Here is a 57,671-nt window from a genome sequence, read left to right on the forward strand (position 1 = left end):
CCGAACGCATCCGCGCCAAGATGATCGAGCGGGACCGCAAATCCGCCGAGCGCGCGGCCGAAGCGCTGGAGCGGACGATCGTCCTGTCGGGCGACGGCCTGGACATCGATCTTCTGCGCGAAGCGAACATCGACCGTGCGGATGCCGTGCTGACGGTAACGGACGACGACAAGACCAATCTGCTGGCTGCCGTGCGCGCCAGGGCCGCGGGGTGTTCCAAGACCATCGCGCTGATCAACGATCCGACGCTGGTGCCGCTTCTGGAACCGCTGGGTATCGACGCCTATGTGAATCCACGGCAGACGACCGTGTCGTCGATCCTGCGGCATGTTCGACATGGCCGGGTCCGCAACGTCTATTCCGTCGGCGATGCCGAGGCCGAGGTGATCGAGGCGCAGGTCTTGTCCACCTCGCCCATGACCGGTCGCATCATCAGCGAAATCGACTTTCCCGAAGGCGCATTGGTCGGCGCCATCCAGAAATCCGGCGGGCGCGTCATCCGGCCGGAAGGCAGCACCCGCATCGAGGAGGGGGACGTGGTCGCGATCTTCGCATTGTCCTCCGACATCCCGGAAGTAGAGCGGCTGTTGCAGGTGCAGGTGGACTTCTTCTGATGCGCCGGTTTCTGACGCCCCGCACCGTGACGGACCCGGACGGCAGCTTCACAGTGCGGACGCCGGCGCAGTGACCGGCATGTTCCGCCGCGTGCCGCTGATCGTCAAGCTCTCGGCGGTGTTTGCGGCGTCGATGTATATTCCGGCACTGCACGCACTGACCCTCAGGGCGCACCACGAGGCACAGGCCTTCTTCTATACCGGAACGCTTCTGCTGGCGCTGCTGGCGGCGATCGCCGTGGCGACGGCGCGCGACCGCTCGCGCAATGCGACGCGCAGCCATCTGATCGCGTTGCTGTCGGCTTTTACCCTGCTGCCCCTGATGGCCGCGCTGCCGCTGGGCCGCATCGTCTCGAACACCCGCGCCATCAACCTCTATGTCGAAATGGTCGCCGCCATCACCACCACCGGCGGCAGTCTGTTCTCGCCCGACCGCCTGTCGTCGACGGCGCATCTGTGGCGGGCAATGGTCGCATGGCAGGGCGGCATGATCGTATGGGTCGCGGCCATCGCGATCCTGGCCCCTCTGAACCTGGGTGGCTTCGAAGTGGCCGAGGCGAACACGACGCGGCGCGCTGAAACCCGTTCCACCCGCGATCTGGCGCAGGCCATCGAGCCCGAATCGCGGGTCCGCAGGGCAGTGTCGACGCTGGTGCCGGTCTACGTCTCGCTGACGGTGATGCTATGGGGCATTCTCGTGATCGCGGGGGAAAACGGGACGACCGCCCTGATCCATGCCATGTCGACGATGTCGACATCGGGTATCACCGACGGCACCAAGATTTCAGGCAGCGGCGCGGGCTGGCCGGGCGAGGTGGCCGTGGCGGCCTTCCTGATCTTCGCGATCACCCGGCAGGCCTTCACGACGGACATGAACCGCGATCACATGCGCAATCTTGCCAATGACCGGGAGCTTCGGATCGCGGGCATGATCGTCGGCACGGTGACGGTCGTCCTGTTCGCCCGTCACTGGATCGGCGCCTACGAGGTGGGTCGCGCGGACGATGCGCGTGCCGCCGTCGGCGCGATCTGGGGGTCGGCCTTCACCGCGCTGTCCTTCCTGACGACAACCGGATTCGAAAGTGCGCAGTGGCAGGCGGCGCAGGCCTGGTCGGGTCTGGGCGCGCCTTCGGTCCTGTTGCTGGGTCTGACGATCTTCGGGGGCGGGGTCGCGACCACGGCGGGCGGTGTCAAGCTGCTGCGCATCTATACGCTCTATGCGCAGGGCCGCCACGAGATGAACATGCTGGTCCATCCGCATTCCGTCGCGGGCAACAGCGGGGCTGTGCGCCGCATTCCCCCCGGCGGGATCGAGGCGGCCTGGGTGTTCTTCATGCTGTTCGCCACCTCCATCGCGGCCGTGACGCTGGCCCTGACACTGACCGGCCTCGATTTCGACGGCGCGCTCGCCCTGGCGGTGGCCTGTCTGACGACGACCGGACCGCTCGCCGAAATCGTGCTGGGCGGGCAGGGGGCGATGAATGCCCTGCCCGATATGGCCAAGATCGTCTCGGCCCTGGCCATGGTGCTGGGCCGCCTGGAAGCGCTTGCGTTTATCGCACTTCTGAACCCGGAATTCTGGCGCGATTGATCGACCGGGGACGTCCTGCGGTGGCGGCCCGACTGTCGTTTCGGCAACGCCCTGTCACGCCACGTCAGAATCCTGCGGATCAGGGGTGGAAACTTCATCGTGCCCGCCCCATAAAGTCCGGATTGTTAACTGACGCCCGAAAATGGGCGCGTGGGACAGGGACGGGCTGACATGGCATCGGACAAGCAGAACCTTCAGGACGCTTTTCTCAATCACGTCCGCAAGACGAAGGTGCCGGTGACGATCTTTCTGATCAACGGCGTCAAATTGCAGGGCGTTATCACTTGGTTCGACAACTTCTGCGTGTTGCTGCGCCGCGACGGCCAAAGCCAACTGGTCTACAAGCACGCGATTTCCACGGTGATGCCGGCGCAGCCGATCAGCCTTTACAACGGTGAGGAAGAAACCGCTGGCGAACCCACCTGACGTCACCCACTCGACCGAGGCTGTGCCGACGCGCGCCCTGGTCCTGCACCCCGACACCCGCGCTGGCGACCGCTCCGGTCGAACGCCACAACACTCATTGGACGAATGCATCTCGCTGGCCCACGCCCTTCCGGGGCTGGACGTGGCGGGCGGAGACGTCGTGCGCCTGCCCAACCCGCATCCCGGCATGTTGTTCGGCAAGGGCAAGGTCGAGGAATTGCGCGCCCGGATCGAGGCCGACGAGATCGAGTTGATCCTGATCGACGGCACCGTCACGCCAGTACAGCAACGCAATCTGGAAAAGGCGTGGAAGGTCAAACTGCTGGACCGCACCGGCCTGATCCTCGAAATCTTCGCCGACCGGGCCGCCACCCGCGAAGGCGTGTTGCAGGTCGAACTGGCGGCGCTGACCTATCAGCGGACCCGTCTGGTGCGCGCCTGGACCCACCTGGAACGGCAGCGCGGTGGACTTGGCTTTGTAGGCGGGCCGGGCGAGACGCAGATCGAGGCCGACCGCCGCGCCATCGATGAGCAGATGACCAAGCTGCGGCGTCAGTTGGACAAGGTCGTGAAGACCCGCGAATTGCACCGTGCCGCGCGCGCCAAGGTGCCCTATCCGGTCGTCGCGCTGGTTGGCTATACCAACGCGGGCAAATCGACGCTGTTCAACCGCCTGACCGGGGCCGACGTGATGGCCAGGGACATGCTGTTCGCGACGCTGGACCCGACGATGCGATCGGTCGACCTGCCGCATGATACCAAGGTGATTCTGTCGGACACGGTTGGGTTCATCTCCGACCTTCCGACGCAACTGGTCGCCGCCTTCCGCGCCACGCTGGAGGAGGTGCTGGACGCCGACCTGATCGTGCATGTCCGCGACATTTCCCACCCCGAGACCGAGGTTCAGGCGCGGGACGTCGAAGCCATCCTTGAGGCGCTTGGCGTCGACGACGACATCACACGGCTGGAAATGTGGAACAAGGCCGACGCTCTGACATCCGACGATATGGCCGCGGCGGAAAATCTGGCCGCCCGGCGTGACGACGTCTATCTGGGGTCGGCACTGACGGGGCAGGGGCTGGATGCGCTTCTGGAGCGCATCGCCTCCGAGATGACGGCGGCCTTGAGCGAAATCACGCTGACGTTGCCCTTCGATGCCGGGAAGGCCCGCGCATGGTTGCACGAAGAAGGCGCCGTCCTGGAAGAAACGCAGGGCGAAGACGGCATTTACCTGTCCCTGCGATGGACTCACCGGCAGGCCACCCGCTTTGCCGCAGCCTTCCCTGAAGTCGCGCCCGAGGGCACCGGGACCGCCGAGACCGGCACCGATCCGGGCGCTGCTCCCGCCGCGTCAGAGCCGTGGCATCCCTGAGGGGTGACAGGTCCGACAGGGGCTGCTAATATTTCGCAACGGATCGGGCATCAGACTTCGACCGTCAGAGCAGACTTGGACAGGACACAACCCATGACCGTATTTTCACGTCGTCGCTTCCTTGCGACGGCTTCCGCCCCGTTGGCGCTGGCCGCCTGCGGCAACGGCATCGGCAGCGATGGCGGTGACCGCATTGATGGTCGCGTCGATGCAGCCTTCAACTTTATGTATGCGACCCTGCCTGACACGCAGGTCCTGGCGGGCAAGGCCGCGGGCATCCTGATGATGCCGGTCGTGACCGAGGCCGGATTCGGCTTCGGCGGGGCGTATGGCCGCGGTGCGCTGCGCATCGACGACGTGACGGTGGATTACTATTCCACAACTGCCGCGTCCTTCGGATTGCAGATCGGCGGGCAGCAATACAGCCACGCGCTGTTCTTCATGACGCAACCCGCGCTGGCCAATTTCCGCGCGTCGCAGGGTTGGACCGCCGGGGCGAACCTGGAATATGCCGTGTCCTCCAATGCGGGCAACCTGTCGACCGACACGACTGCACTGCTGACCCCGGTGATCGCCGTGGTGTTCGGACAGGCGGGTCTGCTGGCCGGTGCGACGCTGGAAGGCCAGAAATACACCCGGATCATTCCCTGACAGACCGGCACCGGCTCCGCCGGTGTCGACCATCAGGGGTGTCATTCCAGAAGAAGTGCGCGCAACACAGCAGCCTGCGCCGATCGTATGACCCGCGTAATACCCGAATATGCACTGTCGCCATACATTGCGTTCACCGCGATTTCCCCTTGCGCCCGGACACCGCACCCCCTAGACGCGACCCACTTCACAGGCGGGGGCGGGCCCTCGGGGGAGACATCCCCGAACGGTCCACCGGTTGAGCGTCATGCTCTGATCCCCCGCTCAGGTTCAAACCGGAAAGGATTAGAGACATGGCATTGCCTGATTTCTCCCTGCGTCAGCTGCTTGAAGCCGGCGTTCACTTTGGCCACCAGACCCAACGCTGGAACCCGCGCATGGGGCCGTACATCTACGGTGCCAAGAACGGCATCCACATCATGGATCTGACGCAGACCGTCCCGATGCTGGACCAGGCATTGCAGGTCGTGCGCGACACCGTCGCCCGTGGCGGGCGCATCCTGTTCGTCGGTACCAAGCGCCAGGCCCAGAAGCCCGTCGCCGACGCCGCCGAGCGTTGCGCGCAATACTACATGAACCACCGCTGGCTGGGTGGCACGCTGACCAACTGGAAGACCGTGTCCAATTCGATCAACCGCCTGAAATCCATCGACGAATCGATGGAACAGGGGTTTGCCGGCCTGACCAAGAAAGAGCGTCTGGGCATGGAGCGGGACCAGACCAAATTGCAGGCGTCGCTTGGCGGCATCCGCGAAATGGGAGGACTGCCCGATCTGCTGTTCGTTATCGATGTGAACAAGGAAGATCTGGCCATTGCCGAAGCCAAGAAGCTGGGCATCCCGGTGGTTGCGGTCGTCGATACCAACTGCTCGCCCGATGGCGTCGACTATATCATTCCCGGCAACGACGATGCGGCGCGTGCCATCGGCCTGTACTGCGATCTGGTCGCCCGCGCCGCTCTGGATGGCATGTCCGCACAGCTGGGCGCCGCCGGTGTAGACATCGGTGAGATGGACAACGTCGAAGAATCCGTCGATCCGGGCGAAGCCGTGGAACCCGATGTGGATGATGCAGAGTCCGCGTCCGCACCCGAGGCCGAGAAAGCCCCCGCCAAGGAAGCCCCTGCCGAGGCGTAAGCCCAGGGACATCAATCGGTTACGGGGCGCGGTCATCTAGGCCGCGCCCATCCCCATTTCTAAAGGAGACAGGATCATGGCGATTACTGCTGCGATGGTGAAAGAACTGCGCGACACGACCGGCGCGGGCATGATGGATGCCAAGAAGGCACTGACCGAAAACGACGGCAGCATGGAAGCTGCGGTCGACTGGCTACGGACCAAGGGTCTGGCCAAGGCTGCCAAGAAATCCGGCCGCACCGCCGCCGAAGGCCTTGTCGCCGTGGCCGTGGCCGACGGTATGGCCGTCGCCGTCGAAGTGAACTCCGAGACTGATTTCGTTGCCAAGAACGCCGACTTCCAGAAAATGGTGTCGGATATCGCCGAGGCCGCGCTGAAGGTCGACGATATCGACGCGCTGAAGGCCGCCGAGGTCGGTGGCAAGACCGTCGAATCGATGGTCACCGACAAGATCGCCACCATCGGCGAGAATATGTCCGTGCGTCGCATGGCCAAGTTGTCCGGCGGGTCAGTCGTTTCCTATGTCCACAACGCCGCGGCGCCGGGCATGGGCAAGATCGGTGTGCTGGTCGCGCTGTCGTCGTCGAACGACGCCTTTGGCAAGCAGGTCGCGATGCACGTCGCCGCGGCCAATCCGGCATCGCTGTCTGAAGCGGACCTCGACGCGGCAATCGTCGACAAGGAGCGTCAGGTCCAGATCGACATCGCCCGCGAAAGCGGCAAGCCCGAGCAGGTCATCGAAAAGATGATCGAAGGCCGGATGAAGAAATACATGGCCGAAGTCACGCTGCTCAACCAGCAGTTCGTGGTGAACCCGGACGTGACCGTCGCCCAGGCCGCCAAGGACGCGGGCGTCGAAGTTACCGGCTATGTGCGTCTGGAAGTGGGCGAGGGCATCGAGAAGGTGGTCGAAGATTTCGCCGCCGAAGTCGCCGCAGTCGGCAAGAGCTGATCTGTCTGCCATCACGATAATGGTGCGGCGCCAAGGGTGAACCTTGGCGCCGATTCCATTTCGGGGCTGTAGGGAAGAGACTGTCCCCGAAGTGCTCGGTTCCGGGGGTAATTCCCCGGAACCTCGCGGGTCCGAACTTCATCGGGCGGAGCGCAATGGCGGTTTAAGGGCACCGTCACACCGCGTCCGAATAGTTCTTGGCGAAATTGCCATCACTCACAGAACACGTTCAGGATGTCATTTGCCTTTACCCAAGGTAAGTAGGGAAAACCTTACCTTTCGGTAAAAATTAAAATTTGGTTAAGGATCATACATAAAAAACTGATTTTGAATTGATATTTTCAATATCGCCTGAGCTGTCGTTTCGACATTCAGTTCTTTGCGCGCCAGTCTCAGGTGTTTCTCGATCGTCGCAGGCGATTTTTTCAGCAGGACTGCTATATCCTGGACTGTCTTGCCATCGGCTATCAGTTCCAGAACCTCGCGCTGGCGATTCGTCAGATTCCGCCCGTGCAGACCATAGGGCAGGGACAGGAACGTCAGATGTGTAACGTGGCAGATCAACTCGATCTCGTTGCCGCTGCTCGCCCAGATCGCATCCGCTTCTGCTTGCGTCATGGTCGTGCTGCCCAGCCCGATCCCGTGACCTGCGCGGACGGAATGGCGCGGGAAGCTGATACCATAGCCCGCTACGATGCCATGCTTGCGATTGAATTCGACCACGCGCATGACTTCGGGAGGCAATCGGCCTTCGGAGGCATCACGGGCAATTTCACCCCAGGACAAGGTGCCCACGTTCTGCATAGCCCAGCGGACCATGGGGGCGTCGCGAAACAGGCCGCCTTCGAGATAGGGGTCGGTGAATTCCTTGGGATAGTTGGTCAGGATGAATGCATCCCTGAGATCGCCTGTCGTGTGATCCGTCCGAAACCGTGTGGCCGCATAAAGAACACGGTCGAACCCGTAACCGGCCATACGATCCTTTAGCTTGGACCAGGCATTCTCGATATCCGGCTGAATCATCAGATCGAGTAGAAACTGCTCGGTATCGGTGGCACGCTTTGACATTCAAACAAACTCGTTATCAAAGAAATTCACCTTGGACGACCGTTCCACCCGTGTCGAGCCGACCCTGCCTTCAGGGTTGCCCTGATCCAGGGCAGGCTATTCGTGCGCATCAGAGTTCGGGGTTGCGTATTCCAGACCATCCGGCGGAGATATGCCACCGACAGTATGGACCCGCACCTTATGACGCTCCGCTTCTTTTCCGATGCCAATCGTCCGGTTCACATGGGACCGTATCCCTCGGAGCGCTTGGCGCGCAGCGATGCGATGCCTGATCTGTCGACTGTCCCTTCGGCCCGCCCGCTGATCTTCCGCAAGAGCGATGCAGCGTCGATCATCAATGCGATGGCCGAACATCAGGCCATGCTGGACGCGATCCGCGACGGTCCGGTCAACCCGATTCTGGCTGGCGCACCAACCGATGTGAAAAATCGTTCCAACCACCTGAAGGCATTTGGCTATTTTTGTGATGCGGCTGTCGTCGGGGTCTGTCGCCTGCCACGAGCGGCGTTGTTGAAACAGCCGCATTCGAACCCTGATGTTGCCCGGTTGGCCAGAGATCTGAAGACCCGGCAGATCAAGACGCTGGCCTCTGGCATCGACACGATCATGGCCGACCTAAGGGACTCGCTTGAAGCCGCGCCCACGACCATCGACGATCATACTCATGCGATCGTCTTTCTGTACGAGAACCCGCGCGATCCGGAAAAGAACGAGGTCGGCACCGAATGGATTGCCGACGCGCAGGCCCATCGCGCGGGGTTGCTGGCTTCGGAAACTGCCATCGTCGTGGCCAATTACCTGCGTTTGCTGGGATATGCCGCGCGTGGACATACAGTGTCGTCATCGGATGTCGATCTGAACCGGCTTGCGGTTGCGGCAGGTCTAGCGGTGGTGCGGGACGGGGGGCTGACCCACCCCTACATCGGCTCTCGTTTCGGACTGGCCGCCGTTACAACGACGTTCAAGATCGCGCCGGACCAACCGCTGGCCAGTGAGCAGCCAGCTTCGGCACACGGTCTGGCGTGGAAGGTCGGGGCAGGGTTCGCCAAGAACGCATTCAACGCGGTGCCATTTGCCAAGCGCCGCTTTGTCGACGGCGCGCATCCGTTCGAAACGCTGCGCCGCGTCGACACGCCCACGACCTATATAGACGAGCCGAATGTCGCCCGCGTGCCCAAGCGCGCCGACATGTTCGCCCGTGCGCAATTCGGCGACATGGGCAAACCGTTGCAGGAGGCCTCGAAGGGCGGGCATTACGTTCGCAAGGCCGCTCCGTCGATGGCGCAGCGTCGGGCCCTGGCGGCATTCTTATTGCTGCAAGACGGGGACTCAGCGGTCGAAAAGGCACGTCTGGACCCACAGGCCGCCGCAGATCTGGTCAAGGCGACGGGGTATTGGCTGGGGGTCGATGCCATCGGGATCAGTCGCTGTCCGGACTGGGCATGGTATAGTCATGACGCGCGCGGCGACGTGATCGACCCGCCGCACGATCAGGCGATCAGCATGATCATCGACCAGGGCTACGAGACGATGGAGGGCGCGTCCGGCGACGACTGGATCAGCGTTGCGCAGTCAATGCGTGCCTATCTGCGGTTTTCACTGTTGGGCGGGGTGATCGCCAGGCAAATCCGCAATCTGGGCTACAAAGCCAAGGCCCATTCGGTGATGGACGGCGAGGTTCTGCAGCCGCCGCTGTTGCTTCTGTCCGGTCTGGGCGAGGTCAGCCGCATCGGCGAGGTGATCCTGAACCCGTTTCTGGGCCCGCGCCTTAAATCGGGCGTCGTCACGACAGACCTGCCGATGGCGCATGACAAGCCGATTGATTTCGGTCTGCAGACGTTTTGCGATAGCTGCAACAAATGCGCGCGGGAATGCCCGTCGGGGGCAATCACAGCCGGTCCGAAGCTGATGTTCAACGGCTATGAGATCTGGAAATCCGACAGCCAGAAATGCGCCACGTATCGGATTACGACCGAGGGTGGCGCGATGTGCGGCCGGTGCATGAAGACCTGCCCGTGGAATCTGGAGGGCGTGTTCAAGGAAAAGCCGTTTCGCTGGGCTGCGATGAACGTGCCGAAACTGGCACCTGCGTTGGCAAGACTGGACGATGCGGTCGGAAACGGCGGCCTGAACCCGATCAAGAAATGGTGGTGGGATCTGGAGCTGGACCACGACGGCGGATACCGCTCGACAGACAAGCCGGTCAACGAACGCTCGCTGCAACGCGATCTGGAGCTGAAATACAAGGATCAGACTCTGGCCGTCTATCCCGCGCCTCTGGCCCCGCATCCATGGCCGTATCCGTTTCCGATGGATCGGGAGGCGGGGATCGCGGCCTATCAGGCGATGGTAACGGCGCAGGAATACAAGTCCCTGCTGGAGCGGGATGAGCGCGGGCATTTGCACATCTATGACACCGGAGGCGACAGCCCGGTCATTCAGGTCGAAGTCGCGGCGGCAGAGGTCACGGCCGAGGGTGTGATGTCATACACGTTTCGGTCGCCAGACGGCGGCGACCTGCCGGAATGGCAGGCCGGCGCGCATCTCGATATCGTCGTAGCGCCCGAGTTCCTGCGGCAATATTCGATGTGCGGCGACCCCGCCGACCGCAGCACCTATCGCATTGGTGTGCTGCGCGAGGACGGTGGGCGAGGGGGCTCGAAGCTGATGCACCGGATTTTCACGCCGGGGCGACGTGTGTTCGTGTCGCGTCCCATCAACCATTTTGCGCTGGATCCTGAAGCATCACATACCGTTCTGATGGGCGGTGGCATCGGCATTACTCCGATGATTGCCATGGCACATGAGCTTTATAGCGCAGGCCGTTGTTTCGAAATGCATTACTCTGGAAGGTCGAGGGCCGCCATGGGGTTCTTGGACGACATCGCTGGCGCACCATGGGCAAATCGCGCGACATTGCACGTCACCGACGAAGGATCACGCGCCGATTTTGGAAGGATCCTGAGCGGTCTGCCGGAAGGCGCACATGTTTATACCTGCGGCGCGGAGCCATACATGGCTGCGGTCATGGCGGAGGCAGAGGCTACCGGCATCCCGGAAGCGGCGCGGCACCTGGAATATTTCTCGGTGCCGGAGCAGGTCGAATACGAGAACCACGACTTCATACTCAGACTTGTGCGGTCAGGTCGAGAGTTGCACGTTCCCGCAGATAGCAGCGCGACAGACGTGTTGACCAGGAATGGCATACCGATCGACGTGAAATGTTCCGATGGGCTATGCGGGGTCTGTAAATGCGGGCTGGTATCTGGTGATGTCGAGCATCGGGATTACGTATTGTCCAAGGCACAGCGAGAGACAACGATCATCCTGTGCCAAAGCCGGGCGACGGAGCGTGACGGTGTGGTGGAAATCGATCTCTGAGCAACCTCACACAATATCGCATGGCATTATTTTACATAATCTTGGTTATCGGATAATTATGCCTTGGTTCAGGCAGGCTTCGCAGTGCTTTAAAGTCACGGTTCAAGTTACTGAAAATGAAGATTACTACCCTAGCGCGTAACCTGCCCCACGCACTGTGCGGATCGGGTCGTCGACACCTGTCGCTGTGCGCAGCGCCTTGCGCAATCGCCCAACATGCACGTCAACGGTCCGGCTGTCGACATAGATGTCGCGGCCCCAGACCCGGTCCAGAAGCTGGTCTCGCGACCAGACACGGCCTGGGCGTTCCATGAATGTTGTCAGCAGGCGAAATTCGGTCGGACCCAGATGCAGCTCGACGCCGTCGCGGAACACACGGTGCTGGACGGTATCCAACGTGACGTCCGCGAATTCCAGCTTTTCACCGACAGACGCCGGTCGGACCCGACGCAGCTGCGTGCGGATGCGGGCCATGAGTTCGACGACGGAATAGGGTTTCACGACGTAATCATCCGCGCCGGTTTCCAGCCCCCTCACCCGGTCGACTTCTTCCGATCTGGCCGAGATCATGATGACCGGAATGCCGCGTGTTTCAGCGGTGGATTTCAAACGGCGGCAGACTTCGATGCCGGTCACCTCGGGTAACATCCAGTCCAGCAAAATCAGGTCCGGATTATCTTCGCGCGCAAGCTCCAGCGCGGCATCACCGGAGGTCGCCTGACGAACGTCGAACCCTTCCGCTTCGAGGTTATAGACAAGCACCTCGCGCTGCGGGGCTTCGTCTTCGACCACAAGGACCGAGGGCTGGGTCACTTGACCGTCCCACCGCGTGTCGTGCTGGTGATATCGGCCTTGGTACGGTCCTCGTCCGGCAGGACGCCATCGACCAGATAGATGACCTGTTCGGCGATACCGGTCACCAGATCGCCCATGCGCTCGATGTTTTTCGCCATGAAATGCAGGTGCATGCAGGCCGTTATGTTGCGCGGATTTTCCATCATATGGGTCAGGTATTCCCGGAACAGACCATTATACATCTGGTCTACCTCCTCATCACGGGCGCGCACGTCGTAGGCCAGAGCGGAGTCGCGTTGAATATAGGCGTCCAAGGCATCCTTCAGCATGGTCTGAACTGCCTTGGACATGCGTTTCAGGGATGCAGTTCCACCCTCCACCGGATGAAGTTCCTGAAGAATTTCAGTCCGTTTCGCGATGTTCTTCGCGTAATCCCCGACCCGTTCAAGCGCGGCGGAGATGCGAAACACCGACAGTACGGTCCGCAGATCGGTGGCAATGGGCTGGCGCAGGGCGATCAGACGGGCCGCTTCTTCATTCACGCGAAGTTCAAGCGCGTCGATGGCTTTGTCACCGCGCCGGGTCGCATTGGCGAGGTCCAGATCGCTGTCCAGAAGCGCGGTGGACGCGTTTTCGATTGCCTCTTCGACCATGCCGCCCATCTTCATGATGAGACCCTGAATGGTCTCCAGGTCGCGATCGAAGGCGCTGGCGATGTGGGTGTTGCTGATCATGGTTCTCTCCTCAGCCGATCCGGCCGGAAATGTAGCTTTCGGTTCGGGGATCTTCGGGCGACGTGAATATCTTTCCCGTCTCGCCGTATTCGACCAGATGCCCGAGATGAAAGAACGCCGTCTTCTGGCTGACGCGCGCGGCCTGTTGCATCGAGTGGGTAACGATGACGACGGAATAGCTTTGGCGCAATTCGTCGATCAGTTCCTCGACCTGGGCGGTTGCGATCGGGTCAAGCGCAGAACAGGGCTCGTCCATCAGTAGTATTTCCGGCGCAGTGGCAACCGCACGGGCAATGCACAAACGCTGCTGCTGGCCGCCCGAAAGGCCGGTTCCCGGCTGTGACAGGCGGTCCTTCGCCTCGTCCCAGAGTGCGGCGCGACGCAGGGCGTTTTCAACGATCTCATCCAGATCGGACTTGTTCCTGGACAACCCGTGAATACGCGGACCATAGGCAACGTTATCATAAATCGACTTGGGAAACGGATTCGGCTTCTGAAACACCATGCCGACCTTGGCGCGCAACTGCACCGGATCGACGCGCTTGTCATAGATATCCTCCCCATCGATACGGATATCGCCCTCGACCCGTGCGATGGAAATAGTGTCGTTCATCCGGTTCAGACAGCGCAGGAATGTCGATTTACCGCAACCTGATGGGCCGATGAAGGCCGTAACCGTCTTGTCGGCGATATCGACATTCACATCCTTGATGGCATGTGTATCGCCATAATAGACCTGCACGCCCTTGGCCGTGATCTTCGGTTTATCGGTTTCGGTGTCCAAGACTCTCTCCGTCAATCGCATGTCATACATGGCTTCGGCCCCTGTCCTACCACCGCCGCTCGAACCGGCGGCGCAGGAAGATGGCCGTCAGGTTCATGAGCAGCAGGAATACCAGAAGAACGATGATTGCCCCACTGGCCCGTTCGACGAAAGCCGGATCGGACCGTTGCGTCCAGTTGAAGACCTGCACCGGAAGTGCGGTGGCCGGATCGAACAATCCACCCTCCCACGGTGCTTCGGGATATTCGCGCACGAAGGCGACCATGCCGATCAGAAGCAGCGGTGCGGTTTCGCCCAGGGCTTGTGCCAGACCGAGGATCGTGCCGGTCAGGATACCCGGCATGGCTAGCGGTAGGACGTGGTGAAACACGCTCTGCATGCGGGATGCGCCGAGGCCGAGCGCCGCATCGCGGATCGAAGGCGGCACGGATTTCAGCGCGGCGCGGGTGGCGATGATGATCGTGGGCAGCGTCATCAGCGTCAGGACCAGCCCACCGACGATGGGTGCCGATTGCGGCAGGCCCGCGAAGTTGATGAAGATCGCAAGTCCCAGTATACCGAACACGATGGACGGCACGGCGGCGAGGTTCGAGATATTCACCTCGACCAGATCGGTCCAGCGGTTCTGGGGCGCGAATTCCTCAAGATAGACGCTGGCCGCCACGCCGATGGGCAATGCCAGCACCAGCACGATCAGCATCATGTAGAGCGACCCCAGAATGGCCACGCCCAGACCGGCAGCTTCGGGCCGGGTGTCGGACGCATCCGGTGCAGTCAGGAACAGCCAGTTGAACGATGTGTTCAGCAGGCCCTTATCCTCGAGCGCTTCGGCCAGTTGCAGCTGTGCCGGACTGATATTGGTATCGCGCTCAGCCGAGGCATAGGTCACACGTCCCTTGTAGAAGCCGTCGATGCGACCCGATGCCATGACCTCGACCGAAACGGTCTGGCCGATCAGGTCGGGGTTGCGCAGGACGCGGTTGCGCAACTGCGCGACGCTTTCGTCCGAGATCAGTTCCGCAGCGTCCTTGGCTGAAAGTTCTGTCTCGATGCCATTGGCCGCGATGGTCGCCTCAAGCCCGTCGCGCAGCAATGGCGCATAGCCGAAGGTCGTGACCTTGGCCATCACCTCGGGGTCGCGGACGCCGGACTTGTCCAGCTTCTCTTCGGGCAGAGTCACCTCGATCTGGATCGTCGTCTGCCAGAACGCCGACAGACCGGATGTCAGGATCGACGTCAGCAGCAGGATCAGCATGGCGATACCGATGCAGACCGCGATCAGGCCATACATCTTGAATCGGCCTTCCGCCCCGTTGCGCTTGGCGGTGCGGCTATCCTTGATCAGCAGGCTGCCTTGCCCGGCGCCGGCCGGGGCGGTGTTCGCGGTCGCGTCGGTCATTCGTACTGCTCCCGGTATTTGCGGACTATGAACAGGGCCAGTACGTTCAGACCCAGCGTGATAACGAAGAGCGTCAGGCCAAGTGCAAAGGCCACAAGCGTTTCCGGCGAGGCGAAGTCAGTGTCCCCAGTCAGCTGCGAGACGATCTTGACAGTTACTGTTGTCATCGCTTCGAACGGATTGAGGTCAAGCCGGGCCGCGGCCCCTGCCCCCAATACCACGATCATCGTCTCGCCGATGGCGCGGGACGCGGCCAGAAGCACTGCCCCGACGATACCCGGCAGGGCGGCGGGCACGATGACCTGGCGTATGGTTTCGGATTTCGTGGCACCAAGACCAAGGCTGCCGTCGCGCATCGCCTGCGGTACCGCGTTGATGATGTCGTCCGACAGGGACGATACGAAGGGGATCAGCATGATGCCCATGACCAGACCTGCAGTCATGACCGACGATGCCGAATTTCCGAGACCCAACGGCGAAGCGAAGGCATCGCGCAGGAACGGCCCGACGGTGATCAACGCGAACAACCCGTAGACGATGGTCGGGATGCCGGCCAGTATCTCGATCAGCGGCTTGGCGACGGAGCGAAATTTCTTCCCCGCATATTCCGACAGATAGATCGCGGCAAACAGTCCGATCGGCACAGCGACGATCAGCGCGATTGTCGAAATATACAGCGTACCCCAGAGCAGCGGCAGAATGCCAAGTTGCGAAGCCCCGCCCCGGCCCGAGAAACTGGGCGACCAGGTGGTCGAGAAGAAAAACTCCGTCCACGAATACTGGCGGAAGAAGTTTGCAGTTTCGAACAGCAGCGACAAAACGATGCCGAGGGTGGTCAGGATGGCGATGGATGCCGCGGCGATCATCAGGATAAGGACGCCGCGCTCAACTACATTTCGGGCCCGAAACTCACCCCTGGACCGGCTGACGGCCCAGGCTCCGCCGATCAGCGCCAGACCGATGACAGCAATAGTCATGATCCATGACAGGCTACTGCGGGCCTGCCAATAAGACGTCGCGGCCGTGAGAACCTCACCTGTAAGCGCACTGCCGAGCGCTGTGCCCTCGGATGCCAGCAAGCCGCCGACATCTTCGACCGAGAGATCGCGCAGTTCGTCGCGTGTGAAGGAACCCGATGAAATGCCGCTGTCGATCCCGTCGGCCACCCGGCGGACATCCGACATGACGAGCGCGGCGGTGCCGCCGTCGGGAACCGCGCCGGCAGGCAGATCGGCAAGGATGGAACGGTCCAACAGGATCGGCTGGACCAGAAGCCAGATTGCCAGAAGACCAAGCGCCGGGGTCAATGCCATCAACGCGCCGTTCAGGCCATAATAGATTGGAAGGCTGTGCAGGCGACGTGCATCCCCGTCGACGGTAGCGATCGCGCGCGACCGGGCCATCAGGAAGGCGATGGTGCCAATGACGGCAAGGATCAGCAAAATCCAGCTGAGGGGCATGGCAGCAGCTCCGGGTCGACGTGGCAGAAAAGAAACGGGGGGAATCGCCCCCCCCGTCTCGGTCGTGTCTTACTTCATTGTCGTTTCGTCGGATACAGTTGCCTGTGTCGCTGCCAGTTCCGGATCGGGAACGAGACCATAGTCCGAAAGCGGTCCGCCGGGACCGGCAATATCGTCCGAGACGAAGAATTCGGCGTATTCCTTCAGTCCGGGGATGACACCCAGATGCGCTGCCTTGATGTAGAAATACAACGGACGCGATACCGGGTATTCACCCGAAGCGATGGTTTCGGTCGAAGGCGTGACGCCATTCATCGTCGCAACCTTCAGCTTGTCGGTGTTATTCTCGTAGAACGACAGGCCGAAGACGCCGATACCGTTGGCGTCGCTTTGGATGCGGGACAGGGTTTCGGTGTAGTCACCGTCGATGTCGACGCTGCGGCCATCGGCGCGGATCGACATGCAGGCGGTCTCGGCGTCGTCTTCGGACATGCCAGCGGACGTCATCCGCTCCAGCGCGCCAGTATCTTCGCATCCCTGAAGGATCACCTTTTCCTCGAAGACTTCACGGGTGCCGTGCTTGGTACCAGGGATGAAGGCCAGGATTTCTTCGGCAGGCAATGCCGCATCGACGTCGGCCCAGGTGCTGTTGGTATTATCGACCAACGCTCCGTCCTCGCCGGGGATCTGAGAGGCGAGTGCCAGATACCACTGCGACGGCGTGAAATCGTTGTAGGCCGGGCCGTCCTGCTGGCTGGCGAAAACGATGCCATCATAACCGATACGGACTTCGATGATATCCGTGACACCGGCGTCGGCGCAGGCAGAAAGTTCCTTGTCGCGGATTTTGCGCGAAGCGTTGGCGATGTCGATGGTATTCTCGCCGACGCCTTCGCAGAACCGCTTCAGACCGGCGGAGGAGCCGCCTGATTCCACCACCGGGGTCGGGAAGCCGAAGTTCTCGCCGAAGGCTTCGGCGACGATGGACGCATAGGGCAGAACGGTGGACGACCCGGCGATCTGGACCTGTTCGCGCGCTGTTGCCACGGTGGCCGAGAGGGCGATGATTGCAAAACCCGAAACGGTGGCTTTGTTTATGGACATGGAATGCTCCTGGTTGGCATTTGACGTCAGGCGAACCCCGTCTTGAGGTGCGCTCTGGGCAGCACTAGTCAATTCGCGTTGGCCTTTTGTGACGAAAGCGTAACGGTTTTATGACAGTCGGTTCTGTGACAGTCATGACGCAGCGTCAACTGGCCGGCAGGATCACCGTAACTTCTGTCCCCTGCCCTTCGACGCTTTCGATCCGAAGGCGCCCCCGATGTCGGTTGACGATATGCTTGACGATGGCAAGGCCCAGCCCCGTGCCGCCTTGCGTCCGCGACCGCCCCGTGTCGACGCGGTAGAATCGTTCAGTCAGTCGCGGAACATGCTCCGGCGGAATTCCCGGCCCCGTATCACTCACGGTCAGCCGCCAGGCCGGGCCGCGCAGCACCGGCTCGCGGTCGATATGGAGCAGGCTCAGGCTGACAATCCCGGGATGTGCGCCGTATTTGATCGCGTTCTCGATCAGGTTGCTTACGATCTGGACCAGTTGATCCCGATCACCGATAACCTGTGCGGACGCAGGTGCATCGAAGCGGATTTCGACCGCATCCGCCTCGGCTCCGGGTCGCAGCATGCCGATCGTTTCAGACACCAGTGCCGCCATGTCTATGCGGTCGGTGGGCCGCTTGCGCGACTGACCCTCCAACCGGCTAAGCGACAGCAGGTCGGACACAAGCCTGTTCATCCGCGCCGTCTCCTGCGCCATAAGCGCCAGAAAGCGGTCGCGCCCCTTCGGATCGTCGCGCGCGGGACCCTGCAATGTTTCGATAAATCCCATAATGGCGGTCAACGGGGTTTTCAGCTCGTGGCTGACGTTGCCGACAAAGTCACGACGCATCGACTCGCCTGCCCGTGCCTCTGACAGGTCGCGAAACACCAGAAGGACCTGCCGCCTCCCGTCCGGTACCGGAATCGGCGAGACCGTCACCTCGAACAGCGTTTCGACGGCGCCCGTGCTGTGGACGAAACGGGTGACACCGGGTTTGCCCTCTGCAAAGGCCTCCTCGACCGGCTGGAGCAGGGAAGGCTGACGCAACACGCTGACATAGGACCGACCGACAACCCAGACGCCGAGCCGATCCTGCGCGGCCGGGTTGGCGACCGCCACCCGCCCGGCGGCATCCAGCAGCATTGCCGGTTCCGCCAGCGCATTCAAAATCGATTCAATCATATCGGGGCTTCCGGTCAGGCCAGCGGGATCGGCATTGCCTATTCCAGGCACAGGGTTCAATCAATGATCAGCAAACCCCAGACCGTCACAGTGTTACTCGGACCCGGCCAAACCTGGCCGGAATCTAATTCCCCGGTAAACCGCGGCTTAGCGCGCGGCATCCAGTGCGACGGTGAAGTCGTGCTGCAACAACTCCAACGGCTCGCAGCCGATGGAAACACGAAAGAACCCTTCCGTAATGCCGAGCGCGGCACGGCCTTCGGGCGTCAGGCCACGATGACTGCTGGACGCCGGATGCGACAGCGTCGTGCCAACATCGCCCAATGTCGGCGCGAAGGCGAGGTTCGGGGCGGCCTTGGTCAGCGCATTGGCCTGCGCCCGCCCGCCCTTCAGCCGGAAACTGACCATATTGCCCCACTGTCCGTCCAGCAGCGCGCCCGCCCGATTGTGGTCGGGATGATCGGACCTGCCCGGATAAAGCACCGTCTCGACCGCGTCATGATCCGCGAAAAGCTGCGCCATCGCGGCGGCGTTGGCCTGCGCCCGTTCGAACCGCATGTCAAACGTATACAGGCCCCGCTCCGCCATCCAGCAATCCCAGGGACTTGGCGTCAGACCCAGTGTGACGTTGGTGTCGTAGATCGCCTTGCGGTGGTCCGGATCACGCGCCAGCACATATCCCAGCGTGACGTCCGAATGCCCTGCCAGAAGCTTGGTCACCGAATGGATCACGACATCCGCGCCGCGTGCATAGGCCGGAAAACCGTAGGGCGTGGTAAAGGTGTTGTCGATGACTAGGATCAGACCGCGGTCCTTGGCCAGCCGTTCAATTCCCTCCATGTCGGCGATCCGCAGGGTGGGATTCGACACTACTTCGACCAGCATCAACCTGGTCGCAGGCGTGATCGCCGCCTCCATCGCCGGGACATCGGTGGGGTCAACTAGCGTCGAGGTTATGCCCCATCGCGGCAGATCCTGCGTCATCATCCGCAGGCTGCGCCCATAAAGCTGATTGCCGCCGACGATATGATCGCCTGCTGACAGCAGGCCCAGAAGCGTGGCGGTCACAGCGGACATGCCGGAGCCGGTTATGATGCCGCCTTCCCCGCCCTCCAGACGGTCGATCATCCCGGCCAGAACGTCGGCGTTCGGGTGACCCTCGCGCCCATAGGTGTATCCCTTGGCACGCCCCTCGTATTGATCGTCCAGCGCGTCGGGGCTGGGCGAGGAATAGACGACCGAGGGCTGTAACGGAGTGACGACCGCGCGGCTGACGCTACTTGGAAAGACCGTCCGGCGGACGAGGTTCGGGCGTTTCGACATGAACTTCGCCTTATATACTACTGATTATGAACGGATCGCACCGTTTCCGGAAACGAGGTATTTGAAGCTGGTCAATTGTTCGGCCCCGACCGGCCCACGTGCATGCATCTTGCCGGTGGCGATGCCGATTTCAGCGCCCATCCCGAACTCTCCGCCGTCGGCGAACTGGGTCGACGAGTTGTGCATAAGGATCGCCGAGTCCAGTCGCTCGAAAAAGCGGGCCACCGGGGCGGCATCTTCGGCGATTATGCAATCGGTATGATTGCTGCCGTGTTGGCGAATGTGTGCGATAGCATCGTCAACATTTTCAACAACTTTTGCGGCAATCTTCATGTCAAGATATTCGGTTCCCCAATCGTCGTCCGTCGCCGCGACACTGCCCTGCAACCCCTCGCCTGCATGAACCTCGACGCCTTCGCGCATCAGGTCGGCGATGATGTCTGCACCCAGTGTGCCGGCCACGTCACGGTGGATCAGCAGGCATTCTGCGGCGCCGCAGATGCCGGTGCGGCGGGTCTTGGCGTTCAGGATGATCTTGCGCGCCATGTCCGCATCGGCAGAGGCGTCGACGTAGATATGAACGATGCCTTCCAGATGGGCGAAGACCGGCACCCGCGCTTCGCGGCTGACCAACCCGACCAGACCCTTGCCGCCGCGCGGGACGATGATGTCGATATGGTCGGTTGCGGTCAGCATGGCGCTGACGGCGGCGCGGTCGCGGGTCGGGATCAACTGGATCGCAGCCTCCGGCAGGCCCGCGGTCCGAAGCCCCACTACCATCGCGGCATGGATCGCGCGGCTGGAATGAAAACTCTCGGAGCCGCCGCGCAGGATGACGGCGTTCCCGGCCTTCAGGCACAGCGCCCCGGCATCGGCGGTGACGTTGGGACGGCTTTCGTAGATCACGCCGACAACACCCAGCGGCGTCGCGATGCGGCGGATGTGCAACCCGTTGGGCCGGTCCCATTCCGCCAGTATGCGCCCCACTGGATCGGGCTGTTCGGCAATGGAACGCAGGCTGTCGATGATGTCGCGGATGCGGTCTTCGTCTAGCGTCAGACGATCCATCATTGCGTCGGTCAGGCCCTTCTGACGGCCATAGGCCAGATCCTTGGCGTTCGCGGCCAGCACGTCGCCCCGGCGTGCCCAGAGCGCTTCGGCGGCGCCGATCAGGGCCGCATGCTTGCGTTCGGCCGAGGCACAAGCGAGTTCGGCGGCAGCCGCGCGGGCTGCTTCGCCGATCCCCTGCATCAGGGCGGGAATATCTTCGGTCAGATCTTTCATCGGAGCACTCCGTCAGAGAGCCATGTCGTCGCGGTGGATCAGCGCCGCCCGTCCCGGATAGCCCAGCGTTCCGGCGATGTCACTGGACCGAAGGCCCTTGATCATCCGCGCTTCGTCAGCGGTGTAGCGGATCAGACCCTGCCCGATCTTGCGCCCGTCGGGTCCTTCGATGGTTACCGGATCGCCGCGCCCGAACGCACCGCCGACATAGCTGACACCCGCAGGCAACAGCGATTTGCCGTCGGCCAGGGCATTCGCCGCACCATTGTCGATTGCCACGGTCCCGCGCGTCTTCATCGACGCGATCCAACGCTTTCGTGCGGCACGCGGATCGTCCCGGGCCAGAAACCATGTCGCCCTGGCACCCGCGGCCAATGCTGAAAGCGGACGGTCACCGCCCCGCGTTATGACCAGCGCGCAACCTGCTTCGGTCGCGGTACGGGCGGCCATGATCTTGGTGATCATGCCGCCCTTCGACAGGCCCGACACCCCCTCGCCCGCCATGGCGGCGATATCGTCGGTGATCGTCTCCACCACTGACAGATGTTTAGCATCTGGATCGATATTCGGATTCGAAGTATAAAGCCCGTCGACGTCCGACAGCAGGACGCAGACGTCCGCACCGGCCATCGCCGCGACCTGCGCGGCCAGACGGTCATTGTCGCCGAAGCGTATCTCGTCAGTGGCGATAGTATCGTTTTCATTGACGATTGGCACGACGCCGAGGTTGAGAAGCGTCTCGAAGGTCGCACGCATATTGAGATAACGGCGGCGGTTTTCGCTGTCGTCGAGTGTCAGCAGGATCTGGGCCGAGGGGGCCAGCACCTCGTCATAGGCAGCGATCAGGCACAACTGGCCGACGGCGGCGGCGGCCTGCGATTCCTCCAGCGACAAGGGCGGCGTCAGACCCAGGACTCGGCGGCCAAGGGCGATCGAACCGGACGATACCAGGATCACCTGCACGCCCGCCTGCTGCAATTCGACCACATCTGCGGCCAGACCGGCCAGCCACGGCGAGCGGACCGCGCCCGTCTCGGCATCCACCAGAAGGGCCGAGCCGATCTTGACGACGACCCGTCGCGCGTCGCGCAGCGCGACGGCCCCGTTGCCGGATGTCAGACCGGTGACCACGGGGCGTCCGAGATGCTGTCATCCGGCTCCGATGCGGGCGCGCGTCCGATCAGGATCCGCAGGGCGCGCAACACGTCTGTCACGCCGTCGCCCGACACGCCGGACATGGTCATGACCTCGCTTCCGATGGCTTCCGACAGGGCAGCGCGCTTTTCTTCCAGCTGGTCGTCGGGGATGGCATCGGTCTTGTTCAGGACCGTCAGGCGCGGCTTGTCGACAAGGTCTTCGCCATACATCTCAAGCTCGGTGATGATGGTCTGATAGTCCTCGACCACATTATCGGTGGTGCCGTCGACCAGATGCAGCAGCGCGCCGGACCGCTCAACGTGGCCCAGAAAACGGTCGCCCAGGCCCCGGCCTTCATGCGCACCCGCGATCAGGCCGGGAATATCCGCGACAACGAATTCGATCCCGTCGACCGCCACGATACCAAGGTTCGGAACCAACGTGGTGAAAGGATAGTCAGCAATCTTGGGCCGCGCGTTCGAGGTCGCAGCTAGAAACGTCGACTTGCCCGCGTTGGGCAGGCCCAGAAGGCCCACGTCCGCAATCAGCTTCAGCCGCAACCAGATTTCCCGCTCCACACCTTCCTGTCCCGGATTGGCGCGGCGGGGCGCCTGGTTGGTCGAGGATTTGAAGTGCAGGTTGCCGAAGCCGCCGTTGCCGCCCTTGGCCAGCACGATGCGCTGATCGGGTTGGTCCATGTCGGCGATGACGGTTTCCTGATCGGCGTCGAGGATTTCCGTGCCGACGGGAACATACAGGACGATGCTGTCGCCATCCTTGCCGGTGCGCTGTTTGCCCATGCCGCCCTGCCCCGACTTGGCGAAGAAGTGCTGCTGGTAGCGGAAGTCGATCAGGGTGTTCAGACCCTCGACCGTTTCGACGATGACATCGCCGCCGCGCCCGCCGTTACCGCCATCGGGGCCGCCGTATTCGATGTATTTCTCGCGCCGGAAGGATACCGCACCCGCGCCCCCGCCACCGGAGCGGATATATACGCGTGCAAGGTCGAGGAACTTCATGAGACTGGTATCCGCTGGGCGATCAGACCCGTCCGATAGACGCCTTTGCCCAGAGGCTCAAGCGATGGGGTCACACCTTGCTGGCGGGCATCTGCCGAATATAGGTCCAGGTCGGAACGACGGCGTTGCGCGCGACGCAAAACGTCTCGGCGTCACCGATGTAGTCGAACCCGGCGTTGGTCAGAACACGGGCCGAGGCCGGGTTGTCCTGAAAGATCGTTCCGAAAATCTGTCTGGCATTCATCGGGTTCGCTTCGATCAGCGCGGTCACAGCCTCGGATGCAAGGCCGGTGTTCCAAACGGCAGGTCCAACCCAGTAACCGATTTCCCACTGGTCGCGGTCCATTCGCTTAAGGCTTACGACCCCGACAATTTCATCAAGCCCGGCGGCGGTCGCGTCCATCGCCCAGACGGTATCCTCTCCTTCGCCCGCCATGACACGGGTGACGAAGGCATCGGTTGCACCCGGCGGCAGGGGGTGCGGAATCGACGGTGTGTTCAACGCTACGCGCTTGTCGCCCGCATAGAGGTCGATGAGACCCATGTCGCTGCGCCGCAGGGGTCGCAGCGTCAGGCGACTGGTGGTCAGTATGGCCTGGTCACCGGTTTCGACACGATCGACGCGCAGGGGCGCACGTTGCGGGGTCATTACGTTCCTCCTCCGAACAATACGAACAAAACACTAACTACGGTAAGGGTGGCGAGGGTCCACATCAGGTAACGTTCCCCGGTGGTGCCGCGAAGGTGATGAGCGACCAGGCTGCCGCCCCAGGTCCAGAGCGGGTGCAACACAACCTGTGTCGCCAGAAGGATCGCGGCGATGGTCGCCGTCGCCTGCAAAGCGGGCGTGCCGGGAACGGTGAAGGCGGTGAACCCGCCGGTGATCATCGCCCAGGCCTTTGGGTTGAGGGGGTGAACAATCAGCCCGGCAAGAAAACCCGGTGCCTTTGCCGCGCCCCTATGTTCCAGGCGCATGTGTGCAACGCGCCAGGCCAACCAGACGATATAGGCAGCGGAGATCCATTTCAGCGTCTCGAATGCCCAGGGCGCGCGGTCGGCCAATTCCATCAGACCGAAGCCGACAGGCCAGATGACAAGCTGCTTGCCAAGTGCAACGCCCGCCACGAAGGGCAGCGCCGCGCGCAAACCGTGGGCCGCACCCGTGGTCATCAACGCCATGTTCGCCGGGCCGGGTGTGCCGACCTGACTGATGGCGAAGGCCACGAAGGGAAGGACTGCAACGCTCAATCCGGCACCCATTCGGAGGCCAGAAGTCCCATCATCACATCGTCGCGCCAGCCGTCGGCGGTGCGCGCCGACTGGCGCTCGCGTCCTTCGGTGACGAAACCCAGTTTGGCATAGCACCGGATCGCCCGTTCATTGGTGTCGAGAACCCGCAGCGACAACCGGTTCAGACCCATGCCATCGAAGGCCTGTTCAATCACGAGACGCAATGCTTCGGTCCCGTATCCCTGCCCCAGATGCGCTGCATCCAGCAGGCCGATGGCAAGGTTTGCCCGACGGTCAGCCATGACGTGGCTATGCAGACGCACTGTTCCGATCAGATCGCCGCCCAGGGTGATCATCCACGCCAGCGCCGCCTGTTGCTCCGCCAGCCATGCTTGGCATGCCGTTTCGGTCAACGACGGCACGGTCGCAGAATCCATGCCGTAGGCCTGCAAGACCTCCGATGAGTGGCCCAGGGCCAGCCGCCTCGCCGCATCACCGGATTGTGGCGCACGCAGAACGATGCGCGGTCCCGTCAGGGTCGGCACATGCGGCTGATCGGCAGCATGGGGGATGCGGTTGATCATCGGAACCTCGCGGTCAGATGGGGGCATGAACGACGAAGGGGACCGGCTTGTCGCCGATCCCCTTGAAAAGGTGAACCTGAAGGTTCGGCTTACTCGGCTGCCTCCGCCACGGGAAGGACGCTGATATAGGTGCGGCCCTTGAAGCCCTTGCGGAACGTCACGGCGCCGTCGGTCGTAGCAAAGATCGTATGATCCCGACCAAGGCCCACGCCTTCGCCCGGCCACCATTTGGTGCCGCGCTGACGCACGATGATGTTGCCTGCGATGGCCGCCTGGCCACCGAAAAGTTTCACGCCCAGACGACGACCCGCAGAATCGCGGCCGTTGCGGGAGGAGCCACCGGCTTTCTTGTGTGCCATCTGTCCTTACTCCTGTTCTGCGGCGAACTTGGTCGCCTGATCGATCCAATCGTCGCGCTCGATGCGACCCTTGAACGACAGCTTGTCATCCATGTATTCGATTTCGGCCGGTCCCCAAGCGGAGATCTGGTCGAAGTGGAATACACCATTCTCGTGCAGCAGGCCTTCCAGCTTGGGACCCACGCCAGAGATCTTCTTCAGATCGTCGGCCTTGTCCCCGCGCGCCTTCTTCAGCAGGTTGCCGGGCTTGCTTCCGACCGAGGCTTCGGCTGCATCGGCCTTCTTTGCAGCAGCCTTCTTGGGAGCCGCGGCCTGCTTCGTGTCGGCCGCGTTCTTGGCGACGACAGCACCGGCAGCAACGGCGGCACCAGCGGCGACAGCCGCACCGGTGGCCACAGCCACCTTGGTTGCGGTCGAAACACCGTCATCCGACTTTTTGCCAGCGACCGACTTGTTGCCAGACTTCGACGTCTTGGGCTTGTTCGACGCGGGCTTGGCGGCGGCCTTGTCTGCGGCCGACAGTGACCCGGTGCCCGTCGCAACCTTGACGCCCGACTTGTCACCACCCGAGGCCAAGATCGACGTGATCCGCAGCAACGTCAGCTTCTGGCGGTGGCCCTTGGTGCGCTGCGACGAATGTTTCCGGCGGCGCTTGACGAAATGGATCAGCTTTTCGCCCTTGATCTGATCGATCACGTCGGCCTGAACGGCGGCTCCGGCGATCAGGGGCGCGCCGACGGTGACCTTGTCTCCGCCGAGCATCAGCACATCGTTGAACTGGATCGTATCACCGGCTTCTGCAGCCAGACGCTCCACGCGAAGCACGTCGCCTTCGGCGACCCGGTACTGCTTCCCACCGGTTTTCAGAACGGCAAACATCCGCTCTCTCCTTGCTATGTATCCGCGTCCTGCGGTCCCCCTTTCGGGGCGTTCCGGCCGACACCCATCGGATGCCAGACCACCTCGGACAGCGCGTCCCAAGGGGACAGGCGTAAAAATCAATTGGCCGCAAGAATCCTTACGGCCACGACGGGGCTATTTCACGCGGTCCCATGCCTGTCAAGGCAAGGCCGGGCTTGAGCGGGGCCGAAAGTATCAGCGGGTCAGAATACCACTTGTGCCATGAACCAGGCTGCCGCAACGCTCTGCCCGCAGGGTATCATTCCGAATGCCACATCGGCCCAACGGATCATGGCGGCATTATAAAAGCGGTCATCGGGGCCGCGCGGGCACCGACCTGATCCCTCGCAGGGTTTGGCCCGGATAGCGCCTGCGCCGAGGCCTCGGTGCTCCCGGTCGATCGGTTCGGTCAACGGACCCTACAGGGCCCCAGAGTGCTGAACACTGACAGTTCCTTTCATGCCACGCCCCTCCCGCATCAAGCCCATCGCGTGTGAGCACCGGTACAAGGGAGTGAGAGTCGCATAACCCGGCGCAGGGTTAAGATACAAAATGAGGCCTGATCCTCTTGCGGCAGTCGCGCCTCTTGCCTAAAGACGCGCCACCACCCGTGCGGAGAGGTGCCGGAGTGGTCGAACGGGACGGTTTCGAAAACCGTTGTGGATTAACGTCTACCCAGGGTTCGAATCCCTGTCTCTCCGCCACCAACACCTGTAAGTAATTGTTTTTAAATAACTTGTAGGGTGGCACGGAATTCTTCCCCCTAAAACTTCCCCGTTGCAGCTACGTTCTTTGGGTGGCTGTGGCGTCGTCTAGACACTTCTCTCACCGTACGCGGCTGCGCCGTTCCAGAAAAATGACATCACGCCATTGCCCCGCCACAGGCCCGTGCGTCATCCGTCCCAACCCGCGACGCGTGCCCAGAACGTCGAATCCCACATGGCGATGCAAGGCCAGACTGGCATGATTTTCAGGGAAAATCTGCGCCACAAGGGTCCACCAGCCCGCCGCTTCACTGTCGGCGACAAGACGCGACAACAATGCTTTTCCCAGTCCCCGCCCGACAGCCTGGGCGGCGACATATGTGCTGACTTCGCCGACCCCCGCATAGGTATCTCGGGTCGAGGTTGGGGCAACCGCGGACCAGCCCAGAATGGTCCCGTGCTCTTCGGCCACCAGGGCAAGTGCATACGCGTCGTGGAACGCGTCCCAATCAACCGGCTCAGCTCGGAAGGACGCGTGCCCGGTGGTCAGCCCTTCGGCATGGATCGCCGTGATCTGCATCGCATCGGCGGGCCGCGGCGGGCGCAGGATCATATCCTAGCGTCCCCGGAACAGACCGCCAAGTACGCCCCGCACGATCGACCGCCCGGCGCGCGTGCCCAGCGACCGGGCAAAGGACTTGGCAAAGGCCTCGCCGACACTGTCGCCCCGCCGCGTCCGCTTCGACGTCGACCGGCTGACACCGCCACCGCTATAGCGCCGGCCGGCCTTGTATTCGCGCACCGCCGCCTCGGCCTGTTCCTCCTCCGCCTCGGACTGCTCAGCGGCCTTTGCGGCGGCGTCCGCCCGTTTCGCCAAGACTTCGAAGGCGCTTTCGCGATCGACCTCAGTTTCGTATTTTCCGGCAAGGCCCGATGACTGCACCACGTCCTTGCGCTGCGCATCCGTGATCGGCCCCAGTTGCGAAGCGGGCGGACGGATCAACGTCCGCTCGGCCACACCGGGGATGCCCTTGCGTTCCAGGAGCGATGTGACCGCCTCGCCCACACCGACCTCGCGGATCGCATCTTCGATATCGAAACGCGGGTTTTCGCGGTAATTCTGCGCCGCCTGCCGCAGGGCCTTCCTGTCCTTGGCTGTGAACGCGCGCAGGGCGTGCTGGATGCGGTTGCCAAGCTGGCCCAGAATATCCTCTGGAATGTCCTCGGGGTTCTGGGTCACGAAATAGACCCCTACGCCCTTGGATCGGATCAGACGCGCAACCTGTTCCACTTTATCTATCAGGGCTTTGGGCGCATCATCGAACAGTAGGTGCGCCTCGTCGAAGAAGAACACCAGCTTGGGTTTGTCCGGGTCGCCGATCTCGGGCAATTGTTCGAACAATTCGGAAAGCAGCCACATCAGAAACGTCGCATAGAGCCGTGGTGAAGCCATCAGTTTGTCGGCGGCCAACACGTTAACCATTCCGCGCCCGTCTTCCGTCAACCTGAACAGGTCGTCCAGATCGAGCGCCGGTTCCCCGAACAGCAACGCACCGCCCTGCGTCTCGAGTGTCAGAAGCGCCCGCTGGATCGCCCCGACCGAGGCGCTGGCCACATTGCCATATCGCGTCGACAGCATCTTGCGGTTCTCGGCCACCCAGACAAGCAATGATTGCAGATCCTTCAGATCAAGCAGGGCCAGGCCTTCCTCATCAGCGACACGGAAGGCAATGTTCAACACACCTTCCTGGGCGTCGGACAACTCCATCAGACGGGCCAGCAGAAGGGGACCCATCTCGGACACGGTGGTGCGGACCGGGTGGCCGGATTCGCCCCACAGATCCCAGAAGGTGACGGGCGCTGAAGCATAGGTCAGGTCCAGCCCGATTTTATCCGCGCGTTCGGTGAAGGCGTCGTGCAGCTTGTGCCCATCGGACCCGGCCCACGCCAGTCCGGACAGATCGCCTTTGACGTCCGACAGGAACACCGGCACGCCCGCGTCCGAGAACCCCTGCGCCAGGATTTGCAGCGTCACAGTCTTGCCAGTTCCGGTCGCGCCCGCGATCAACCCATGCCGGTTCGCATAGTCCAGCCGCAGGTTCTGCGCCGTGGCATAGGCATCTCCGCCCCCCCCTGCGAATATCACATCCTTGTCGTTCGCCATATGTTCACCCCATCTTAACCTTACCCTGACATAACAGTCCCGAGCTGCGACGCACAGGGTCGCGTCCCGGCTCACCTCCCTGTCGAACTGGCCGCGCTGTCCTTGGATGGCGCGGTCCTTTTCTTATCCGGCACGGGGTCATAACCCAGCCGCAAATACACAGTACTGTGAAATATGTCGTTGACGGGTTGCAGAACGCTGCTTAGGGTCCGCCATATCAAGTCGGCCAGTCCGACGGGGAGAGAAAAAATAAAATGAAAAAGGGTCTGTTCACAGACCCTTTTTCTTTGCCTCGCTGGAAGTTGGCCCGGCGGCGGCTTTTGATCGCCGGAAGTCGTCGAAGCCCCCTGCACCTTTGCGGTGGCGCATGCTAAGTCAGCTTCGGAAATGACCTCACGAGGAGAGTTGAACGTGACCATAGCACTGATCCGCCCGCATTCCGCACTCGTTGCCGCGCTGGCCCTTGCCCTTACCTTCGCATCGCCCGCTTCTGCCCAGGATGCCGCAGGTGACACAGCCGACGAGACGCCGGCGCCGACGTCTCCGGGTGGAGATCTGACCACCGGCCAGAGCGTTGGTCAGGCCCTTGGCGGCGGACCCGAAATATATGTGCGCGAAGAGCATGGCGACTGGGAAATCCGCTGCCTGAAAGCGCCCGAAGGACAGGACGACCCTTGCCAGCTGTATCAGCGTCTGGCCGATCAGCAGGGCAACCCGACGGCCGACGTGAACTTCTTCGATCTGCCCGATGGCAACGAGATCGTCGCCGGGGCCACGGTGCTGACACCGCTGCAGACGCTGTTGACGGCGCAGGTCACGATGACCGTCGATGGCGGCCAGCCGCGCCGCTATCCCTACAGCTTCTGCGACACCACGGGTTGCTACAGCAGGATGGGCTTCACCGCCGAAGATATCGCCGCCTTCAAACGCGGTGCCAAGGCCACGCTTATTGTCGTCCCTGCCCTGGCGCCTGACCAGCGGGCCGAACTGACGATGTCACTGATTGGATTCACTGCCGGTATGGCGGCAATCGAAGTGGCGAACGACAACTGACCCGTTCCGAATCCAATTCCTGAAAGGGCGTCCTTCGGGGCGCCCTTTTCGTCGATCAGACAGCGCGCAGCGCCAGCACCGCATTCATGCCGCCAAATGCAAAGGCATTCGACAGGCTGGCCCGCACCACTGCCTCCCGTGCCGTGTTCGGCACGATGTCCAGCGCGCATTCCGGATCGGGTTCCCGCCAGTTCGCCGTGGGCGGGATCACCCCGTCGCGCAGCGCCATGATACAGGCCAGAAGTTCGATCGCCCCTGTCGCGCCGATGCAATGGCCGTGCATCGACTTGGTGGAACTGATGGCGAGACGGTCCGCATGGGGGCCGAATACATGGGCGACAGCGGCGCTTTCAGTCTTGTCGTTTGCTGCCGTGCCTGTGCCGTGCGCGTTGATATACCCGATGTCCGACGGGGTCATGCTCGCGTCGCGCAACGCCCCCGCCATCGCCCGCTCGGCACCCTGACGGGAGGGCATGACAATGTCCGACGCGTCGGACGTCATCGCCACACCCGCGACTTCAGCCAGAATTTCCGCGCCCCGCGCCCGCGCCCGTTCGTATTCTTCCAGAACGAAGATCCCCGCCCCCTCGCCCTGGACCATGCCTGACCGGGTGGCGCAAAACGGGCGGCAGGTATCACGCGACATTACGCGCAGACCTTCCCACGCCTTGACCCCGCCGAAGCAAAGCATCGCCTCGGCCCCGCCGGTCACCATGACGTCGGCCATGCCGGAACGGACGAACTGGAATGCCTGCCCGATGGCATGGTTCGAAGAGGCGCAGGCCGTCGCCACGGTAAAGGACGGACCTTTGAGGTTGTATTCCATCGACAGATGCGCGGCGGCGGCGTTGTTCATCAGCTTGGGCACGACGAAGGGGTGGACGCGGTTCTTACCCTCTTCGTAGACGACGCGGTAATTCTCATCCTGGGTGTTCAGACCACCGCCGGACGTGCCGAGAATGACACCGGACCGCGCCGCAAGCTCGCCCGAAAACGCAAGCCCCGACTGTGCCAGCGCCTGTCCCGCTGCCAGCAAAGCGAATTGCGTGTACCGGTCGAACAGCGCGATCTGCTGGCGATTGAAATGCGCACTCTCATCATAGTCCCTGACCTGCGCGCCGATGCGGATGGTCAGGCGGTCGGCATCGCGGATATCGAGGTCACCAATTGCGCAATGACCCTCACGCATGGCGGCCATGGTCGACGCCACATCGATGCCCAAAGCGTTGATGGTGCCCGCGCCAGTGATGACGACCCGCCTCATGAGGGGTCGGTCACCCCGCGTTGCTCGCACACCAGACGGGTCACCGCCTCCACGATCGCGCCCACGGAGGAGACGTCGAAGTCGGACTTGGCAGGTTCGTTGGCATTGAACGGAACCTGGATGTCGAACGCCTCCTCGATGGCGAAAATGGCTTCGACCAACCCCATGGAATCAACGCCCAGATCGGCCGGAACCGAGGCGTCGCTGACGTCCGTCGTGTCGATCATCGCCTGATCCGCCACGATTTCATGGACGCGCGCCCGGATGTCATGTTTTGTCGTCATTCCCGTCCCCTAGCCCCTTTTTCATGACAATTGCACGAAGGCTGGCCAGTTGTTCCAATGCGCGCGGCAAACGGCGCAGGGCACGATACATCGCCATGTTCGTTTCCATCTTCACCGCAGGAGAGCCCATGACGACTTCGCCGTCGCGGACACGCGAATAGATGTCGCTGCCCCCCCCCGCGACCACGTCGTTGCCGATCGTGATGTTGTCGTTGACCCCCACCTTGCCCGCCAGTACCACCCGGTTGCCGATCGTCGTGCCACCCGCAATGCCGACGTGACCGCACAGCAGGCAATCTTCTCCGATCCGGTTGTTGTGGCCGATCTGGACATGGTTATCGATCTTGGTACCGCGTCCGATGGTGGTATCCGCTACCGTTCCCTTGTCGATGGCAGAGTTTGCGCCGACCTCGACATCGTCGCCGATGGTCACCGATCCCAAGGAATGGATGCGGATCCAGCGCTGTTCGCTTATATCGCCCTGATCTCCGAGCGTCTTTCGGGCGCGCTCGACCCCCGACTCCTCGGGCGTGACAAAACTGAAACCGTCACCGCCGATCACGGCATTGGGCTGTGCGATGAACCGGTCGCCGATGTTTACCCGCGATCCGATGCGGACACCTGACATCAACAACACGTCGTCGCCGATCAACGCGTCTTCCGCGATGGTGACATGCGCCGCGATGCGGGCCCGTGCACCGATGCGGACACCCGCACCGATGACAGCGAGAGGCCCGATGGCCGCACCCTCGCCGATGATCGCATCTTTTTCAACAATGGCAGAGGGATGCACGCCGATGTTCATGCGTGGTCCACTATCCAGCGCGGCGGTGACCCCAGCCATCGCCAGCCGGGCGCGTGGCACCAGAATAGCTCCGCGCAGGCCGAAACTTTCCCAATCCGCGCCATCCCACAGGATCGCGGCTCGGGCCTGACCGGCGTTCAACGCATCGGCGTAGTCAGGTGACATCGCAAGGGCAAGATCGTCCGGTCCGGCCACAGCGGGTTCTGCGGCACGATGCAGGGTCAGCGATCCATCCCCGAGAACCGGCTGGCCCAGAACTTCGGCGATGTGTGCAAGCGTGAACATGGCGGTCCTCCTGGGGTGGCGTGCCCCTTTCGACGCCGATCTAACCCTGCAACGCGCCCAATTCCACCCCGGCCTCGCGCCGCGCAGTCAGCTCGCTGCATGCGCAGGGATCGTCCGGATAATTAATGCAGTCAGGATTTTCCGGGTTCATTCATTATTTCCAAAGAAAGTGCTTGTAGGCAGGTTGGCAACAGGACTCGAAAAGGTTCCATCCCGATCATCGATGGGCGAAATTCTGCTTATTGGCTGTGCAGGTGTCATCAGAAGTGGAGAATCGAAAAAATTATGCCACACCGACGAGGTCACATGGGGATGAGACACCTGAGGCCGCAAAGACGGTCCAAGACAGTGAATGGGGCAATTATCGTGAATGAACACACCTCAACGGGCGTGCAGGCATCTTCGATGCCGATTTCTTTAACCAGACGCGGACTTCTCGGCGCTTTTGCTGCGACTGCGGTCGCTGCTGCGCCAACATATTCCAAAGCTGCAGGGTTTCTGCGTGGCGGCGGCGACATCCGATCCATTAAAATGCACAACGCCCGTACCGGCGAAAGCATGGAGACGATCTATTGGGTCGAGGGCGATTATGTCCGCGATGCCCTTGCTGAAATCAGCTTTTTCTTCCGCGACTGGCGCCGGAATGAGGTCAAGCCGATCGACAACCGCGCCGTCGATATCATCTCCGCGACCCATCGTCTGGTCGATACGCGTGAACCGTTCCTTCTTCTGTCGGGCTATCGCTCGCCCGCGACGAACGCGATGCTGCGATCGCGGTCCAGCGGTGTCGCGCGCAACTCTCTTCACCTGAAGTGCCAGGCTGCAGATATCCGTCTGTCTTCGCGGTCCGTCAATCAGGTTTCGCGTGCGGCCGCATCCATCTCCGCGGGCGGTGTGGGAAAATATTCACGGTCGAACTTCACGCATGTTGATTGCGGCTCCGTCCGCAATTGGGGTGCCTGACAGCTTCTCCGATTTTCTTCTGCTAAACGATCAGCCGCCCTGTTGCCCCGGGGCGGCTTTCTCGGGTTATATGTGTCAGGTCCCGTCCTTGTGGGCAGGATTTCCCAAAAACATATGATCCGTGGTTCATTATGCTCCATGTTTTGGCGGACCGCGACGTGACGGCATGGCACGGGCGGTCACATATCTCACCTCAATTTGGCTGCGACGTGCTGCACCTTCAGATCGGGCAATCAGTCTTCTGCGAACTGCGGTCGCGCGATACCCGGCAAATTCGGACACTTCAGACGGGTCGTTGAAGCGTTCGAGGAACTGGCCACCGCATATACCGTAGTGCTGGCACGCATATCCGTCGGGCCATGAACGCGAGATTACGAAGTAACGCTCCAGCGCAGGATACTTTGCCATTTGGAGGCGGCTGCCGGGACGAATTCAGATGAAGCCCTGACAGGTTAAAAGGTCCCGATCTTAATCCAGTTATGGAAACACGAAACAGCGATCCCGTCGAATCGACAGCCACATCACCGTTCCAGGCTTCGGCAGGAACACAGCGGGCACCGTGGCCGTGACGCGGCTGGTCGCGTCGTCCATCAGAAATTCCACCAGGCTTTCTTTGCCCATGAATCTTGCGCGCAGAACCGTTCCGCGCGCGGGCGCCCCCTCCGCAGGAGTCGGCGACGGTCCCTTGCCCGCCCGGTCGAAATCGATGCGCACATGCTGGGGCCGGAACACGATGTCGACGGCAGTCCCATCCGGCAGACCGGGGGCCAGGAACTGACCAAATGGCGTATCCGTCAATGCCCCGTAAACTTCGCCAGATAGAACATTGATATCGCTGAAAAATGCCGCTGCTTCCCGATCAATGGGAGCATTGTAGATATTATAGGGCGCGGCCTGTTGCACGATCCGCCCGTCCCGCATCAGCGCGATTTCATCGGCCATCCGCATGGCTTCGTCCGGCTCGTGCGTGACCAGAAGAACGGCGGTCCCTTCCTCCTTCAGGACGGACAGGGTCGCGTCCCGAATCTCATCGCGCAGACGATTGTCGAGCCCCGAGAAAGGCTCATCCATAAGCATGATCTTCGGTCGCGGTGCCAGCGCGCGGGCAAGGGCCACACGCTGTTGCTCGCCACCTGACAGCTCGTGCGGATGCTTGTCTTCATACCCGACCAGATCAATGCGGGTCAGCAATTCGGCGATCCGGGCGGCCGACACCGCATCGCGTGGCAAACCGAACCCGATGTTGCGGGCGACTGAAAGATGCGGGAACAGGGCGAAGTCCTGGAACATCAGACCCACGCCCCGCGCCTCGGGCGGAACATGAGTGCGGGCATCGGCCACGATCTCGCCGTTCAACCGGACCGTTCCGGCATCCTGCCGGTCGACTCCCGCGATAATCCGCAATGTCGTCGACTTGCCACAGCCCGAGGGGCCCAGAAGACAGGTCACCTGCCCTGCCGGAACCGACAGAGAAATACCATCGACGACGTTGCGCCCACCCAGGTGGCGGACCAGTCCTTCGGTCTGCAGGCGTGGCGTCATCGAATACCCGAGCATTAAAGTCAGGCGTGCCTAACAGCCGAATTGCAAGGGGTAAAGCGGATCAGAGAACCTCGCCGACCTGCTTTTCCTGCCGGGTATAAAGATAAATCAGGAAGCTGAGCAGTATGACAAGACCCATCGTCACCCAGGGCATGACGCCACCGCCGACCAGCGCGATGATCGTGGGGTTTGCAAAAAACGCTGCCCAGACCGCCAGCACGACAAGCGTCAGAAACGCGAACGCCGTCATCCACACTGCCGGACGCAGATGTGCCAACAGACACAGTGACCCGATCAGGGCCAGCGTGACATGCGCCCCCCAGACACCCTGGACCCAGGCCGGCACCCCGGCGAGCCAGTTGATCTGCTCGGGCGGATACATATCCAGCCACCCCATTCGGAGTCCGTAGGACACCATCACGTATTCTGCCAGGGAGACGAGTCCGTATCCCAGCGAGATCAATCCCATGACGTAGAAATGCCAGCGCTGCATGTCGCCTCCGCGCGTTACCTCAGAAGGGCGACTTATCACGAAAACCGACCGCTACAAACGGTTACGGGGCCCGCAGTTCAGCGCGCCCCGCTCCGTCGAAATGGCCACCTCCATTCAGGGCGCGGCCAATCAGGATGACATCATTTAAGTAGCAGTTCCGCTTCCTGACGCTTGAGCATCCGTCGCGCGGCGGAATATCCCTCGCGGCCTTCCCGTTCGCGCAACTCGGGGAAGATCGCGAATATCTCCTCGCGCTGCGCCTTGCCCAGACCTTTGAGGGAGTGATCACCGGGCTGGAAACTTTCGGTCCAGGCCCCGTCAGACAGGATGACCTCGTGATTGTCGAACATGACGTGGATATAGGTAACGTCCACCGCATCCATCCGTTCGACGCCGGGGCGTCCGACCAGATGCTTGGCCGCAACCAGAACTTCGCGCTCATCAAAGTAGAGCATGGTTTCGTCATTCGCGATCAGGACGCGGTGCTGCGGCGACACGATCATATCCCGTTCGGGCAACCCATGACCCAACGCGCCTTTTCGGACCAGAACGGCACGCAACGCGCTGTTTTCGCTCAGCTCGGTAGCAGCGATTTTACGCTTTCCGTTCCAACGGATCACCTGGATGCCATTGTCGCGGGTGATAACCCTGTCGCCGACCTCCAGTGATTCCACAGGAACTTCGCCCTGCGGCGTGGCGATCAGGGTGCCCGGCGTGAAACAGGGAACGACCGCCTCGATGTCTTCGAACTGCGCGGTCGTGTCATCGCGGAAGGTGATGATGCCGTCTTCGCGGTCGTCGGAGGTATAGGTGATGAAGGCCACGTCCGATCCGGTCAGGTCCAGAGTGTCGAAATCATCACTGCCCGAACCGCCGTCGATCATGTCGCCGGTGGTTGCGCCAAGGATCAAATCGCGATCGTCGCCAGCGGCGATCATGTCGGCGCCGTCATCACCCGAGATGGTGTCCGCACCGTCTCCGCCCTTGATCCAGTCTACGCCGTCGCCGCCGGTGATTAGGTCATCACCATCGCCGCCACCGATCTCGTCGTCACCCTTGCCGCCGAAGATGCTGTCATCACCGTCTTCGCCCTTGATGGTGTCATTGCCACCGGCACCCTGAATGGTGTCGTTGCCGCGGCCCCCAAGGATCGAATCTTCGTTGGCGCTGCCTGAAATGGTATCATCGCCCTTGCCGCCGTCGATGGTATCGTTGCCACCGCCGCCCGAGATGGTGTCGTTGCCGTATCCGCCGGTAATGAAGTCGTTGCCGGTACCGCCCATGATATCGTCGTTACCATCACCGCCATCGAGCGTATCGGTCCCGTCACCGCCGCGAATGGTGTCATCGTCATCGCCACCGGCAATGCTATCGTCACCTTTGCCACCAAGGATCTTGTCATTTCCCTTGCCGCCATCGATCGTATCGGTTCCGCCCGCGCCCTGTATGGTGTCGTTACCATAGCCGCCGGTGATCAAATCGTCGTTGGCGCTGCCCGAGATGCTGTCATCACCCTTACCACCGTCGATCACGTCGTCGCCGCCGCCACCTGAAATAGTGTCGTTTCCATCGCCGCCATTGAGCGTATCCTGGCCATCTTTCCCGTCGATCTTGTCGGCACCGGCACCACCATCGACCAGATCGTCGCCGTTTCCGGCATCTACGACATCGTCGCCCTCGCCCGCATCGACTTCGTCGTTGCCTTCACCGGCAAGGATCGTGTCATTACCAGCACCCGCAACGATGATGTCGTCGTCGCCCACTTCGCCATCCAGCAGCGCATCGTTGTTGTCGACGAAATCGCCATCAGGATCACCGTCGTAACCATCGTCGATCTTGTCGTCGCCTGACGTGCCTTCGACGATGCCGTCACGTGTATCGACCGCGCCGATGACGTTCTCGATATTGATGAACCTGGCGGTCTCGCCCGTCCGCGTACCATCGTCATCCAGGAAGAAGATCGTACCGTTCTCGGCATTGTCGGCATCGTATTCGACCGCGGCATTCGCACCGGTCAGGTCCAGCGTGTCGAAATCGTCACCGCCTTCGCCGCCGTCGATCATGTCGCCCGAGGTGACATTGACGAAATCATCGCGATCATCGCCACCCGACAGCGTATCGGCGCCGTCGGCACCCGATATCGTATCGTTTCCGGCACCGCCTTCGACCAGATCGTCGCCCTTGCCGCCGCGGATGGAATCATCTCCCGCGCCGCCGTCCACCGTATCGTTGCCGCCGGAGCCAGACAGAATGTCGTCGCCCGCGCCACCGAACATCAGGTCGTCATTGGCGCTGCCCGAAACCGAGTCGTCGCCCGCGCCGCCGTCCAGCGTATCGTCACCACCGTTACCGCGCAGGGTATCGTTGCCGTCACCGCCCAGAATGGAATCGTTGTCGCGACCACCGTCGATCAGGTCATCACCTTCGCCACCGTCGATCGTGTCCTGACCGTTGCCGCCCGAGATGGTGTCGTTTCCGGCTCCACCTTTCAGCACATCGTCACCTTCGCCACCGTCGATGCTGTCATTGCCAGCGTCGCCGAAGATCGTGTCGTTGCCCTCGCCGCCCTCGAGCGTGTCGTCGCCGCCTTCGCCGAACAGACGGTCATTGCCCGCCTCGCCGCGCACGATATCGTCGCCGACGCCCGCGTAGACGGTATCATTGCCCGCACCGGCCAGAACCAGATCCTCGTCACCCGTGGTGCCTTCGACTCCCAGGGCGTCGTTATTGTCGATCCGGTCGCCCTGTGCATCGATATAGGCCAGGTCGATCAGCTCGCCCGCCTCAGTACCGTTGACGATACCGTCGGGCTGCATCTGAGGAGTGAACTTCAGGTTGTCGACTGCGCCGGACCCGGCCAGCTCAATCGTCATGTATTTCGCGCCGGGCGTGTCGATCTGAACGTCCTTCTGACCATTGTTGGCAGTCTTGACGCTGATCTTCTTCAGAAACTTGCCATCTTCGTCATAGAGCCTGATCCAGGCACCTTCTTCAACGTCGAGCAGCGTGATCGAGTCGACGGTAACTTCATTGTCAAAGGTGAACAGGAACTTGCCACCGCAAGCATTGTCGTCCGGGTCGCTGCTGTCGCGATCTTCCGACAGGATCAGAACCTTGCCCAGGTTATCAGTCTTCAGGTCCCAGTCGCCGCCGCTCGGCTTGGACGAATCGAAGATCATCGCCGGGTTCTTCGTGTCCATCGACCCGTCGTTGTTGATGCTGCCGATCGTAACGCCCTGGCTGGAATACTGGCCGTCTATGATCGTCCCGGCACTTTGATCGTTGAAATCAATGAGGGTTTGACTGGTAATGGTCATGGCAGTGACTCCTTAATACCGCGACATGGCGCGCAGGTCGCGCAGCAGATCGGCAGAGATAAAATGAAAACGGACCGAGGCAATCCGGGTGACGGCACCTTCTTGGCGCTTGCAGTTCGGCGACGTCATCATGACGGCATCTCCACCCGGTCCAGTTGCGACTTTCCCGAAGGTGAGGAGATGGGCGGACCATAGATTGCGGACGCACCTGAAGGCACTTTCCCGACAGTCAGCCGCTATAAAAATGCAGAAGGGTCGGCAGACCCGCGCGCAGCCCAAAAGGCATGCGCCCGCACATTACAGGCGGCATCCATACGGATGCTCACAAGTGCGGCCGCCCCCGTGGCCAGCAGACATCACCCCCCAAAGGGCGTGCTTCCGGTGTAGCAACTGACTGCTATCGAGGAAAGCGAAATGTGGCGCAATTTAGGTTACTTGGCCACAATTGCGTCATGTCGGGGAACGTCGCGACCGGAAATGTCCGAAAAATTCTCGAATCACGTTTCCGTAGCAGAAACAATAAGATGTGGCTCTTCGTTGCAATCACCCTTTCATCGCAGGGCGATCAGCCAATGCTGCCCTTCCTGAGTGATGTAGGCCGCAGCTTATGGCACCCATGCCGACCGGCCAGCCACATTCGCATCGTTGACGATCTGGCATCGAAATATGGCAGGATTTGGATTGGCTAAAGATGGTCTGTTTCTTTCACGGCAACCACAATTGTGACAAATTTCCTGACATCCGAAGTATTCGGAGTGTCTGATCCCCCGAAGCTTCGATCGACCCGGCGGATGCCGGTGTCGATCGGGGATGCTGTTGCCTGGTACCCGTGGCCGGACTCGAACCGGCAAGCCTCGCGGCGGCGGATTTTGAATCCGCTGCGTCTACCAATTCCGCCACACGGGCCGATCAGGGACAGCGCGCGAAGCCCTAGCGGGCCATCCGCGTCTCGTCAATCGTCGCGCTAGAGGCTCTGCGCCGAAAACGTATCGCAGGCCTCCATGCGACCCTCCTCATAGCCTATGGCGAACCAGCCCGCCCGCTGCTCGGACGTTCCATGCGTAAAGGTGTGCGGCATCGGCACCTTGCCCTGACTGCGCTGAAGCCGGTCGTCGCCGATTTGTCGGGCGGCATTGACCGCTTCTTCGATATCACCGCGCTCCAGACTGTTGAAACGTGCCTGCGCCTCGCGGGCCCAAATGCCTGAATAGCAATCTGCCTGAAGCTCCACCCGGACAGAAATGGCGTTCGACTGCTGCTCCGACGATTGAGCCCTGATCCGGTTCGCCTGTCCCAGAATGCCCAATTCATTCTGAACGTGATGCGAAACCTCGTGGGCGATCACATAGGCGGCGGCAAAATCGCCCCCCGCGCCCAATTGCTGATCCAGTGTCGTGAAGAACGACGTGTCCAGATACGCCTTGCGGTCCGCCGGGCAATAGAATGGCCCCGTCGCGCCCGAGGCCCCGCCGCAGGGACTTTGCGTCACACCCGAAAACAACACCAGCGTGGGCGCATCGTAATTCGTGCCGACCTGCGTGCGGAACAGGTCCGCCCAGACTTCCTCGGTATCGGCCAGCACGACGGACACGAATTCCGCCTCGCGCTGTTCGGCCTCCGAGATGGGACGCGATTGCGTGACCGATGACTGTGTGCCGCCGCCCTGCAAGAACGGTGAGACGTCGATCCCGAAATACCAGCCAATCAGCACGACAGCTATCAGGCCCAGGCCCCCGGCCCCGCCGGTCATGCCCACGCGGCCACCCCTGCTGCGCCGCCCACGGCGGTCCTCGATGTTGCGGCTTCCCCGTCGTCCCTGCCAGCGCATCGCCGCCCTCCGTTTTCTTCCTGTCAATCGCACTTGACCCTGCGACGGTTCCATGGGACCGGCAAGCCCATGATCCGAAGCCTGTATGACTGGACCCTTTCCTGGGCTGCACACCCGAGGGCCTTGTGGGTTCTTGCTCTGGTCAGTTTCGTCGAAAGCTCGGTCTTCCCGATCCCGCCGGATATCCTGCTGATACCTATGATCATCGCCGCACCGTCACGGGCCTGGCTGATCGCTGGCGTCTGCACGGTGGCGAGCGTCCTGGGCGGGATGCTGGGATATGCCATCGGGTTCTACGCCTTCGACGCCTTGGGCGAACCGATCCTCCGCGCCCTGGGCAAGGCCGACAGTTTCGATGTCTTCCGCACCAGGTATAATGACTGGGGCGCCTGGGCTGTGCTGATCGCGGGGGTCACGCCCTTCCCCTATAAGGTCATTACCATATTGTCTGGTGCGACGCAGCTATCCTTGCCGGTCTTCATCGTCGCCAGCATCGTCGCACGGGGGCTGCGGTTCTTTCTGGTGGCTGCTTTGCTGTGGAAATTCGGTGCGCCGATCCGCACATTCATTGAACGCCGGCTTGGCCTGGTATTCACCGTTTTCATGGTCTTGCTGGTGGGCGCAGTCTATCTGATGAAATTCATATGAAACGCCTGATTGCGCTTGCCACCTCGGGCCATATCACGCTGCTGGGTGGCGCATTTCTGTTTCAGCTTGCGGGATATGCCCCCTGTGCGATGTGCATCTGGCAGCGTTGGCCACACGCGGCTGCGATCGTGTCAGGACTGATCGCCCTGAGCGGCGTCATCCCGCGGACAATGGCGGTCCTGGCCGCACTGGCGGCCCTGACCACAAGTGCCATCGGGTTTTTCCACGCGGGCGTCGAACAGGGCTGGTGGCCCGGACCCAGCAGTTGCACCGGCAACGGCGATGGGTTGTCGTCGCTTTCGGGTGCAGACCTTCTGTCGACCGACGTGTCCGACACAATCATCATGTGCGATGATATCGTCTGGCAACTGGGCCTGACGATGGCAGGCTGGAACGGCGTATTTTCCCTGGTACTGGCGGTGGTCTGGATCATGGCGGCGCGGCGCGCCTGAACTTTCGGCACTTCGAGAGGTTCAGGGCGTTGAGCCTATATCCGGGGGGTGCTAGAAGAACCTTCAACCATATCTAGATCCGATCCGAGGCCGAGAATCGCATGAACGACGAGCCGGAAATGCCTGAAAACGAAGACGAAACTCCCAAGCGCGTTGTCATGCACCACGATGGGCCGCAGGTTTCGATCATCGACGAGATGCGAACCTCGTTCCTCGACTACGCCATGTCGGTCATCATTTCGCGCGCGATCCCCGATCTGCGCGACGGTCTGAAGCCGGTTCACCGCCGCATTCTCTATGCGATGCACGAGACAAACAACACGCACGACAAGTCCTATCGCAAGTCGGCGCGCCCCGTCGGCGACGTCATGGGCAAGTATCACCCGCACGGCGATTCCGCGATTTACGAGGCGCTGGTGCGAATGGCGCAGGACTTCTCGATGTCGCTTCCTCTGCTTGATGGTCAGGGCAACTTCGGCTCGATGGACGGCGATAACGCGGCCGCCATGCGCTATACCGAAGTGCGGATGGACAAGCCTGCCGCATACCTTCTGGCTGACATCGAAAAAGACACCGTCGACATGGTACCGAATTACGATGGCAAGGATATGGAGCCGTCGGTCCTGCCCGCCCGCTTTCCCAACATGCTGGTCAATGGCGCGGGCGGCATCGCCGTCGGCATGGCGACGAATATCCCGCCGCACAATCTGGGCGAAGTCATCGACGCCTGTCTTGCGCTGATCGAAAACCCGGACCTGACGTCCGAAGACCTGATCGAATACGTTCCCGGTCCCGACTTTCCGACCGGCGGCATCATTCTGGGCCGCACCGGTATCCGGAAGGCATATCTGGAGGGGCGCGGCTCCGTCGTGATGCGCGCCAAGACCCGTATCGAGGAAATCCGTAAGGATCGTTTTGCCATCGTGCTCGACGAAATTCCTTATCAGGTGAACAAGGCCACGATGATCGAAAAGATCGCTGAGGCCGCCAAGGACAGGCGCATCGAGGGTATCGCCCACGTGCAGGACGAATCCGACCGTGTGGGCGTCCGCGTCGTGGTCGAATTGAAGCGTGACGCCACCGCGGAAGTCGTCCTGAACCAGTTGTTCCGCTTCACACCGATGCAGACCAGTTTCGCCTGTAATATGCTGGCGTTGAACGGTGGACGGCCCGAGCAGCTGACCCTGCGGGCATTTCTGACGTCTTTCCTGTCGTTCCGCGAGGATGTCATTGCCCGGCGCACGGCCTATGAATTGCGCAAGGCCCGCGAACGCAGCCATATCCTCTGCGGTCTGGCCGTCGCCGTCAGCAACGTGGACGAAGTCGTCCGCACCATCCGCGCCAGCCAGGACGCCGCCGAAGCGCGCGAAAAGCTGATGACCCGCGCCTGGCCCGCCGAGGAAATCGCCCCGTTCATTCGCCTCATCGACGACCCGACCCATACGTTGAATGACGACGGCACATACAACCTGTCGGAGATTCAGGCCCGCGCCATTCTGGAACTTCGCCTGCAACGCCTGACGCAACTGGGCGTCAAGGAAGTTACGGACGAGCTGGAAGAGCTTGCGGGCAAGATCAAGGAGTACCTCGAAATCCTCGGATCTCGCGCGCGCATCCTCGACATTATCTCGACCGAGCTGCGCGAAGTGCGCGAGTTGTTTGCCGTCCCCCGCCGCACCGAAATCACCGAATGGTCCGGTGACATGGACGACGAGGATCTGATCGAACGCGAGGATATGGTCGTGACCATCACCTCGTCCGGTTATGCCAAGCGCACACCGCTGGTCGAATTCCGTGCCCAGAAGCGGGGCGGCAAGGGCACCGCCGGCATGGCCACCAAGGAAGAGGATGTCGTCACCACCCTGTTCGTGGCCAACACCCATACGCCGCTTCTTTTCTTCACGACAGACGGGATGGTCTACAAACTCAAGACCTGGCGCCTGCCGCAGGGTGGACGCACCTCCAAGGGCAAGGCGCTGGTCAACCTTTTGCCGATCCAGATTGGTACCGGCATCGCCGCCATCATGCCTGTCGACCGCGAAGAAGAGGACTGGGGCGATTTGCAGGTGGTCTTCTGCACCGACCGCGGCACGGTACGGCGCAACAAACTCTCGGATTTCGCCAACGTCATGCGTAACGGCAAGATTGCCATGAAGTTCGAGGGCGAAAGCGCGGGATGGTCGCTGATCAACGCGCGCATCGCGTCGCACGACGATGACGTGATGCTGGTGACGCGGTTCGGTCGCGCGATCCGATTCCCGGCGACCGACGTGCGGGTCTTCAACTCGCGCGCCTCGACCGGTGTGCGCGGTATCAGGATCGGTAAGGACGACGCCGTCGTGTCAATGGCCGTGATCCGCCACTTCGATGCGACGTCCGACGAACGCACGGCCTACCTGAAAATGCGCCGCGCGGTGGCCGGGTTGGCCGACGATGCGGAATTGCCCGACGACGAGGAGGCAAATGCCAATGCCACCATCGACCCCGAGCGCTATGCCGAGATGTCGGCGCATGAAGATTTGATCCTGACCATCACTGAAAACGGCGCTGGCAAGCTGTCGTCATCGCACGATTATCCCGTTCGGGGCCGCGGTGGCATGGGCGTCGGGGCACAGGACAAGGTGGCGCGCGGCGGCCCGATCGTTGCCGCGTTCCCTGTCGAGATGGACGACCAGATCATGCTTGCCACATCGACCGGTCAGTCGATCCGCTGCCCGGTCGACGGCATCAGTTTCCGCTCGCGCAGCGCCGGCGGCGTCAAGGTCTTTGATACCAAAGGCTCGGAAAAAGTGGTCTCGGTCGCGCGCGTCGCTGACAGTTCGGACGACGATGTGTCGGAAGATGGGACCAACGTCACAGATATGGAGTGAACCATATACGGCAACTTTGCATGACATAATCGCAAATCCGCCGTCGCAGGCGTGACAGTCCCTCCAATCTCGTCCTATGAGTGAGGGGACCCGCAGAAAGCAGGGATGTCTCGAAAATGCCTAAAACATTGGACAACTGGGACGATCTGAAGTTCGTCCTTGCGATGACGCGGCACGGAACGATGTCAGCCGCCGCGCGGTATCTCAACACAAATGTCGCGACCGTGTCTCGCCGTCTTGACCGGCTGAGCCACGATCTCTCGATTTCGCTGTTCGAAAAACGCGGGACCGGATTTGTGGCGACACTTGCGGCTGAACGTCTGGCCTTGATCGCCGAAGACCTGGACCACAGACTGCGGTCTGAAATCGTCGGCATGGCCGAAGGCAATGACGACGTGATGATTTCGATTGAAATCGCTGCGCCGCCCGCCGTTCATCGCCAGTTCGTGTTGCCCCGCACCAGCGAATTGAGTGAATATCTTCCGCAGGTGATCCTGACGCTGACCGACAAGACCTTTTCGCAAGGCCTGGGTGAAGCGGATATTCAGGTTCGCATCGGACGCCCTGAAGGTGGTCGCCTGAAGGCGCGGAAGTTCTGCGACTACTCGCTCCGCGTCTATCACGCACGTGACGCCGTACTGAACGGCGAATGGATCGGGCTGACCCAGCGCTTCCCTGATGCCGATTACCTGATGAGTGTATATCCAGACGCCAAGCCCAGTCCACGCTACCGCGTTGAATCAATGCCGATGGCGCTGGATATGATTGTCCAAACCGGGCTGCCGGGGCTTCTGCCCGATTTCATGGTTCAGCCGCATCACAATCTGGTTCTGGCCGATCTGCCGAACAACGATCTGAAGGGTGAATTGTGGATCACGTATCACGAAACCCGCCACAGTGACACGACACTGCGCGCCGTCGTGGATTGGTTTTGCAGCTCCAGCTCGAAAAGCGGTCTGAAGTTGGCCAGCCAGTGAAGGTTCTCGATCCCGGACATAAATAGCATGCACGCGGCGACGCTCCACCAACATTTCGTCGCATGGAGGTGGGACGAAGTGCCGTAGCCTGCGCCATGGCGGATCAGCGGGCGCGCATGGATTTTCGTTCAATATTCACCAGTAACTTGTGTCCAAGTTCGCCAATCTTGATACCCAAGACGGCTAATGCGGCTCGGGCCGACAAACCGCCCCTGACAGGAGGCGGTTTTTTCATATGGGCTTTCGCACGATCCGGCGGGGCCGTATGAGGGGCGCATGGCAGACAGACTTCATATCATCGGCGGCGGCATGGCCGGGTCCGAGGCCGCGTGGCAAGCTGCGCAGGCAGGCGTTCCCGTCACCCTCCACGAAATGCGGCCCAAGGTCGCCACCTTCGCGCATCGCACAGGATCACTGGCCGAAATGGTCTGTTCGAATTCGTTTCGGTCGGACGACAGCGAACAGAACGCAGTCGGCCTGCTGCATTGGGAAATGCGCGCAGCGGGCGGCATCATCATGGAAACGGCGGATGCACATCGCCTTCCCGCCGGGGGTGCTCTGGCCGTGGATCGTGATCCCTTCGCTGAGGCGGTGACTGCCAGATTACTGGCGCACCCCCTGATTTCCATCGAATACGAAGAGATCACTGCCCTGCCCGACAGCGGAAACTGGATCATTGCCACTGGCCCCTTGACCGGGTCGGGGCTGGCGCAGGCCATCGCCGCCGAAGCGGGTCAGGACAGCCTCGCCTTCTTCGACGCCATCGCCCCCATCGTTCATTTCGACACCATCGACATGGACACGGCCTGGATGCAGTCGCGCTATGACAAGGGCGAGACCGAGGAAGAACGCACCGCCTATATCAACTGTCCGATGAACCGCGAACAGTACGAGGCATTCATCGACGCGCTGCTGGCCGCCGAGAAGACCGGGTTCAAACCGGGCGAGACCGCCGGATATTTCGACGGCTGCCTGCCCATCGAAGTCATGGCAGAACGTGGGCGTGAGACGCTGCGCTTCGGCCCGATGAAACCTGTCGGCCTGACCAATCCGCACAACCCGACCGAAAAGGCCTATGCCGTTGTGCAGCTGCGGCGCGATAATGCGCTGGGCACACTCTATAATATTGTCGGCTTCCAGACCAAGATGAAGTATGGCGCGCAGAAGTCTGTTTTCGCTATGATTCCCGGCCTGCAAGATGCGTCCTTCGCGCGTCTGGGCGGCATTCACCGGAACACTTTCATCAACTCGCCCACCCTGCTGGACGATCAGATGCGCCTGAAATCCAAGCCCCACATTCGCTTTGCCGGGCAAATCACCGGGGTCGAAGGCTATGTCGAAAGCGCCGCGATGGGCCTGCTGGCCGGGCGGATGGCCGTCGCCGAAATGACCGGCACGACCCTGCCCCCGGTGCCGCAGACGACCGCCATGGGCGCGCTGATCCACCACATTACCGGCGGGGCCGAGGCCAAGACCTTCCAGCCGATGAACGTCAACTTCGGTCTGTTTCCCCCCGTGATCGCGAAGGGCGGTCGCAAGGGGCGGCAGGTCCGTTACAAGATGTACACCGACCGCGCCAAGGCCGATTGGCAGGACTGGCTGGGGCTGCGCGAAGCGGCGGAATGATCACCCGCTTCGCCCCGTCCCCCACCGGGCCGTTGCATCTGGGCCATGCCTGGGCCGCGATGGTGGCGGACGATCTGGGCAAGATGCTGTTGCGGATCGAAGACATCGACCAATCCCGCGCCCGCCCGGAGTGGGAGGCCGCGATTTACGACGACCTGCACTGGATGGGTCTGGACTGGCCCACACCTGTGATGCGTCAGTCCGACCGCCTGACATCTTACACTGCCGCACTGGACCGCCTGTGGGACGCGGGCGCCCTTTATCGCTGCACCTGCAACCGCCGCGATATCCAAACCGCCGCCTCCGCCCCGCAGGAGAACGCGCCGTTGCTGGGGCCGGACGGCATCGTCTATCCCGGCACCTGCAGGGGGGCATCCCGCACCGGACCCCGGCCCGACGGTATGGCTCTGCGGCTGGATGCGGACGCGGTGCCGAACCTGTCTTGGACCGAACGGGGCAACCCGCGGTCAATGTCCGCTGACACTTTCGTACGCAGCATCGGCGATATCGTCATCGCCCGTCGCGAGATGGGCACAAGTTATCATCTGGCCGTCACCATCGACGACGCGGCGCAAGGGATCGATCTTGTCACGCGGGGCGAGGATCTGGCCGAAGCCACCCCGATCCATGTTGCCCTGCAACGTCTGCTGGACCTTCCGACGCCCACCTATCACCACCACGATCTGGTCCGGGATGCCGACGGCAGGCGGCTGGCCAAACGCGACGATGCGCGCAGTATTGCCAGTTACCGCAGTTCGGGATGGTTGGCAGGCGACCTGATCGCCCACCTCCGCCGGAGTCGCATCGCGCCCTAAAGCGGCTGCGCCGTCTCGACCATCCGGGCGAAAAAACTGGCCCCGATGGGCGCGATGGCGTCGTTGAAGTCGTATTCCGGGTGGTGCAGCACCGGCCCGTCCCCCGCGCCCAGAAACAGATAGGCACCTGGGCGCACGTTCAGCATGTAGCTGAAATCCTCAGCCCCCATTTCCTTGCGCGCATCGGGTGTGACCTTGTCCTCGCCCACGACATCCGCCGCAACCGACGCGGCGAATGCGGCCTTCTCGGCATCGTTTATCGTCGCCGGATAACCCCGTTCATACCGGCATGTCGCGTCGACGTCATAGGCCGCTGCCTGCCCGGTCACGATCTGGCCCAGCCGCCGCTCCACCATGTCCTGCACCGCCGGGTCGAATGTCCGCACTGTGCCCTCGATATAGGCCGTGCCCGGAATAATGTTGTCCGCCGTGCCGGTATGGATCTGCGTGATTGATACGACCAGTTCGTCCAGCGCGTAGTGATTGCGGCTGACGATGGTCTGGATCGCCTGCCCGATGCCAAGCGCTGCGACGATCGGGTCCTTGGTGTCGTGCGGCATCGCGCCGTGCCCGCCCTTGCCGGTTATGTCGATGTGGAACGTGTCGACGGCGGCCATGATCGGGCCGGGCGTGGTGAAGAATTCGCCTTCTGCAAAGTTCGGCGCGTTGTGGATGCCATAGATCTGCGAGATGTCGAAGCGGTCCATTATACCCTCCTGCACCATGACGTTGCCGCCGCCGCCGCCCTCCTCCGCGGGTTGAAAAATCAGCGCCACGCGACCCTTGAAGTTGCGAGTATCGGCCAGATATTTCGCCGCGCCCAGCAACATCGCCGTGTGCCCGTCATGGCCGCAGGCGTGCATCCTGCCGCTGGTTTCGCTGCTGTATTCGGCCCCTGACGCTTCCTTGATGGGCAGCGCGTCCATGTCGGCGCGCAGACCGATGGTCGGGCCGTCGCCCTGTCCCTCTATGATGGCGACGATGCCCGAAGTGGCGATACCCTCGTGAATTTCGCCGATGCCGAACTCGCGCAGTTTCCCCGCCACGAAGCCCGAGGTTCTGGGCAGGTCGAACTGAAGTTCCGGATTGCGGTGCAGCCAGCGACGCCACTCCTGCATTTCGGGTTGCAGCGCGGCGATGGAATTGAGGACTGGCATGACTTGTCTCCTGTTCGCTTTGAGGGGCAGACAACACAGAGAACGGAGGAATACCAATGCCGGAAAATCCGCAAAACGACCTTTGCACTGCTCCCGGCGGGGGATTGCCCCGTCTGCTGGCGATCATGGACCGACTGCGCGATCCTGTCACGGGCTGTCCATGGGACATCGAACAGGACTTCGCATCAATCGCACCCTACACCATCGAGGAAGCCTACGAAGTCGCGGATGCGATCCAGCGGGATGCCTGGGACGAACTTGAGGGGGAATTGGGCGATCTGCTGTTGCAGGTCGTCTATCATGCCCGGATGGGGGCCGAGGACGGGCGCTTCGACTTTCATTCGATTGCCGAGCGGGTTGCGCAGAAGATGGTCGACCGCCATCCGCACATCTGGGGCGACGACAGCCGCGATAAATCCGCCCAGCAGCAGGTGCAGGATTGGGAGGCAGCAAAGGCCAGGGAACGGCAGGGCCGGACACTGGATGGCGTAGCGTTGGGCCTGCCCGCGCTGATGCGGGCCGTAAAGTTACAAAACAGGGCGGCGCGCGTCGGCTTCGACTGGCCCGAAACCGTCGCCGTTCTGGACAAGCTGCGCGAGGAAGCCGTCGAACTTGTCGATGCCAGGGATACCCTGACCGCCGACGAAGTGACCGAGGAGATGGGCGATCTTCTGTTCGTGATGGCCAATCTCGCCCGCCATCTGGATGTCGACCCCGAAGCCGCACTGCGCGCCGCTAACGCAAAGTTTACCCGCCGCTTCGAGGCCATTGAGGACGCGCTGGCCACTGAGGGCCGTACACCGAAAGATTCCGATCTCGCGGAGATGGACCGGCTATGGGACGCGGTAAAATCGGCTGAAAAAATACCAAAGTGATTTTGTCGGGATTGACCTGAGTGTTTGAGTCGGGAATACCTCCTTCATCCAACCACAGAGGATTCTCCGATGTTCAGAACTTTCATCCTTGCCACTACGGCACTCGCTGCCCTGCCTGCGTTCGCAGGTGAGGTGAACGTATATTCCTATCGTCAGCCCGAGCTGATTGAGCCGCTGATCGCGGGCTTCCAGCAGGCGACGGGCAATACTGCAAACGTCGTCTATATCGACAACGGCATCACGGAACGCCTGGTCGCGGAAGGTCCGCGGTCGCCTGCCGATCTGATCTTCACCGTAGATGTCGCCCGCCTGGAAGAGGCGCGTGAAGCCGGCGTCACCCAGCCTGTGCAAAGCGAGATCCTGAACGCGAATATCCCTGCAGAGATGCGCGACCCCGACGGCAACTGGTTCGGCCTGACCACCCGCGCGCGCATCGTCTATGCCAGCAAGGAACGTGTCGGCGAAGGCGAAGTGACAACCTACGAGGACCTGGCCGATCCGAAATGGGCGGGCCGGATCTGCACCCGGTCTGGCACCCACGCCTATAACATAGCGCTGCTGTCGGCGATCATCGAACATGACGGCATCGAGGCCGCGACCGATTGGGCCGAGGGCGTGAAGGCCAACCTCGCCCGCCCGCCCGAGGGCGGCGACCGTGATCAGGTCAAGGCGATCTGGGCCGGGGAATGCGACATCGCCCTGGGCAATACCTATTACATGGGTGCGATGCTGGCCGACCCCGAACAGCAGGACTGGGCCAATGCCGTCCGCCTCGACTTCCCGACCTTCGCCGACGGCAGCGGGACGCATGTGAACATCTCGGGCGTGGCGATGGTCAAGGGCGCGTCGAACGAGGCGGAGGCGCTGGCCTTCATGGAATACCTGTCGTCACCCGAAGCGCAGCAAATCTATGCCGAAGTGGTGAACGAATATCCCGTGACACCGGGCACCCCACCGTCGGACCTGGTTGCAAGCTGGGGTGAGCTAACGCCCGACACCACCTCTCTGACAGCCGTCGCAAGCAATCGCGCCGAAGCTCTGAAGATCATGCAGTCAATCGACTTCGACAATTGACCGCCTGCGGTCCCTGACGTTGCGCCGCGCTCTGGACAATCCGGGGCGCGGCGTTTTGATGACCGCATGACACGTAAAATCATCATCGATACCGACCCCGGACAGGACGACGCCGTCGCGATCCTGCTGGCGCTGGCCTCGCCCGAATTGCAGGTGCTGGGTCTGACCGCCGTAGCGGGCAACGTGCCACTGGACCTGACGGCCAGAAACGCCCGCATCGTTTGCGAATTGGCACGGCGGCCCGATGTGCCGGTCTTCGCCGGATGCGATCGTCCGCTGGCGCGTGACCTGGTGACCGCCGAACACGTGCATGGCAAGACCGGCCTCGACGGGCCGCAGATGGCCGAACCGACGATGCCGTTGCAGGACATCCATGCGGTCGATTTCATTATCGAGACCTTACGGGCCGAGGCGCCCGGCACCGTCACGCTCTGCCCGCTTGGGCCGCTGACCAACATCGCCACCGCATTCCGGCGCGCGCCCGACATCGTCGCGCGGGTGCAGCGCATCGTATTGATGGGCGGTGCGTATTTCGAGGTGGGGAACATCACCCCCGCCGCCGAGTTCAATATATATGTCGACCCCGAAGCCGCCAAGATCGTCTTTGCCGCCGGTGCACCGATCACCGTCCTGCCGCTGGATGCCACGCACAAGGCCTTGACCACCGCCGACCGTGTGCAGGCGTTCCGCGATCTGGGCACCGAAGTCGGGCGCATGGTCGCCGCATGGGCCGATTTCTTCGAACGGTTCGACAAGGAAAAATACGGCTCCGCAGGCGCGCCGCTGCACGACCCCTGCGTGATTGCCTGGCTGTTGAAGCCCGACCTGTTCACCGGGCGCGAGATCAACGTGGAAATCGAGGTCGACAGCCCGCTGACCCGCGGTATGACCGTCGCGGACTGGTGGCGTGTAACGGACCGCCCGGCCAATGCGCTGTTCATCGGCGACGTCGATGCGGACGGGTTCTTTTCGTTGTTGACCGAGCGTCTGGCCCGGCTGGGGTAGCGCGGCTCTGCCTCGTGCGCCGGGATATTTAAGGAAAGAGGAAGCGCATGTTCGCCTTCGACAACAGCTACGCCCGCCTGCCCGGGCGCTTCTATACCAAGATGGCACCCACCGCCGTCAGTACACCCGGCTGGATCGCATTGAACGAGGGGCTGGCGCGCGATCTGGGGCTGGACCCCGACCTGTTGCACGATCAGTTGGACGTGTTTGCCGGGAACGCCTTACCGGACGGGGCCGACCCCTTGGCGCAGCTTTATGCGGGGCATCAGTTCGGCGGCTGGTCCCCGCAACTGGGCGATGGGCGCGCGATCTTGCTGGGCGAACATATGGACGGCAACCGCCGGGTGGACGTGCAACTCAAAGGTTCCGGCCCGACCCCCTACAGCAGGATGGGCGACGGACGCGCGGCGCTTGGGCCAGTAATCCGCGAATACATCCTATCCGAGGCGATGCATGCCCTGGGTGTCCCGACGACCCGTGCCCTGGCAGCCGTGACCACGGGCGAGACGGTTCTGCGACAGGAAGGGCCTCTGCCCGGCGGCGTCCTGACACGGGTGGCCGCCAGTCACATCCGCGTCGGCACGTTTCAGGTCTTTGCCGCGCGGGACGATGTGGACGGCTTGCAGGCTCTGCTGGACTACACGCTCGCCCGTCATGCGCCGGACGCCAAAGGCCCGATGGGCCTGCTGCGACATGTGATGGGTGTTCAGGCCAAACTGATTGCGCAATGGATGGGTCTCGGTTTCGTCCACGGTGTCATGAACACCGACAACATGACCATCTCCGGCGAAACCATCGACTATGGCCCCTGCGCGTTCATGGAGTCCTATCACCCCGATACAGTGTTCAGCAGCATCGACCAGTTCGGACGCTATGCCTGGAAGAACCAGCCGGACATCGCGCTGTGGAACCTGGCGCAACTGGCGACCGCCCTCTTGCCCCTGATGGGTGAGCGGGAGGCGGCGGTGGCCGAAGCAACCGGCGCTCTGGACGGATTCCGCGACCTCTATGCCGCCGAGTGGACCGCCGTGATGAACGCGAAGATCGGCGTGGACGACATGAGCCTTGCCATGGAACTGCTTGATATCATGTCCGAAGGTCAGGGCGATTTCACGAATGTCTTCCGCGCGCTGACCACCGCGCCCGGACGCGCTCGGGACGAAGTCCTGACCCGCGACCGGTTCGACGACTGGCAGGCGCGATGGCTGGCCCGCAACCCCGATACGGCTGCGATGGGCCGCGCCAATCCCGCGATCATCCCCCGCAACCACCGCGTCGAGGAGGCGATTGCCGCCGCGTATACGGGCGACTTCGCACCCTTCCATGCGCTCAATGCCGTATTGACCGATCCGTGGCAGGAGACCGAGGCCAACGCCCCCTATCGTATCCCCGCCGCCGCGCACGAGCGGGTGACGCAGACGTTCTGCGGCACATGACCGACTGCGCCACAATTGCCGCGCGCGTCGTGGCCCGCTAGGAGGCGGATATGACAAGCTCGGCGCCCTCCATCCTCGACCGCTGTGAAGCCCATGGATTGCGTATGACGGGCCAGCGCCGGACCATCGCGCAGGTGCTGGAAGATGCGTTCGATCATCCCGATGTCGAAACGATCCACGCGCGGGCCAGTGCCATCGACCCGAATATCTCGGTCGCCACCGTGTACCGGACAGTGAAACTGTTCGAGGAATCGGGGCTGCTGGAGCGTCGCGAATTCGGAGATGGCCGCGCGCGGTATGAGGACGCCGAACGCGAACACCATGACCATCTGATCGACATGCAGACCGGCAAAGTGATCGAATTCGTCGACCCCGAGATCGAGGCCCTGCAGGAAAAGATCGCGGAACGGCTGGGCTATGACCTCAAGGGACACCGGTTGGAGCTGTTCGGCGTGAAGCGAAAGCCAAATGTCTGACATTTGGCGAAGCCGCCGCGTTTCGTCTCGAATGTCTGACAATTGGACCGCCCGATGACCGACACGCTGCGCGGTGCTGCGCTGATGGTCGGGTCTATGGCCTGTTTCGCGCTGGAAGATGGGCTGATCAAGGCGCTGTCGGGCACTTTCCCGGCGGCTCAGATCATCTGGATGCTGGGACTCGGCGGATCGCTGGCCTTCGTCGGATGGCTGATCGCCACAGGTCAGACGGTCTGGTCGCCCCATTACCTGCGCCCGCAGGTTCTGTTGCGCTCGGGGTTCGAGGTGACGGGCACGCTCTGTTTCGTATCGGCGCTGGCGCTGATCCCGCTGGCCACTGCCTCGGCTGTCATTCAGGCCACGCCTCTGGTCGTCGCGATGGGCGCTGCGGTGTTTCTGGGCGCGTGCGTCGGCTGGCGGCGCTGGCTGGCCATCGGTGTCGGATTTGCAGGCGTGCTGATCATCCTGCGCCCCGGCTCCTCCGCTTTCGACCCCGCAACCCTGTTGGCGGTGGGCGGCATGCTTGGCCTGGCGGCGCGCGATCTGGTAACACGGACAATGCCCGGCATCGTCTCTGGCGCGCGTCTGTCTCTGCACGCCTTCGCATCGCTGGTGCCCGCAGGCTTGCTGCTGCAGTTTTTGACCGGCGCGTCCTGGGTGATCCCGGATGCGGCGCAGATCGGCATCCTCGCCATTGCCGTCGCCGTCGGCATGGTCGGCTATCTGGCGATCGTGGGGGCCACGCGATTGGGCGATATTTCAGTCGTCTCGTCGTTCCGCTACAGCCGGATGCTGTTCGCCCTGATTGTTGGCATGGTCGCCTTCGGCGAACGGCCCGATGCCCTGATGATTGTCGGCGTCGTGATCGTAATCGGGTCGGGTGTTTTCACCCTGCTGCGCGAAGCGAGGCTGCGGGCGGCTTCCCAAGCGTAACAGGGCGCGCTAGACCCTCGGCCAAGCACAATTCGCCCCGGAGGCCCCATGTTCACGATTACCGATATTCATGCCCGCGAAATCCTCGACAGCCGGGGCAATCCCACGGTCGAAGTCGATGTGTTCCTCGAAGACGGCACGATGGGCCGCGCGGCTGTGCCATCAGGCGCATCGACCGGGGCCTATGAAGCGGTGGAAAAGCGCGACGGCGACAAAAGCCGCTATGGTGGCAAGGGTGTGTTGGGCGCCGTGGATGCCGTAAACGGAGAAATCGCGGAGGTGATTGCCGGGTTCGATGCGACCGAACAGGAGGCCATCGACGGCGCGATGATCGAACTGGACGGCACCGACAACAAGGGCCGTCTGGGTGCGAACGCCATTCTGGGCGTGTCGATGGCCGTCGCCAAGGCGGCTGCGGATGCCAGCGCCCTGCCCCTGTTCCGATATGTCGGCGGCACCTCGGCGCGGGTTCTGCCGGTGCCGATGATGAACATCATCAACGGCGGCGAACATGCCGACAACCCGATCGACATTCAGGAATTCATGATCATGCCGGTCGCTGCGGCCAGCATCGCCGAGGCTGTCCGCATGGGGTCCGAAATCTTCCATACTCTCAAGGGGGAGCTGTCGGCGGCGGGCCTGTCGACCGGCATCGGCGACGAAGGCGGTTTTGCTCCCAATCTGTCGTCGACCCGCGATGCGCTGGATTTCATTCTCAAGTCCATTGAAAAGGCCGGTTACGCACCCGGTGAAGACATCATGCTGGCGCTGGATTGCGCGGCGACGGAATACTTCAAGGACGGTTCGTATCACCTTGCCGGGGAAGGAAAAACGCTCTCATCGGATGAGAACGTGTCGTATCTGGCGGAACTGGTCCGGGACTATCCGATCCTGTCGATCGAAGATGGCATGTCCGAGGACGACTGGGACGGCTGGATCGCCCTGACCGAGGAGTTGGGCGACAAGGTGCAACTGGTGGGCGACGACCTGTTCGTGACCAATCCTGCTCGACTGGCCGACGGCATCGAAAGGAAGGCTGCGAACTCGCTCTTGGTGAAGGTCAACCAGATCGGCACCCTGTCGGAGACGCTGGAGGCCGTGTCGCTGGCCCATCGCAACCGCATGACCTGCGTCATGTCGCACCGTTCCGGCGAAACCGAGGACGCGACCATCGCCGATCTGGCGGTCGCCACAAACTGCGGTCAGATCAAGACCGGGTCGCTTGCGCGCTCGGACCGGCTGGCCAAATACAATCAGTTGATCCGGATCGAGGAAATGTTGGGCGAGACGGCCGTGTTCGCCGGTCGTTCGATCCTGCGCGGCTGACCGGGCGTATCGCGCCCAAGGCCGATCCGGTCCCCTTTGGCAGGCGTCATCACTATGGTCGGACTGCCGATGATCTTGATCGGGTTGATGCCGTCGGCGATGTCCCGTCCGTCTTGCGAAGGGCAGGCATCGCCACAACAATCTGCACCGGGCCTTGCACCCAGTGACAAGAACGGTGGAGAGCATGACGGCGGACGAGATCATCACCCGGCTGAACCTGTCGCCACACCCCGAAGGCGGATTTTACCGCCAAACCTTCGTCAGCGACGCACCCGCTGGCACCCGTCCCGCCGGAACCGCCATTCTGTTCCTACTGCGTGATGGTGGCGGCAGCCACTGGCATCGTGTCGATGCGGACGAGCTGTGGTTCTGGCACGCCGGGGCGCCGCTGATCCTGTCGACGTCAGCCAGCGATGCGGGACCAGCCACCGACCTGACCCTTGGTCCCGACATGGATGGCATGGCGTTTCAGGGCATGGTCCCAAAGCACCACTGGCAAGCCGCCCGCACCACGGGCGACTGGACACTGGTCACTTGCACCGTAAGTCCCGGTTTTCAATTCGAAGGCTTCACGCTGGCGCCATCCGATTTCGACATTCCCCACATGAAGAATGGGACCTAACGCCATGGATTTGCTTCAGATTGCGTCTCTTCTGCTGGTTCTGGCCGCAGCGTTCGGGGCGGTGAACTATCTGTTCCTGAAACTGCCCTCCGCCATCGGCATCCTGATCGTTGCCCTGGCGGCCAGTTTCGGAATCATGGTTCTCGACTGGTTCGCGCCGGGTCTGGGCATGGCCGATAACGTGCGCTCGGTCGTTCTGA

The 57,671-nt window shown here is 62.0% G+C and carries 52 protein-coding genes and 2 tRNA genes (2 of these 54 running past the window's edge); 26 read left to right on the forward strand and 28 right to left on the reverse strand.

The window, feature by feature from the left end; all coding sequences use genetic code 11:
- The 7 genes from trkA to tsf all read left to right on the forward strand — a co-directional run.
- Positions 1-614, forward strand: the end of a protein-coding gene (gene trkA / locus BMY38_RS07310) for a Trk system potassium transporter TrkA (protein ID WP_092761409.1). 769 nt of this gene lie to the left of the window's left edge; the window shows 614 of its 1,383 coding nt (coding positions 770-1,383); its start codon lies off the left edge, out of view; the stop codon is at positions 612-614.
- 79 nt (positions 615-693) lie between these two features.
- On the forward strand, positions 694-2,205 hold the full coding sequence (locus tag BMY38_RS07315; protein WP_092761987.1) for a potassium transporter TrkG: 1,512 nt from the start codon (positions 694-696) through the stop codon (positions 2,203-2,205).
- Between the two features lie 171 nt (positions 2,206-2,376).
- A complete protein-coding gene (gene hfq, locus BMY38_RS07320) occupies positions 2,377-2,631 on the forward strand; it encodes an RNA chaperone Hfq (protein ID WP_092761411.1) in 255 nt (84 codons plus the stop codon).
- On the forward strand, positions 2,600-4,003 hold the full coding sequence (gene hflX / locus BMY38_RS07325; RefSeq protein ID WP_245737541.1) for a GTPase HflX: 1,404 nt from the start codon (positions 2,600-2,602) through the stop codon (positions 4,001-4,003). The genes hfq and hflX overlap by 32 nt, the downstream gene beginning before the upstream one ends.
- A 93-nt stretch (positions 4,004-4,096) precedes the next feature.
- Entirely contained in the window at positions 4,097-4,654 is a 558-nt protein-coding gene (locus BMY38_RS07330; protein WP_092761415.1) for a lipid-binding SYLF domain-containing protein, read from the forward strand.
- A 293-nt stretch (positions 4,655-4,947) separates the two neighbouring features.
- Positions 4,948-5,790 (forward strand): 30S ribosomal protein S2, encoded by an 843-nt coding sequence (rpsB, locus tag BMY38_RS07335; RefSeq protein WP_092761417.1) that lies wholly within the window; start codon positions 4,948-4,950, stop codon positions 5,788-5,790.
- Between the two features lie 76 nt (positions 5,791-5,866).
- On the forward strand, positions 5,867-6,742 hold the full coding sequence (gene tsf, locus BMY38_RS07340; RefSeq protein WP_092761419.1) for a translation elongation factor Ts: 876 nt from the start codon (positions 5,867-5,869) through the stop codon (positions 6,740-6,742).
- Between the two features lie 300 nt (positions 6,743-7,042).
- Here the strand turns inward: tsf and BMY38_RS07345 are convergent, their stop codons facing one another.
- Complete coding sequence (locus BMY38_RS07345; RefSeq protein ID WP_092761421.1) at positions 7,043-7,810, reverse strand: helix-turn-helix transcriptional regulator; 768 nt, start codon at positions 7,808-7,810, stop codon at positions 7,043-7,045.
- Positions 7,811-7,990: 180 nt separating this feature from the next.
- Between BMY38_RS07345 and BMY38_RS07350 the strand changes: the two genes are divergently transcribed.
- Positions 7,991-11,191 (forward strand): reductive dehalogenase, encoded by a 3,201-nt coding sequence (locus BMY38_RS07350; RefSeq protein ID WP_092761423.1) that lies wholly within the window; start codon positions 7,991-7,993, stop codon positions 11,189-11,191.
- A 126-nt stretch (positions 11,192-11,317) separates the two neighbouring features.
- On the opposite strand, the gene phoB is transcribed toward BMY38_RS07350, so the two are convergent.
- The 16 genes from phoB to rplU form a co-directional block, all read right to left on the reverse strand.
- The gene (gene phoB, locus BMY38_RS07355; RefSeq protein WP_092761426.1) at positions 11,318-12,004 is read right to left on the reverse strand and encodes a phosphate regulon transcriptional regulator PhoB; all 687 of its coding nucleotides are present in this window, start codon (positions 12,002-12,004) and stop codon (positions 11,318-11,320) included.
- On the reverse strand, positions 12,001-12,720 hold the full coding sequence (phoU, locus tag BMY38_RS07360; RefSeq protein WP_092761428.1) for a phosphate signaling complex protein PhoU: 720 nt from the start codon (positions 12,718-12,720) through the stop codon (positions 12,001-12,003). Before phoU ends, phoB begins: the two co-directional genes overlap by 4 nt.
- Positions 12,721-12,730: 10 nt before the next feature.
- Positions 12,731-13,534: a phosphate ABC transporter ATP-binding protein PstB gene (gene pstB / locus BMY38_RS07365; protein WP_092761430.1), complete on the reverse strand. Its 804-nt coding sequence runs from the start codon at positions 13,532-13,534 to the stop codon at positions 12,731-12,733.
- Positions 13,535-13,550: 16 nt separating this feature from the next.
- A complete protein-coding gene (gene pstA / locus BMY38_RS07370) occupies positions 13,551-14,903 on the reverse strand; it encodes a phosphate ABC transporter permease PstA (RefSeq protein ID WP_092761432.1) in 1,353 nt (450 codons plus the stop codon).
- A complete protein-coding gene (pstC, locus tag BMY38_RS07375; protein ID WP_092761434.1) occupies positions 14,900-16,363 on the reverse strand; it encodes a phosphate ABC transporter permease subunit PstC in 1,464 nt (487 codons plus the stop codon). The genes pstA and pstC overlap by 4 nt, the downstream gene beginning before the upstream one ends.
- A 69-nt stretch (positions 16,364-16,432) precedes the next feature.
- A complete protein-coding gene (locus BMY38_RS07380) occupies positions 16,433-17,467 on the reverse strand; it encodes a substrate-binding domain-containing protein (protein WP_092761436.1) in 1,035 nt (344 codons plus the stop codon).
- 145 nt (positions 17,468-17,612) lie between these two features.
- Positions 17,613-18,641, reverse strand: a complete 1,029-nt coding sequence (locus tag BMY38_RS07385) for an ATP-binding protein (protein WP_092761438.1) — start codon at positions 18,639-18,641, stop codon at positions 17,613-17,615.
- A gap of 147 nt (positions 18,642-18,788) precedes the next feature.
- A complete protein-coding gene (locus tag BMY38_RS07390; RefSeq protein ID WP_092761440.1) occupies positions 18,789-19,964 on the reverse strand; it encodes a trans-sulfuration enzyme family protein in 1,176 nt (391 codons plus the stop codon).
- Between the two features lie 24 nt (positions 19,965-19,988).
- Entirely contained in the window at positions 19,989-21,248 is a 1,260-nt protein-coding gene (locus tag BMY38_RS07395) for a glutamate-5-semialdehyde dehydrogenase (RefSeq protein WP_092761442.1), read from the reverse strand.
- Between the two features lie 12 nt (positions 21,249-21,260).
- Positions 21,261-22,367 carry a glutamate 5-kinase gene (gene proB, locus BMY38_RS07400; RefSeq protein ID WP_092761989.1) on the reverse strand — a complete coding sequence of 369 codons (1,107 nt, stop codon included), beginning with the start codon at positions 22,365-22,367 and terminating at the stop codon, positions 21,261-21,263.
- On the reverse strand, positions 22,364-23,404 hold the full coding sequence (gene obgE / locus BMY38_RS07405) for a GTPase ObgE (RefSeq protein ID WP_092761444.1): 1,041 nt from the start codon (positions 23,402-23,404) through the stop codon (positions 22,364-22,366). Before obgE ends, proB begins: the two co-directional genes overlap by 4 nt.
- A gap of 70 nt (positions 23,405-23,474) precedes the next feature.
- Positions 23,475-24,053 (reverse strand): GNAT family N-acetyltransferase, encoded by a 579-nt coding sequence (locus BMY38_RS07410; protein WP_092761446.1) that lies wholly within the window; start codon positions 24,051-24,053, stop codon positions 23,475-23,477.
- Positions 24,053-24,652: a LysE family translocator gene (locus BMY38_RS07415; RefSeq protein ID WP_092761991.1), complete on the reverse strand. Its 600-nt coding sequence runs from the start codon at positions 24,650-24,652 to the stop codon at positions 24,053-24,055. Before BMY38_RS07415 ends, BMY38_RS07410 begins: the two co-directional genes overlap by 1 nt.
- Entirely contained in the window at positions 24,649-25,218 is a 570-nt protein-coding gene (locus BMY38_RS07420) for a GNAT family N-acetyltransferase (RefSeq protein WP_175495800.1), read from the reverse strand. Before BMY38_RS07420 ends, BMY38_RS07415 begins: the two co-directional genes overlap by 4 nt.
- Before the next feature lie 89 nt (positions 25,219-25,307).
- Positions 25,308-25,577 carry a 50S ribosomal protein L27 gene (rpmA, locus tag BMY38_RS07425; protein ID WP_092761450.1) on the reverse strand — a complete coding sequence of 90 codons (270 nt, stop codon included), beginning with the start codon at positions 25,575-25,577 and terminating at the stop codon, positions 25,308-25,310.
- A 6-nt stretch (positions 25,578-25,583) separates the two neighbouring features.
- The gene (rplU, locus tag BMY38_RS07430; RefSeq protein ID WP_092761452.1) at positions 25,584-26,456 is read right to left on the reverse strand and encodes a 50S ribosomal protein L21; all 873 of its coding nucleotides are present in this window, start codon (positions 26,454-26,456) and stop codon (positions 25,584-25,586) included.
- A gap of 635 nt (positions 26,457-27,091) precedes the next feature.
- Here rplU and BMY38_RS07435 point away from each other — a divergent pair.
- Positions 27,092-27,181, forward strand: a tRNA-Ser gene (locus tag BMY38_RS07435).
- A 121-nt stretch (positions 27,182-27,302) separates the two neighbouring features.
- On the opposite strand, the gene BMY38_RS07440 is transcribed toward BMY38_RS07435, so the two are convergent.
- Both BMY38_RS07440 and BMY38_RS07445 read right to left on the reverse strand, forming a co-directional pair.
- Positions 27,303-27,794 (reverse strand): GNAT family N-acetyltransferase, encoded by a 492-nt coding sequence (locus BMY38_RS07440; protein WP_092761454.1) that lies wholly within the window; start codon positions 27,792-27,794, stop codon positions 27,303-27,305.
- A gap of 3 nt (positions 27,795-27,797) precedes the next feature.
- Positions 27,798-29,345 carry a helicase HerA-like domain-containing protein gene (locus BMY38_RS07445; protein WP_092761456.1) on the reverse strand — a complete coding sequence of 516 codons (1,548 nt, stop codon included), beginning with the start codon at positions 29,343-29,345 and terminating at the stop codon, positions 27,798-27,800.
- Positions 29,346-29,756: 411 nt separating this feature from the next.
- On the opposite strand from BMY38_RS07445, the gene BMY38_RS07450 reads away from it, so the two are divergent.
- Entirely contained in the window at positions 29,757-30,398 is a 642-nt protein-coding gene (locus tag BMY38_RS07450; RefSeq protein WP_245737542.1) for an invasion associated locus B family protein, read from the forward strand.
- A 55-nt stretch (positions 30,399-30,453) separates the two neighbouring features.
- Here BMY38_RS07450 and BMY38_RS07455 read toward each other — a convergent pair whose 3' ends face one another.
- The 3 genes from BMY38_RS07455 to lpxD are packed head-to-tail and all read right to left on the reverse strand — an operon-like array spanning position 30,454 to position 33,036.
- Entirely contained in the window at positions 30,454-31,662 is a 1,209-nt protein-coding gene (locus BMY38_RS07455; protein WP_092761460.1) for a beta-ketoacyl-[acyl-carrier-protein] synthase family protein, read from the reverse strand.
- Positions 31,659-31,946, reverse strand: coding sequence for an acyl carrier protein (locus BMY38_RS07460; protein WP_092761463.1), 288 nt, complete (start codon positions 31,944-31,946; stop codon positions 31,659-31,661). The genes BMY38_RS07455 and BMY38_RS07460 overlap by 4 nt, the downstream gene beginning before the upstream one ends.
- The gene (gene lpxD / locus BMY38_RS07465) at positions 31,930-33,036 is read right to left on the reverse strand and encodes a UDP-3-O-(3-hydroxymyristoyl)glucosamine N-acyltransferase (protein WP_092761465.1); all 1,107 of its coding nucleotides are present in this window, start codon (positions 33,034-33,036) and stop codon (positions 31,930-31,932) included. The genes BMY38_RS07460 and lpxD overlap by 17 nt, the downstream gene beginning before the upstream one ends.
- A gap of 405 nt (positions 33,037-33,441) precedes the next feature.
- On the opposite strand from lpxD, the gene mepK reads away from it, so the two are divergent.
- Positions 33,442-33,999 carry a peptidoglycan L,D-endopeptidase MepK gene (mepK, locus tag BMY38_RS07470; protein WP_092761467.1) on the forward strand — a complete coding sequence of 186 codons (558 nt, stop codon included), beginning with the start codon at positions 33,442-33,444 and terminating at the stop codon, positions 33,997-33,999.
- A gap of 477 nt (positions 34,000-34,476) precedes the next feature.
- Here mepK and BMY38_RS07475 read toward each other — a convergent pair whose 3' ends face one another.
- The 5 genes from BMY38_RS07475 to ypfJ form a co-directional block, all read right to left on the reverse strand.
- Positions 34,477-35,541: an ABC transporter ATP-binding protein gene (locus tag BMY38_RS07475; protein WP_092761993.1), complete on the reverse strand. Its 1,065-nt coding sequence runs from the start codon at positions 35,539-35,541 to the stop codon at positions 34,477-34,479.
- Positions 35,542-35,602: 61 nt separating this feature from the next.
- The gene (locus BMY38_RS07480) at positions 35,603-36,034 is read right to left on the reverse strand and encodes a hypothetical protein (RefSeq protein WP_092761469.1); all 432 of its coding nucleotides are present in this window, start codon (positions 36,032-36,034) and stop codon (positions 35,603-35,605) included.
- A gap of 140 nt (positions 36,035-36,174) precedes the next feature.
- On the reverse strand, positions 36,175-39,351 hold the full coding sequence (locus BMY38_RS07485) for a Hint domain-containing protein (RefSeq protein ID WP_139204676.1): 3,177 nt from the start codon (positions 39,349-39,351) through the stop codon (positions 36,175-36,177).
- 821 nt (positions 39,352-40,172) lie between these two features.
- Positions 40,173-40,257: transfer RNA gene (locus BMY38_RS07490), tRNA-Leu, on the reverse strand.
- A 58-nt stretch (positions 40,258-40,315) separates the two neighbouring features.
- Positions 40,316-41,179, reverse strand: coding sequence for a KPN_02809 family neutral zinc metallopeptidase (gene ypfJ / locus BMY38_RS07495; protein WP_092761470.1), 864 nt, complete (start codon positions 41,177-41,179; stop codon positions 40,316-40,318).
- Positions 41,180-41,248: 69 nt separating this feature from the next.
- Here ypfJ and BMY38_RS07500 point away from each other — a divergent pair, with 69 nt between their 5' ends.
- From BMY38_RS07500 to gluQRS, 6 genes are all read left to right on the forward strand, one after another.
- Complete coding sequence (locus BMY38_RS07500) at positions 41,249-41,827, forward strand: YqaA family protein (protein ID WP_092761472.1); 579 nt, start codon at positions 41,249-41,251, stop codon at positions 41,825-41,827.
- Positions 41,824-42,279: a disulfide bond formation protein B gene (locus tag BMY38_RS07505; protein ID WP_175495801.1), complete on the forward strand. Its 456-nt coding sequence runs from the start codon at positions 41,824-41,826 to the stop codon at positions 42,277-42,279. Before BMY38_RS07500 ends, BMY38_RS07505 begins: the two co-directional genes overlap by 4 nt.
- Before the next feature lie 101 nt (positions 42,280-42,380).
- On the forward strand, positions 42,381-45,149 hold the full coding sequence (gene gyrA / locus BMY38_RS07510; RefSeq protein WP_092761475.1) for a DNA gyrase subunit A: 2,769 nt from the start codon (positions 42,381-42,383) through the stop codon (positions 45,147-45,149).
- A gap of 116 nt (positions 45,150-45,265) precedes the next feature.
- Complete coding sequence (locus BMY38_RS07515; RefSeq protein ID WP_092761477.1) at positions 45,266-46,126, forward strand: LysR family transcriptional regulator; 861 nt, start codon at positions 45,266-45,268, stop codon at positions 46,124-46,126.
- A 276-nt stretch (positions 46,127-46,402) separates the two neighbouring features.
- Positions 46,403-47,752, forward strand: coding sequence for a methylenetetrahydrofolate--tRNA-(uracil(54)-C(5))-methyltransferase (FADH(2)-oxidizing) TrmFO (gene trmFO / locus BMY38_RS07520; protein WP_092761479.1), 1,350 nt, complete (start codon positions 46,403-46,405; stop codon positions 47,750-47,752).
- Positions 47,749-48,567 (forward strand): tRNA glutamyl-Q(34) synthetase GluQRS, encoded by an 819-nt coding sequence (gene gluQRS / locus BMY38_RS07525; protein ID WP_092761481.1) that lies wholly within the window; start codon positions 47,749-47,751, stop codon positions 48,565-48,567. Before trmFO ends, gluQRS begins: the two co-directional genes overlap by 4 nt.
- Here the strand turns inward: gluQRS and BMY38_RS07530 are convergent.
- Positions 48,564-49,724, reverse strand: coding sequence for a M20 aminoacylase family protein (locus BMY38_RS07530; RefSeq protein WP_092761483.1), 1,161 nt, complete (start codon positions 49,722-49,724; stop codon positions 48,564-48,566). The two genes, gluQRS and BMY38_RS07530, sit on opposite strands and share 4 nt — an antisense overlap.
- Positions 49,725-49,780: 56 nt before the next feature.
- Here BMY38_RS07530 and mazG point away from each other — a divergent pair, with 56 nt between their 5' ends.
- The 9 genes from mazG to BMY38_RS07575 form a co-directional block, all read left to right on the forward strand.
- Positions 49,781-50,599, forward strand: a complete 819-nt coding sequence (mazG, locus tag BMY38_RS07535) for a nucleoside triphosphate pyrophosphohydrolase (RefSeq protein WP_092761485.1) — start codon at positions 49,781-49,783, stop codon at positions 50,597-50,599.
- A 69-nt stretch (positions 50,600-50,668) separates the two neighbouring features.
- Positions 50,669-51,673: a Fe(3+) ABC transporter substrate-binding protein gene (locus BMY38_RS07540; protein ID WP_092761486.1), complete on the forward strand. Its 1,005-nt coding sequence runs from the start codon at positions 50,669-50,671 to the stop codon at positions 51,671-51,673.
- Between the two features lie 66 nt (positions 51,674-51,739).
- Entirely contained in the window at positions 51,740-52,678 is a 939-nt protein-coding gene (locus BMY38_RS07545) for a nucleoside hydrolase (RefSeq protein ID WP_092761488.1), read from the forward strand.
- A gap of 47 nt (positions 52,679-52,725) precedes the next feature.
- Positions 52,726-54,114 carry a protein adenylyltransferase SelO gene (locus BMY38_RS07550; protein WP_092761490.1) on the forward strand — a complete coding sequence of 463 codons (1,389 nt, stop codon included), beginning with the start codon at positions 52,726-52,728 and terminating at the stop codon, positions 54,112-54,114.
- 50 nt (positions 54,115-54,164) lie between these two features.
- On the forward strand, positions 54,165-54,590 hold the full coding sequence (locus tag BMY38_RS07555; protein WP_092761492.1) for a Fur family transcriptional regulator: 426 nt from the start codon (positions 54,165-54,167) through the stop codon (positions 54,588-54,590).
- 54 nt (positions 54,591-54,644) lie between these two features.
- On the forward strand, positions 54,645-55,523 hold the full coding sequence (locus BMY38_RS07560; protein WP_175495802.1) for a DMT family transporter: 879 nt from the start codon (positions 54,645-54,647) through the stop codon (positions 55,521-55,523).
- A 48-nt stretch (positions 55,524-55,571) separates the two neighbouring features.
- Positions 55,572-56,849 (forward strand): phosphopyruvate hydratase, encoded by a 1,278-nt coding sequence (eno, locus tag BMY38_RS07565; protein WP_092761496.1) that lies wholly within the window; start codon positions 55,572-55,574, stop codon positions 56,847-56,849.
- Positions 56,850-57,033: 184 nt separating this feature from the next.
- Positions 57,034-57,471 carry a cupin domain-containing protein gene (locus BMY38_RS07570; RefSeq protein ID WP_092761498.1) on the forward strand — a complete coding sequence of 146 codons (438 nt, stop codon included), beginning with the start codon at positions 57,034-57,036 and terminating at the stop codon, positions 57,469-57,471.
- Between the two features lie 4 nt (positions 57,472-57,475).
- Positions 57,476-57,671: the 5' portion of a cation:proton antiporter gene (locus tag BMY38_RS07575; RefSeq protein ID WP_092761499.1), read on the forward strand. It continues 1,055 nt past the right edge of the window; only the first 196 of its 1,251 coding nucleotides appear in the window; its start codon is at positions 57,476-57,478; the stop codon falls past the right edge of the window.

Origin of the sequence: Jannaschia helgolandensis (assembly GCF_900109285.1) — a bacterium.
Taxonomy (GTDB): domain Bacteria; phylum Pseudomonadota; class Alphaproteobacteria; order Rhodobacterales; family Rhodobacteraceae; genus Jannaschia; species Jannaschia helgolandensis.

Excerpts from the sequence above, each read along its gene's own strand:
- BMY38_RS07315 (WP_092761987.1), top strand. The coding sequence starts at position 694 with ATGTTCCGCCGCGTGCCGCTGATCGTCAAGCTCTCGGCGGTGTTTGCG.
- hfq (WP_092761411.1), top strand. The coding sequence starts at position 2,377 with ATGGCATCGGACAAGCAGAACCTTCAGGACGCTTTTCTCAATCACGTC.
- BMY38_RS07330 (WP_092761415.1), top strand. The coding sequence starts at position 4,097 with ATGACCGTATTTTCACGTCGTCGCTTCCTTGCGACGGCTTCCGCCCCG.
- rpsB (WP_092761417.1), top strand. The coding sequence starts at position 4,948 with ATGGCATTGCCTGATTTCTCCCTGCGTCAGCTGCTTGAAGCCGGCGTT.
- tsf (WP_092761419.1), top strand. The coding sequence starts at position 5,867 with ATGGCGATTACTGCTGCGATGGTGAAAGAACTGCGCGACACGACCGGC.
- BMY38_RS07345 (WP_092761421.1), bottom strand. The coding sequence starts at position 7,810 with ATGTCAAAGCGTGCCACCGATACCGAGCAGTTTCTACTCGATCTGATG.
- BMY38_RS07350 (WP_092761423.1), top strand. The coding sequence starts at position 7,991 with ATGACGCTCCGCTTCTTTTCCGATGCCAATCGTCCGGTTCACATGGGA.
- phoU (WP_092761428.1), bottom strand. The coding sequence starts at position 12,720 with ATGATCAGCAACACCCACATCGCCAGCGCCTTCGATCGCGACCTGGAG.
- pstB (WP_092761430.1), bottom strand. The coding sequence starts at position 13,534 with ATGTATGACATGCGATTGACGGAGAGAGTCTTGGACACCGAAACCGAT.
- pstA (WP_092761432.1), bottom strand. The coding sequence starts at position 14,903 with ATGACCGACGCGACCGCGAACACCGCCCCGGCCGGCGCCGGGCAAGGC.
- pstC (WP_092761434.1), bottom strand. The coding sequence starts at position 16,363 with ATGCCCCTCAGCTGGATTTTGCTGATCCTTGCCGTCATTGGCACCATC.
- BMY38_RS07380 (WP_092761436.1), bottom strand. The coding sequence starts at position 17,467 with ATGTCCATAAACAAAGCCACCGTTTCGGGTTTTGCAATCATCGCCCTC.
- BMY38_RS07385 (WP_092761438.1), bottom strand. The coding sequence starts at position 18,641 with ATGATTGAATCGATTTTGAATGCGCTGGCGGAACCGGCAATGCTGCTG.
- BMY38_RS07390 (WP_092761440.1), bottom strand. The coding sequence starts at position 19,964 with ATGTCGAAACGCCCGAACCTCGTCCGCCGGACGGTCTTTCCAAGTAGC.
- BMY38_RS07395 (WP_092761442.1), bottom strand. The coding sequence starts at position 21,248 with ATGAAAGATCTGACCGAAGATATTCCCGCCCTGATGCAGGGGATCGGC.
- obgE (WP_092761444.1), bottom strand. The coding sequence starts at position 23,404 with ATGAAGTTCCTCGACCTTGCACGCGTATATATCCGCTCCGGTGGCGGG.
- BMY38_RS07410 (WP_092761446.1), bottom strand. The coding sequence starts at position 24,053 with ATGACCCCGCAACGTGCGCCCCTGCGCGTCGATCGTGTCGAAACCGGT.
- BMY38_RS07420 (WP_175495800.1), bottom strand. The coding sequence starts at position 25,218 with ATGATCAACCGCATCCCCCATGCTGCCGATCAGCCGCATGTGCCGACC.
- rpmA (WP_092761450.1), bottom strand. The coding sequence starts at position 25,577 with ATGGCACACAAGAAAGCCGGTGGCTCCTCCCGCAACGGCCGCGATTCT.
- rplU (WP_092761452.1), bottom strand. The coding sequence starts at position 26,456 with ATGTTTGCCGTTCTGAAAACCGGTGGGAAGCAGTACCGGGTCGCCGAA.
- BMY38_RS07440 (WP_092761454.1), bottom strand. The coding sequence starts at position 27,794 with ATGATCCTGCGCCCGCCGCGGCCCGCCGATGCGATGCAGATCACGGCG.
- BMY38_RS07445 (WP_092761456.1), bottom strand. The coding sequence starts at position 29,345 with ATGGCGAACGACAAGGATGTGATATTCGCAGGGGGGGGCGGAGATGCC.
- BMY38_RS07455 (WP_092761460.1), bottom strand. The coding sequence starts at position 31,662 with ATGAGGCGGGTCGTCATCACTGGCGCGGGCACCATCAACGCTTTGGGC.
- BMY38_RS07460 (WP_092761463.1), bottom strand. The coding sequence starts at position 31,946 with ATGACGACAAAACATGACATCCGGGCGCGCGTCCATGAAATCGTGGCG.
- lpxD (WP_092761465.1), bottom strand. The coding sequence starts at position 33,036 with ATGTTCACGCTTGCACACATCGCCGAAGTTCTGGGCCAGCCGGTTCTC.
- mepK (WP_092761467.1), top strand. The coding sequence starts at position 33,442 with ATGCCGATTTCTTTAACCAGACGCGGACTTCTCGGCGCTTTTGCTGCG.
- BMY38_RS07475 (WP_092761993.1), bottom strand. The coding sequence starts at position 35,541 with ATGACGCCACGCCTGCAGACCGAAGGACTGGTCCGCCACCTGGGTGGG.
- BMY38_RS07480 (WP_092761469.1), bottom strand. The coding sequence starts at position 36,034 with ATGCAGCGCTGGCATTTCTACGTCATGGGATTGATCTCGCTGGGATAC.
- BMY38_RS07485 (WP_139204676.1), bottom strand. The coding sequence starts at position 39,351 with ATGACCATTACCAGTCAAACCCTCATTGATTTCAACGATCAAAGTGCC.
- ypfJ (WP_092761470.1), bottom strand. The coding sequence starts at position 41,179 with ATGCGCTGGCAGGGACGACGGGGAAGCCGCAACATCGAGGACCGCCGT.
- BMY38_RS07500 (WP_092761472.1), top strand. The coding sequence starts at position 41,249 with ATGATCCGAAGCCTGTATGACTGGACCCTTTCCTGGGCTGCACACCCG.
- BMY38_RS07505 (WP_175495801.1), top strand. The coding sequence starts at position 41,824 with ATGAAACGCCTGATTGCGCTTGCCACCTCGGGCCATATCACGCTGCTG.
- gyrA (WP_092761475.1), top strand. The coding sequence starts at position 42,381 with ATGAACGACGAGCCGGAAATGCCTGAAAACGAAGACGAAACTCCCAAG.
- BMY38_RS07515 (WP_092761477.1), top strand. The coding sequence starts at position 45,266 with ATGCCTAAAACATTGGACAACTGGGACGATCTGAAGTTCGTCCTTGCG.
- trmFO (WP_092761479.1), top strand. The coding sequence starts at position 46,403 with ATGGCAGACAGACTTCATATCATCGGCGGCGGCATGGCCGGGTCCGAG.
- gluQRS (WP_092761481.1), top strand. The coding sequence starts at position 47,749 with ATGATCACCCGCTTCGCCCCGTCCCCCACCGGGCCGTTGCATCTGGGC.
- BMY38_RS07530 (WP_092761483.1), bottom strand. The coding sequence starts at position 49,724 with ATGCCAGTCCTCAATTCCATCGCCGCGCTGCAACCCGAAATGCAGGAG.
- mazG (WP_092761485.1), top strand. The coding sequence starts at position 49,781 with ATGCCGGAAAATCCGCAAAACGACCTTTGCACTGCTCCCGGCGGGGGA.
- BMY38_RS07540 (WP_092761486.1), top strand. The coding sequence starts at position 50,669 with ATGTTCAGAACTTTCATCCTTGCCACTACGGCACTCGCTGCCCTGCCT.
- BMY38_RS07545 (WP_092761488.1), top strand. The coding sequence starts at position 51,740 with ATGACACGTAAAATCATCATCGATACCGACCCCGGACAGGACGACGCC.
- BMY38_RS07550 (WP_092761490.1), top strand. The coding sequence starts at position 52,726 with ATGTTCGCCTTCGACAACAGCTACGCCCGCCTGCCCGGGCGCTTCTAT.
- BMY38_RS07555 (WP_092761492.1), top strand. The coding sequence starts at position 54,165 with ATGACAAGCTCGGCGCCCTCCATCCTCGACCGCTGTGAAGCCCATGGA.
- BMY38_RS07560 (WP_175495802.1), top strand. The coding sequence starts at position 54,645 with ATGACCGACACGCTGCGCGGTGCTGCGCTGATGGTCGGGTCTATGGCC.
- eno (WP_092761496.1), top strand. The coding sequence starts at position 55,572 with ATGTTCACGATTACCGATATTCATGCCCGCGAAATCCTCGACAGCCGG.
- BMY38_RS07570 (WP_092761498.1), top strand. The coding sequence starts at position 57,034 with ATGACGGCGGACGAGATCATCACCCGGCTGAACCTGTCGCCACACCCC.